The sequence below is a fragment of the Paenibacillus rigui genome (genome assembly GCF_002234615.1).
Taxonomy (GTDB): Bacteria; Bacillota; Bacilli; order Paenibacillales; family NBRC-103111; genus Paenibacillus_S; species Paenibacillus_S rigui.
In genome coordinates, this window is the sequence record NZ_NMQW01000057.1 from 1 (window position 1) to 57,039 (window position 57,039).

Annotated in this window: 56 protein-coding genes, 1 pseudogene and 2 other annotated features (1 of these 59 only partly in view); of the genes and pseudogenes, 21 read left to right on the top strand and 36 right to left on the bottom strand. The window is 51.6% G+C overall.

Annotated elements, in window-relative coordinates:
- Positions 1–120: 120 nt before the first annotated feature.
- The 5 genes from CF651_RS28945 to CF651_RS28965 all read right to left on the bottom strand — a co-directional run bounded on the left by CF651_RS28945 (position 121) and on the right by CF651_RS28965 (position 5,439).
- Positions 121–1,236, bottom strand: coding sequence for a tyrosine-type recombinase/integrase (locus tag CF651_RS28945; protein ID WP_094018343.1), 1,116 nt, complete (start codon positions 1,234–1,236; stop codon positions 121–123).
- A gap of 193 nt (positions 1,237–1,429) precedes the next feature.
- Positions 1,430–1,939, bottom strand: a complete 510-nt coding sequence (locus CF651_RS28950) for a GrpB family protein (protein ID WP_094018344.1) — start codon at positions 1,937–1,939, stop codon at positions 1,430–1,432.
- Positions 1,940–1,980: 41 nt separating this feature from the next.
- Positions 1,981–2,526, bottom strand: coding sequence for a GrpB family protein (locus CF651_RS28955; protein ID WP_094018345.1), 546 nt, complete (start codon positions 2,524–2,526; stop codon positions 1,981–1,983).
- A gap of 103 nt (positions 2,527–2,629) precedes the next feature.
- A complete protein-coding gene (locus CF651_RS28960) occupies positions 2,630–3,913 on the bottom strand; it encodes a glucuronate isomerase (protein WP_245856202.1) in 1,284 nt (427 codons plus the stop codon).
- Between the two features lie 29 nt (positions 3,914–3,942).
- Positions 3,943–5,439, bottom strand: a complete 1,497-nt coding sequence (locus CF651_RS28965) for a tagaturonate epimerase family protein (RefSeq protein WP_094018346.1) — start codon at positions 5,437–5,439, stop codon at positions 3,943–3,945.
- 174 nt (positions 5,440–5,613) lie between these two features.
- On the opposite strand from CF651_RS28965, the gene CF651_RS28970 reads away from it, so the two are divergent.
- Complete coding sequence (locus CF651_RS28970) at positions 5,614–6,465, top strand: helix-turn-helix domain-containing protein (protein ID WP_094018347.1); 852 nt, start codon at positions 5,614–5,616, stop codon at positions 6,463–6,465.
- A 2-nt stretch (positions 6,466–6,467) separates the two neighbouring features.
- Here CF651_RS28970 and CF651_RS28975 read toward each other — a convergent pair whose 3' ends face one another.
- Positions 6,468–7,610, bottom strand: a complete 1,143-nt coding sequence (locus tag CF651_RS28975; protein WP_094018348.1) for an AbrB family transcriptional regulator — start codon at positions 7,608–7,610, stop codon at positions 6,468–6,470.
- Between the two features lie 241 nt (positions 7,611–7,851).
- Between CF651_RS28975 and CF651_RS28980 the strand changes: the two genes are divergently transcribed.
- A complete protein-coding gene (locus CF651_RS28980) occupies positions 7,852–8,325 on the top strand; it encodes a C40 family peptidase (RefSeq protein ID WP_094018349.1) in 474 nt (157 codons plus the stop codon).
- A gap of 206 nt (positions 8,326–8,531) precedes the next feature.
- Here CF651_RS28980 and CF651_RS28985 read toward each other — a convergent pair whose 3' ends face one another.
- Positions 8,532–9,818: a Gfo/Idh/MocA family oxidoreductase gene (locus CF651_RS28985; RefSeq protein WP_094018350.1), complete on the bottom strand. Its 1,287-nt coding sequence runs from the start codon at positions 9,816–9,818 to the stop codon at positions 8,532–8,534.
- A 147-nt stretch (positions 9,819–9,965) separates the two neighbouring features.
- On the opposite strand from CF651_RS28985, the gene CF651_RS28990 reads away from it, so the two are divergent.
- Positions 9,966–10,895, top strand: a complete 930-nt coding sequence (locus CF651_RS28990) for an AraC family transcriptional regulator (RefSeq protein ID WP_094018351.1) — start codon at positions 9,966–9,968, stop codon at positions 10,893–10,895.
- A gap of 90 nt (positions 10,896–10,985) precedes the next feature.
- Positions 10,986–12,104, top strand: coding sequence for an aminopeptidase (locus tag CF651_RS28995; protein ID WP_094018352.1), 1,119 nt, complete (start codon positions 10,986–10,988; stop codon positions 12,102–12,104).
- Between the two features lie 58 nt (positions 12,105–12,162).
- Here CF651_RS28995 and ndk read toward each other — a convergent pair whose 3' ends face one another.
- Both ndk and CF651_RS29005 read right to left on the bottom strand, forming a co-directional pair.
- Positions 12,163–12,606, bottom strand: a complete 444-nt coding sequence (ndk, locus tag CF651_RS29000; RefSeq protein WP_094018353.1) for a nucleoside-diphosphate kinase — start codon at positions 12,604–12,606, stop codon at positions 12,163–12,165.
- Positions 12,607–12,710: 104 nt separating this feature from the next.
- Complete coding sequence (locus tag CF651_RS29005; protein ID WP_094018354.1) at positions 12,711–15,410, bottom strand: alpha-L-rhamnosidase; 2,700 nt, start codon at positions 15,408–15,410, stop codon at positions 12,711–12,713.
- 161 nt (positions 15,411–15,571) lie between these two features.
- On the opposite strand from CF651_RS29005, the gene CF651_RS29010 reads away from it, so the two are divergent.
- Positions 15,572–16,459: an AraC family transcriptional regulator gene (locus CF651_RS29010; RefSeq protein ID WP_094018355.1), complete on the top strand. Its 888-nt coding sequence runs from the start codon at positions 15,572–15,574 to the stop codon at positions 16,457–16,459.
- Positions 16,460–16,608: 149 nt separating this feature from the next.
- Here CF651_RS29010 and CF651_RS29015 read toward each other — a convergent pair whose 3' ends face one another.
- Together CF651_RS29015 and ppdK are read right to left on the bottom strand one after the other, a co-directional pair.
- Positions 16,609–17,577: an N-acetylglucosamine kinase gene (locus CF651_RS29015; protein ID WP_094018356.1), complete on the bottom strand. Its 969-nt coding sequence runs from the start codon at positions 17,575–17,577 to the stop codon at positions 16,609–16,611.
- Positions 17,578–18,016: 439 nt separating this feature from the next.
- On the bottom strand, positions 18,017–20,722 hold the full coding sequence (gene ppdK, locus CF651_RS29020; RefSeq protein WP_094018357.1) for a pyruvate, phosphate dikinase: 2,706 nt from the start codon (positions 20,720–20,722) through the stop codon (positions 18,017–18,019).
- Positions 20,723–20,994: 272 nt separating this feature from the next.
- Here ppdK and CF651_RS33045 point away from each other — a divergent pair, with 272 nt between their 5' ends.
- Positions 20,995–22,368, top strand: a complete 1,374-nt coding sequence (locus CF651_RS33045) for a class I SAM-dependent methyltransferase (RefSeq protein ID WP_245856203.1) — start codon at positions 20,995–20,997, stop codon at positions 22,366–22,368.
- Positions 22,369–22,559: 191 nt separating this feature from the next.
- On the opposite strand, the gene CF651_RS33050 is transcribed toward CF651_RS33045, so the two are convergent.
- The 4 genes and pseudogenes from CF651_RS33050 to CF651_RS29040 all read right to left on the bottom strand — a co-directional run bounded on the left by CF651_RS33050 (position 22,560) and on the right by CF651_RS29040 (position 26,421).
- Positions 22,560–23,648: a glycosyltransferase family 2 protein gene (locus CF651_RS33050; RefSeq protein WP_245856208.1), complete on the bottom strand. Its 1,089-nt coding sequence runs from the start codon at positions 23,646–23,648 to the stop codon at positions 22,560–22,562.
- Between the two features lie 63 nt (positions 23,649–23,711).
- Positions 23,712–24,374 (bottom strand): annotated as a pseudogene (locus CF651_RS33055) (glycosyltransferase family 2 protein); the annotation flags it as partial.
- A gap of 204 nt (positions 24,375–24,578) precedes the next feature.
- On the bottom strand, positions 24,579–25,349 hold the full coding sequence (locus CF651_RS29035; RefSeq protein WP_094018359.1) for a DeoR/GlpR family DNA-binding transcription regulator: 771 nt from the start codon (positions 25,347–25,349) through the stop codon (positions 24,579–24,581).
- Between the two features lie 118 nt (positions 25,350–25,467).
- Positions 25,468–26,421 carry an MsnO8 family LLM class oxidoreductase gene (locus tag CF651_RS29040; RefSeq protein WP_094018360.1) on the bottom strand — a complete coding sequence of 318 codons (954 nt, stop codon included), beginning with the start codon at positions 26,419–26,421 and terminating at the stop codon, positions 25,468–25,470.
- 118 nt (positions 26,422–26,539) lie between these two features.
- Here CF651_RS29040 and CF651_RS29045 point away from each other — a divergent pair, with 118 nt between their 5' ends.
- The 3 genes from CF651_RS29045 (at position 26,540) to CF651_RS29055 (ending at position 28,569) form a co-directional block, all read left to right on the top strand.
- On the top strand, positions 26,540–26,755 hold the full coding sequence (locus CF651_RS29045; RefSeq protein WP_094018361.1) for a hypothetical protein: 216 nt from the start codon (positions 26,540–26,542) through the stop codon (positions 26,753–26,755).
- A 174-nt stretch (positions 26,756–26,929) separates the two neighbouring features.
- Positions 26,930–27,508, top strand: a complete 579-nt coding sequence (locus tag CF651_RS29050; RefSeq protein WP_094018362.1) for a hypothetical protein — start codon at positions 26,930–26,932, stop codon at positions 27,506–27,508.
- A 134-nt stretch (positions 27,509–27,642) separates the two neighbouring features.
- Positions 27,643–28,569 carry a sugar phosphate isomerase/epimerase family protein gene (locus CF651_RS29055; RefSeq protein ID WP_094018363.1) on the top strand — a complete coding sequence of 309 codons (927 nt, stop codon included), beginning with the start codon at positions 27,643–27,645 and terminating at the stop codon, positions 28,567–28,569.
- 77 nt (positions 28,570–28,646) lie between these two features.
- Here CF651_RS29055 and CF651_RS29060 read toward each other — a convergent pair whose 3' ends face one another.
- Positions 28,647–29,159 (bottom strand): acyl-CoA thioesterase, encoded by a 513-nt coding sequence (locus CF651_RS29060; protein WP_094018364.1) that lies wholly within the window; start codon positions 29,157–29,159, stop codon positions 28,647–28,649.
- A gap of 194 nt (positions 29,160–29,353) precedes the next feature.
- Between CF651_RS29060 and rpiA the strand changes: the two genes are divergently transcribed.
- Positions 29,354–30,022 carry a ribose-5-phosphate isomerase RpiA gene (gene rpiA, locus CF651_RS29065; protein WP_094018365.1) on the top strand — a complete coding sequence of 223 codons (669 nt, stop codon included), beginning with the start codon at positions 29,354–29,356 and terminating at the stop codon, positions 30,020–30,022.
- 104 nt (positions 30,023–30,126) lie between these two features.
- On the opposite strand, the gene CF651_RS29070 is transcribed toward rpiA, so the two are convergent.
- Positions 30,127–30,324, bottom strand: coding sequence for a hypothetical protein (locus CF651_RS29070; RefSeq protein ID WP_094018366.1), 198 nt, complete (start codon positions 30,322–30,324; stop codon positions 30,127–30,129).
- A 142-nt stretch (positions 30,325–30,466) separates the two neighbouring features.
- Here CF651_RS29070 and CF651_RS29075 point away from each other — a divergent pair, with 142 nt between their 5' ends.
- Complete coding sequence (locus CF651_RS29075) at positions 30,467–30,655, top strand: hypothetical protein (RefSeq protein ID WP_094018367.1); 189 nt, start codon at positions 30,467–30,469, stop codon at positions 30,653–30,655.
- 8 nt (positions 30,656–30,663) lie between these two features.
- Here CF651_RS29075 and CF651_RS29080 read toward each other — a convergent pair whose 3' ends face one another.
- Together CF651_RS29080 and CF651_RS29085 are read right to left on the bottom strand one after the other, a co-directional pair.
- Positions 30,664–31,821 (bottom strand): DUF2087 domain-containing protein, encoded by a 1,158-nt coding sequence (locus CF651_RS29080; protein WP_094018368.1) that lies wholly within the window; start codon positions 31,819–31,821, stop codon positions 30,664–30,666.
- 126 nt (positions 31,822–31,947) lie between these two features.
- Positions 31,948–32,247, bottom strand: a complete 300-nt coding sequence (locus tag CF651_RS29085) for a Rieske (2Fe-2S) protein (protein WP_094018369.1) — start codon at positions 32,245–32,247, stop codon at positions 31,948–31,950.
- A 192-nt stretch (positions 32,248–32,439) separates the two neighbouring features.
- Between CF651_RS29085 and CF651_RS33225 the strand changes: the two genes are divergently transcribed.
- Positions 32,440–32,646, top strand: a complete 207-nt coding sequence (locus CF651_RS33225; protein WP_281254528.1) for a cold-inducible protein YdjO-related protein — start codon at positions 32,440–32,442, stop codon at positions 32,644–32,646.
- A gap of 71 nt (positions 32,647–32,717) precedes the next feature.
- On the opposite strand, the gene CF651_RS29095 is transcribed toward CF651_RS33225, so the two are convergent.
- Positions 32,718–32,969, bottom strand: coding sequence for a DUF7667 family protein (locus tag CF651_RS29095; protein WP_094018371.1), 252 nt, complete (start codon positions 32,967–32,969; stop codon positions 32,718–32,720).
- Positions 32,970–33,115: 146 nt separating this feature from the next.
- On the opposite strand from CF651_RS29095, the gene CF651_RS29100 reads away from it, so the two are divergent.
- A complete protein-coding gene (locus CF651_RS29100) occupies positions 33,116–33,304 on the top strand; it encodes a YqaE/Pmp3 family membrane protein (RefSeq protein ID WP_094018372.1) in 189 nt (62 codons plus the stop codon).
- Positions 33,305–33,442: 138 nt separating this feature from the next.
- On the opposite strand, the gene CF651_RS29105 is transcribed toward CF651_RS29100, so the two are convergent.
- The 4 genes from CF651_RS29105 to CF651_RS29120 form a co-directional block, all read right to left on the bottom strand.
- The gene (locus CF651_RS29105) at positions 33,443–33,730 is read right to left on the bottom strand and encodes a hypothetical protein (protein WP_094018373.1); all 288 of its coding nucleotides are present in this window, start codon (positions 33,728–33,730) and stop codon (positions 33,443–33,445) included.
- Between the two features lie 142 nt (positions 33,731–33,872).
- The gene (locus CF651_RS29110) at positions 33,873–34,109 is read right to left on the bottom strand and encodes a DUF6953 family protein (RefSeq protein ID WP_179233046.1); all 237 of its coding nucleotides are present in this window, start codon (positions 34,107–34,109) and stop codon (positions 33,873–33,875) included.
- Positions 34,110–34,129: 20 nt separating this feature from the next.
- On the bottom strand, positions 34,130–34,501 hold the full coding sequence (locus tag CF651_RS29115; RefSeq protein ID WP_094018374.1) for a hypothetical protein: 372 nt from the start codon (positions 34,499–34,501) through the stop codon (positions 34,130–34,132).
- 40 nt (positions 34,502–34,541) lie between these two features.
- A complete protein-coding gene (locus tag CF651_RS29120) occupies positions 34,542–34,748 on the bottom strand; it encodes an aspartyl-phosphate phosphatase Spo0E family protein (protein WP_144029128.1) in 207 nt (68 codons plus the stop codon).
- A gap of 300 nt (positions 34,749–35,048) precedes the next feature.
- Between CF651_RS29120 and CF651_RS29125 the strand changes: the two genes are divergently transcribed.
- A complete protein-coding gene (locus CF651_RS29125) occupies positions 35,049–35,990 on the top strand; it encodes an aldo/keto reductase family protein (RefSeq protein WP_094018376.1) in 942 nt (313 codons plus the stop codon).
- A gap of 162 nt (positions 35,991–36,152) precedes the next feature.
- On the opposite strand, the gene CF651_RS29130 is transcribed toward CF651_RS29125, so the two are convergent.
- Genes CF651_RS29130 through CF651_RS29140 form a run of 3 tightly spaced genes read right to left on the bottom strand, consistent with a single transcriptional unit; the run spans position 36,153 to position 39,364 of the window.
- A complete protein-coding gene (locus tag CF651_RS29130) occupies positions 36,153–37,388 on the bottom strand; it encodes an aminopeptidase (protein ID WP_094018377.1) in 1,236 nt (411 codons plus the stop codon).
- 30 nt (positions 37,389–37,418) lie between these two features.
- Positions 37,419–38,093, bottom strand: coding sequence for a thiaminase II (gene tenA, locus CF651_RS29135; protein WP_094018378.1), 675 nt, complete (start codon positions 38,091–38,093; stop codon positions 37,419–37,421).
- A complete protein-coding gene (locus CF651_RS29140; RefSeq protein WP_179233047.1) occupies positions 38,090–39,364 on the bottom strand; it encodes an acetylornithine deacetylase in 1,275 nt (424 codons plus the stop codon). The genes tenA and CF651_RS29140 overlap by 4 nt, the downstream gene beginning before the upstream one ends.
- Before the next feature lie 269 nt (positions 39,365–39,633).
- Between CF651_RS29140 and CF651_RS29145 the strand changes: the two genes are divergently transcribed.
- Entirely contained in the window at positions 39,634–40,563 is a 930-nt protein-coding gene (locus CF651_RS29145; RefSeq protein ID WP_094018379.1) for a DMT family transporter, read from the top strand.
- A gap of 169 nt (positions 40,564–40,732) precedes the next feature.
- Here CF651_RS29145 and CF651_RS29150 read toward each other — a convergent pair whose 3' ends face one another.
- From CF651_RS29150 to CF651_RS29160, 3 genes are all read right to left on the bottom strand, one after another.
- Positions 40,733–41,941 carry an RNA polymerase sigma factor gene (locus CF651_RS29150; RefSeq protein WP_245856204.1) on the bottom strand — a complete coding sequence of 403 codons (1,209 nt, stop codon included), beginning with the start codon at positions 41,939–41,941 and terminating at the stop codon, positions 40,733–40,735.
- A 20-nt stretch (positions 41,942–41,961) separates the two neighbouring features.
- Positions 41,962–42,312, bottom strand: a complete 351-nt coding sequence (locus tag CF651_RS29155; protein WP_094018380.1) for a YciI family protein — start codon at positions 42,310–42,312, stop codon at positions 41,962–41,964.
- A 325-nt stretch (positions 42,313–42,637) separates the two neighbouring features.
- Positions 42,638–43,180: a DUF1697 domain-containing protein gene (locus CF651_RS29160; protein ID WP_094018381.1), complete on the bottom strand. Its 543-nt coding sequence runs from the start codon at positions 43,178–43,180 to the stop codon at positions 42,638–42,640.
- 194 nt (positions 43,181–43,374) lie between these two features.
- On the opposite strand from CF651_RS29160, the gene CF651_RS29165 reads away from it, so the two are divergent.
- Both CF651_RS29165 and CF651_RS32545 read left to right on the top strand, forming a co-directional pair.
- On the top strand, positions 43,375–43,584 hold the full coding sequence (locus CF651_RS29165) for a DUF2536 family protein (RefSeq protein WP_094018382.1): 210 nt from the start codon (positions 43,375–43,377) through the stop codon (positions 43,582–43,584).
- 24 nt (positions 43,585–43,608) lie between these two features.
- The gene (locus CF651_RS32545; protein WP_179233048.1) at positions 43,609–43,782 is read left to right on the top strand and encodes a hypothetical protein; all 174 of its coding nucleotides are present in this window, start codon (positions 43,609–43,611) and stop codon (positions 43,780–43,782) included.
- Positions 43,783–43,945: 163 nt separating this feature from the next.
- On the opposite strand, the gene CF651_RS29170 is transcribed toward CF651_RS32545, so the two are convergent.
- Both CF651_RS29170 and ileS read right to left on the bottom strand, forming a co-directional pair.
- On the bottom strand, positions 43,946–44,242 hold the full coding sequence (locus tag CF651_RS29170; RefSeq protein ID WP_094018383.1) for a DUF6509 family protein: 297 nt from the start codon (positions 44,240–44,242) through the stop codon (positions 43,946–43,948).
- Between the two features lie 62 nt (positions 44,243–44,304).
- Positions 44,305–47,388 (bottom strand): isoleucine--tRNA ligase, encoded by a 3,084-nt coding sequence (gene ileS, locus CF651_RS29175; RefSeq protein ID WP_094018384.1) that lies wholly within the window; start codon positions 47,386–47,388, stop codon positions 44,305–44,307.
- A gap of 50 nt (positions 47,389–47,438) precedes the next feature.
- Positions 47,439–47,692, bottom strand: a binding site (T-box leader).
- A 199-nt stretch (positions 47,693–47,891) separates the two neighbouring features.
- On the opposite strand from ileS, the gene CF651_RS29180 reads away from it, so the two are divergent.
- The gene (locus CF651_RS29180) at positions 47,892–48,638 is read left to right on the top strand and encodes a GTP pyrophosphokinase (RefSeq protein ID WP_179233049.1); all 747 of its coding nucleotides are present in this window, start codon (positions 47,892–47,894) and stop codon (positions 48,636–48,638) included.
- Positions 48,639–48,741: 103 nt separating this feature from the next.
- Positions 48,742–48,959, bottom strand: a binding site (T-box leader).
- Between the two features lie 18 nt (positions 48,960–48,977).
- Here the strand turns inward: CF651_RS29180 and CF651_RS29185 are convergent.
- Both CF651_RS29185 and CF651_RS29190 read right to left on the bottom strand, forming a co-directional pair.
- Positions 48,978–49,400 carry an SRPBCC family protein gene (locus tag CF651_RS29185; RefSeq protein ID WP_179233050.1) on the bottom strand — a complete coding sequence of 141 codons (423 nt, stop codon included), beginning with the start codon at positions 49,398–49,400 and terminating at the stop codon, positions 48,978–48,980.
- A 52-nt stretch (positions 49,401–49,452) separates the two neighbouring features.
- A complete protein-coding gene (locus tag CF651_RS29190) occupies positions 49,453–50,730 on the bottom strand; it encodes an adenylosuccinate synthase (RefSeq protein ID WP_094018386.1) in 1,278 nt (425 codons plus the stop codon).
- Between the two features lie 145 nt (positions 50,731–50,875).
- Between CF651_RS29190 and CF651_RS29195 the strand changes: the two genes are divergently transcribed.
- Both CF651_RS29195 and CF651_RS29200 read left to right on the top strand, forming a co-directional pair.
- Positions 50,876–51,757 (top strand): LysR family transcriptional regulator, encoded by an 882-nt coding sequence (locus tag CF651_RS29195; RefSeq protein ID WP_094018387.1) that lies wholly within the window; start codon positions 50,876–50,878, stop codon positions 51,755–51,757.
- A gap of 127 nt (positions 51,758–51,884) precedes the next feature.
- Positions 51,885–52,733: a helix-turn-helix transcriptional regulator gene (locus CF651_RS29200; RefSeq protein WP_094018388.1), complete on the top strand. Its 849-nt coding sequence runs from the start codon at positions 51,885–51,887 to the stop codon at positions 52,731–52,733.
- Between the two features lie 106 nt (positions 52,734–52,839).
- On the opposite strand, the gene CF651_RS29205 is transcribed toward CF651_RS29200, so the two are convergent.
- Entirely contained in the window at positions 52,840–54,621 is a 1,782-nt protein-coding gene (locus CF651_RS29205) for an ABC transporter ATP-binding protein (RefSeq protein ID WP_094018389.1), read from the bottom strand.
- Positions 54,618–56,375, bottom strand: a complete 1,758-nt coding sequence (locus tag CF651_RS29210) for an ABC transporter ATP-binding protein (RefSeq protein ID WP_094018390.1) — start codon at positions 56,373–56,375, stop codon at positions 54,618–54,620. Before CF651_RS29210 ends, CF651_RS29205 begins: the two co-directional genes overlap by 4 nt.
- A 225-nt stretch (positions 56,376–56,600) precedes the next feature.
- On the opposite strand from CF651_RS29210, the gene CF651_RS29215 reads away from it, so the two are divergent.
- Positions 56,601–57,039: the 5' end (the start) of an LTA synthase family protein gene (locus CF651_RS29215; RefSeq protein WP_094018391.1), read on the top strand. 1,139 nt of this gene lie beyond the right edge of the window; the window shows 439 of its 1,578 coding nt (coding positions 1–439); its start codon is at positions 56,601–56,603; the stop codon falls past the right edge of the window.

The following is a 57,039-nucleotide window of genomic DNA, read 5'->3' on the forward strand; positions in this document are numbered from 1 at the left end:
TTGCGTATCTTTCCGATAACGCCTTATTTACGAACTTCGTAAATACCTTTCTTTTAGTACTGTTTCTGTATTTCGGTAAATCTCCGCTTATAAGCGGTTTTGCGTAAGGATGACCCTAAATCAATCCCTCAATTGATCAAGCGGACTTTTGATGCGTCTGGCATCTTTAATACTTACATGGGTGTACCTTTCAGTAGTCCGAGTGCTTTGATGCCCCAACAGTTCTTGGATATACCGTATATCGATGCCTCCTTCCATGAGGTGAGTAGCAAATGAATGTCGCAACGAATGGATACTAACCTTCTTCATCACACCTGAAGCAAGTAAAGTTTGTTCGAATATTTTCTGAACGGAGCGTTCCGTCAGGTGCCTTACCTTGTTTTGGCCTGGAAATATCCAGGTTTCCGGTTGTTCTTGATGGTAATATTGCAAGAATACCTCCAAAGCTGTATCAGATAGAAGGGTAAGCCGGTCTTTTCTTCCTTTTCCTTGGCGAATCCGTAGTGTTTTACGGTCCTTGTCGAAATCCTGCCACCGAAGGCGAACCACCTCACTTACACGCAATCCGGATGAATAAGTTAAGTATAAAATAGCTTTATGCTTCAGATTATCAACGCTATTTAAAATACGCATAACTTCGTTAAGGGATAAAACATGGGGTAGTTTCTGCTCCTTTTTCGGTCTGATGTACGTGGCGGATTCATGTTGGCTAAGAACTTTCTGAAAGTAAAATTTGATCGCACTAATAGCTTGATTTACATAAGCATGGGATCGATGATGATTTAATAAAAAAAGTGAGTATTCCGAAATGGTTTGATGACTCCAGAACAGACCCTGCTCATGAATATATCGAAAAAAACGATCGACTTGGCCCAAATAGGCCTTGACGGTTTTTGAACTATAGCCCCTGAGAAGCAATTCATCTTTCAATCTTTGCCTTTGTTCAGCACCCCATGGTGGAAGAACCGCTAGGGGGTCAGATGTAGCTGACTCATCAGAGGAACGAAGAAATTCACATTCCTCTAGCAGCTGAGGATCTATAATCACTGCTTTATCCTTGAAAATCATCAACAGTTCGGTAATCACTTTCAATGTATAGGGCAACAGCCAGACTAATTCATCCGGGTTCCATCTTCTTCCTGGTATACTCCTGATCTTAGCGACGTCTTCCTTATTAAACGCAAAAAGCTTTACAGCCAATGAATCCTCATTTCGCTTGGACAAATGTATTTCCATAGAAGCCCACCTTCCCAGTATACCAATCATTGTAAATGTTGGAAATGAAAAAAGAGGCCCGCAAAGTCTATAACGACTTTGGAACCTCCGATGCTTTCGGTACGAATATATGATAACAGAGCTTCGATCATATCATAGAATAGAATTCAAGATGCGATATCAAGGTACTTACTCTATGACCGGTCATTAACTCCTAATTGCGTTGCAATACGGACGTTACAAACGCCGTTTTTCCTAAACTATAACTATCTATATCATTTCGATATTGCTCGGCTAATCGAAGCTTTAATAAACCGTATTCCCTCCGGGCTTCCTCGTTGGCACGCAAGTAATCCCGAAATGCGATATGCTCCAGATAGCCTTTCCCATCCTTGGGACACTCATACAAATGGTGCTTCACGAGACTGCCTTCAGGCGCCTTGAACGCCTCTCGTCCCTCCACGCCCAGGTTCCCTTCATACACATACCCGGCATCCTCCAACCGCTCGATAATGGCAGGCAGCACATCATAGCTCTCCATTACGATATCGACATCAATGATCGGTTTGGCGTATAGTCCTTCCACCGAAGTGCTGCCTACATGCTCGACGGCCAATATCAAATCGCCCAGGTCATTTTGTAATTTCTCCTTCATGTTTTCAAAATGCATTCGCCACTCCGGATTATACGGCACGACTTCGATGACCCGTGTATTGTCAGCCAATCCTGCAGCCTCCCTTGGTCCTGCTCCCGCATGCACGCTTCCTACATATCACTTGCCGCCGGTCTCCAACCGGTTAATTGACTCCAGCGGCTGGCTTTTCGCAGGATGTCCCATATGATAGGTTCTTTTGCATCGACATACTTTTCGCGCTCGTACCTGTACAGCTCAGCTAATGCTAGCTTCATGCATGCATATCGTTCACAATCGACCGGATGTGCTCTTAAATAATCCCGGAATAATAAGGCAAACTGCTCGGACAAGCTGCCATACTGCCTAACATGAATGTGTGTTCTGTTATGACCGGGGCTTTCACGAAAATAACGTTTCGACAGATCGGGATTGTCTGCTCTATGGTTAAATCCAATGCTTTCCATAGCCGCTTTATACTGCTCAGATGGCTCAAGTTTTTCGACTGAAATTTGGATATCGACAATAGGTTTGGCGTGAAGCCCTTTAACAGAGGTCGAGCCAATATGATCGATTCGTAAAGCCGTGCTGCCTAAAGCATGCCGCACAAGCGCTCCAATCTTGGTAAATTCCGCTGCCCAATTGTCACTATATGGAACGACTAGGATCGGTTCAATCATAAGTCCTCCTTCCCATCCAATATTCATCTAAGCTTCCATTATACGCATTCCATCCATTTAATTCCATACAAAAAACCGCGCCAGCCCTGACGCGGTTTCCTTGCTAAGCTTTGAATGCCACGGCCGGATTCGGTCGTCCGAGAAATTTCCAGAAATCCCCTCCGAGCAAGCCGGCAGCATCCCGGGCAATTTCGTCCTCTGTCATCCTCCAGCCCGTATTCATCAAATCGCTATATTTGTCATAAAGAACCTTGCCGATAACCCCGCGGGCATCGTCCCATTTGTACAGCAGCTGTTCCAATACATCGCTATCCGAATGCTGCACTGTCACATGGGTACCCGCCAGCTCGAACCGCAGCCGTGTCAACTCCTCAAGTGCGCCAGGAATATGGAAGCTTCCATGATAACCGACAAGATGCAAATTGGGAAATTGGCGTGCAGCTGCAGTTAGAAGATAGGGATGAACTCCAACACCAGCACCAGCTCCGAGCGAGCATAAAAATTTGTTCCCGGGATACTTCGCACATAGCTCTGCTAACACGGATATTCCATCCGCTTGTTGCAAGCTTGTACCCGCTGCTGAAGAGAAATCATCCAGCTGCCAGCCCTCGTTGCTTATAAATAATGCAAGAGGAATTCCTGCTTCAGCGGCGACAGGGAGCACACATTCTTGAATGATGCGGTTGCTGGTTCCCGACATGAACCCACCTGAAAACATGTAAAGCGGGTTCATCCGCGCAATCCAATATTTCAAAAAACTGCGGATTTCCCTGCATGTTTTACCGCTCAATGCTTCTTCAACCTCATAGCCCCAATCCCTTAACTGTACGCAGGCATCTGTCCAGTGATTCACCAAGTAATCGATTCGAAGCGCCGTATTGAATCTCGGGTCCAGCTGATCGATTCCCTCCCATGCTATTCTTTCCACAGGCGAGAAAGGATTGTTGCTCATACAAACGGTGGTTACGCGGGCAAGCTTGAAAATTTGATCCATGTGATCGGAAGCATTCAAGTGCTTGAAGAAGGAACGATAAGCCGACAAATTCCTTGCCGCGGTATCCAACCCTAGCCTTTGAAAAACCTTGAGCACACCTCTGCATGCTTCGCTATAAGGCGTATGGTCGATAAATAGCGTTTGCCAGACAATATCGGCTTGCTCCCTCTTCGAAAGCTTGCGCCACTGAGTAGAAGACAGGTCCGTACGAAACCCGATCAGTTCCTTGATTAGAGCATCGGAGGTTAACAGCTCTTCGATGCCCCAATGCGAGAGCTCTCCGAACGCTTCCGAATACAATCGTGTATGCACATCGGAGACCGGTGTCGCCTGTATCGTTCGATTCACGGCTTGCTGCAGCTGCTGCTTGGTTTGAATCGGACTCGCTGCCACAGGAGACCCACTCCTTTTTATCCGTCAGCTTACTTGCCCAACAGCTCCAAATGCTTGCCAATGTGGGAAATCAAAGATTGCTCGAACGCTTCTTCCTGCTCGCTGAGCGTGCGGTAGAACTCGTCCTTGAACAAAGAGTTGCCTGCAGCATCCTTCGCTTGCAGAAGAATACCGTATGTGATGTGAATCACTTGGCGCGCGTTGTTCTCGTTCATATACGTGTCAGCCAGATCCGCATCGGATACTTGATCCAGCGGCGCGATTTTGCTCAAATCCGTCGTTACATGGTAGTAAGCTGTCGCTTCTTCAAAATGATCCAATGCATACTGATGCATTTTGCGGTACAAGCCCGGGTTCACTTTCGCTACCGTTCTTACAGCCTCCAGCCAGTTCGTACCGGCTGTTTTCACGTGGAAGCGGCCTTTGGTGTATTTGCCGATAATCGGGAATACGCTGAACTTGTCACTTCCGGAGTGAATGCTGAGCTTGTAGCCGAAATCGTCAGCAATGCCTGCATGAATAATCAGTTCTTTCTCAAATTGCGCGATATCGCCGATGTAGTCAATCCCTTTTTGGAATTCGCCAATGAAACGCGGAGCCATACTATAGATCGTCAAACCGCGGCCATACAGCTCTTTGGCAACCAGGAAGTGGGACTCAGGAGCTGTCGGTGTAGCCGTTTCGTCGATCGAAATTTCGAAGTCAATTTCACGGTTTGCCGTTTTGATATATTTATTGAAGATGTGCTCCATGAAATCAATTGCAGGTCCATAGATCAGCACGTTTTTGATCAGCGTTTCTTTGTCGAATGTAATGGAAGTGCCCGCAACCTCGAATGTTTGGCCCAGGTACAGGGACTCGTAATGGCTGCGTGTCGCTTCGGAAACCTCAGCATATTTGGCTGCTTGCTCTGCCGCGGACAGGCCTTCGATCGTGTTGTCGATATACTCGGAGCAATCCAGCGTCAGCATAGTGAAGCCAAGACCAAGCGCCAGCTCAATATCCGCCTCTACTTTCAAGTGGTCGCCGTCAGCGCCGAAGCCGTCTTTGTAGCCTTCCTGGAAAGCTGCGAAGCATGCTGCATCCACAACCTGCTTGTAGTCGCGGCCCGTCAGGTTCAATTCACGGATACTTTGCTGTGCAAGGATCGGACGCACATTTTTACCGCGAACCGTTTTGATATGACCCGGGGAAGCAATGCCCAGACGGTCGCCAAGACCGATGGTCGCAACTTGCGTACCGAAAGCGCGCGGTACCGTGTAATCAAAATATTTATTCAAAACAAGACGGTTCTCGTGAGTCAACGGACATACTTTTACGCCGCCGTCCACTTCGCCTTGAAGCTCATCAAATAAAGAACCTTCGCCGGTGGCAAGGATATATTTCGTGTTGTTGTCTTTCACCATAAGAAGCTGCACGCCGCCGGACTCGGAGAATGAATGCGGATACACTTTCACGTTGTTTGCAGCGATACCTGTTACATTGCCCTGCTTCATAGCTTGGGCGATCGTTTGAAACTGACTCATTGGATAAAAGCCTCCCTCAATGTTTGGATAACGCAATCATATCGCAAAATCATATTAGTTTCTTCACTAATCTTGCTTTTATTCAAAATATATATGCATATCTTGCTATGATTTTTTTAATGACTCTGCTACAATAGACAAAAAAATCAGCAGCAGAAAGCGGGTGTATCCCCCATGAGCGAAACGGTTTCCCTCACCTACGGGGCGGAGGAAGGCGATTTCTATATGCAGCATATTAAGCGTACGGAGCCTTTCGAGCGGACGAATCATTTTCACGGGACGTACGAAATTTATTACCTGCTGTCCGGGCAGCGCACGTATTTTATCAAGGACCGATCCTATATGATTTACCCGGGCGACCTCGTATTCATCAGCAAAAATGATGTGCACAAAACGTCGGACGTCGGCCAGCCCGGCCATGAACGGATTGTCATTAATTTCAGCGACAAATTTATTCAAGCGGAGCATCCGCTGTACCATCCGGCGTTGTTCGGGGTGTACCAGCAGCCTACGCATGTGCTGAGCCTGAAGCTGCAGGATCAAATTTTCGTGCAGACGATCATGAGCAAGCTGACCAAGGAGCTGAAGGAAAAAGCGACCGGCTTTGAGACGTACATCCGGCTTTTGCTGGTAGAGCTTCTTTTGTTCTCAAGCCGCTATGCGGAGCGTCAGGAGTCAGTCCCATTCGAGCATGCAAGCCCGCTGCACAAAAAAATATCCGAGATCGTCCAATTCATCAATATCCACTATGCGGAATCGATGACCTTGTCCGGGATCTCGGAGCAATTTTACATGAGCTCGTATTATTTAAGCCGCGCTTTTAAAGAGATTACCGGGTTCACCTTCATCGAGTATGTCAATATGACCCGCATTCGTGAAGCCCAGACGCTGCTGCGCGAAACCGAGCGTAAAATAATCGATATTGCCGATACCGTAGGCTTTGAAAATATCGCTCATTTCGGCCGCATGTTCAAGAAGCTGACCAAGATGACGCCTCACGAATACCGCAAGCAGAATAAATCATAATCTTACTTACTCGCGCGTTTCCGCTCCCGGATCAGCACGTCTGTTTCTTTGCGGCGGGCGTTCAGCCTTTGAAACCCCCAACGTAAAGCATAGGGAACAATGAACAAAATAAACAAGATCCGAAACATTTGATAAGCGACTACAAGCGAGACATCCGCCCCTACCGCTGTGGCGGTTACCCCCATCTCCGTCATCCCGCCGGGAGAGGTGCTTAAAAAGGAAGTCATGAATGATACAGGATGAATGAGCGTAAAACTGTAGGATAATGCCAAGCAGAATCCGACGACGGCGACGCCTCCCGCAATCGAGTATGGCAGCAGCTTCCGCCAATTGGACAAGCTGCTTAATTTGATCCCGAGCCCCATATAAATACCCAGACTCCATTGCGAGAGCAGCACAAGCAGCGATGGGAGATGAAACGGCTCCAAGCCGCCAATTGTCAGCAGAGCCCCCACGATAATCGGGCCTAGAAACTGCGGCGTCGGAAAGTGAAGCTTGCCGGCCAGCCATGCCGAACCAACAATAAGCGCCACCACAAGACAGAAGAAAAACGGTCGCTCCCCCATTTGTGAAAGCCACGCCCCTAAGGATCCAAGCAGCGTATCCCCGCTCCCCCCTTGTCGGCCAAGAGCAGCAGTGGAAGCAGAGGCTCCGTTTGCCAATCCGTGAACCGTCAGAAAAGGTACGATAAATATGACACTGAGCAGACGAATCGTCTGCATGAAGGCGACAACACCCCCATCCGCATCTTGGATTTCCTCACTCAGCACAACCATCTGCGACAAGCCGCCGGGAATGCTTCCGATGGCGCTGCTGGCCAAGCTGATCCCCGTTTGGCGGGCTGTAATATAAGCCACGATCAAGCTGAACACAATGGTCAGCAGCGTCGCAACGAACATGGAAGGCAGCTGCGAGGAAATTTGTTTGGCGCTCTCCATTGTAAAAGCTAGCCCCATGCTGTAGCCGAGCAAGGCAAGGCCTGCATTCCGAAGCCCCCCGTTCCACGTAAGCTTGCGGCGGGTAATCGCCGTCCATAGAATGACCGCCGTAAGCGGCCCCAGCATCCAGCTCAAAGGCATGCGTATGATTGTAAAAAGCAAGCCTCCCGCAAAGGTAACGAGGATCGTTTCCAGCATTCGATTCATGATTGTTTCCTCTTTTCCCATTATTCAACACATATCACACAAAAAACCTTCATTCAATAGAATTTTCCTGAGAAAATTCTAATGGATTTCTCATACATCCGCTGCAACCTGCGCCGCTCTAGGGTTGAGAAGGCTATTAGCAAATCATGGGTATTTATCTTGTGGTATGGTAGTAGTAGGCCCTTACTAGCAAGACAGGCCTTTCACTACCAAAACTGGAAGAAGGATGTGTTTAACAGAAATGAAAAAGATGCTTACCGTGACAACTTTAACACTATCACTCCTGCTGTCGGGTGTCGGCCTGGCCGTACCGCAGCACGCTTCTGCAGCCACCACTTCACAAGACGATAAAATCATTAGCACGGCTAAATCCTATATTGGCAAGGTAAAATATGTATACGGCGAACGCAACCCGGACAAGCTGATCTTCGATTGCTCCGCCTTCACGCAATTCGTATTCAAGAAAAACGGAATCAGTATCCCTTGGGGCTCCAGGGCGCAGGCTAAGGTAGGAACGAAAGTATCCAGCATATCCAAGCTGCAAAAGGGCGATCTGGTCATGTTCAGCGTAGGAACAAAAGGACAAATCAACCACGTGGGCATCTACGTCGGTAATAACAAGTTTATCAGCAATACGAAGAGTTCCGGTGTTGTCATTTCCAGCATGACTTCCGGCTACTGGAGCACACGCTTTATCGAAGGACGCCACCTGTAAGATTAATATGTAAAAACCGACATATTTAATCATACACGATTGCTTGAAAGAAATAAATCTGTTCAGCTGCTGCACAGTTATAAGCTGCCGGACTTTATCCGTACAGGACTTATATTACTTTTCACTATTAAAAAAAGAGCTGCCGCGGCAGCTCTTTTTTCTATTGCTCTACTATCTGGAATTTAAAAGTTTATTCACCGGACTTTTTAAAACTTCACCAAACTGCCGACCTGTACAGGCAAGCCTGTCCGGATCGATTGATTTCCGGCAATACCGGTCAGAATGGACATTGCGCCGTCCACATGCGATGCCGCACGGTTGAAACGGTCAGGCTTCTTCTCCCCGAACAAGTCGTTCAGCAGCACAGGGTCGCCGCCGCCATGTCCTCCGGCCGTTTCTTCCACATGCACTTCATAAGGCGCATCGAACATCGGGAAGACGGTAATCTTTTTCCCTTTCACCGCACCTTCCAATGCTTGGTCTCCACCGGAGTTTACATAAGAGGATTCTACCACGTTCATCTCGATGCGGCCCTTGCTGCCATTGAAGCAAACCCGGAACCCTTCCCATGGAGCATACGCGTACAGATTGTACGTGAGGATCGCATTGCTGTTATATTTCACCATGACTCCCATCGTATCTTCGATGTTGATGCCGTCGCCGAATACGCTTTGGTCACGGTAATAGCCGTCTTCCTTCTCGGCATCCAGATACATGGCTTTTAGCTGCGGATTTTGATCCAGATGAAGCGCGAACGGGTCGTTCTTCGCCGCTTCGCTGCCGTGTGCGCGGGAGTAAAACTCGGTTACGCCGCGTTTCTCCGCATTTTCACGTCCATAGAACATCAGATCACCAAGCGCAAACACCGTCTTGGGCTGTGTGCCAAGCCAGAAGTTAACCAGATCGAAGTGGTGAGTGGACTTATGCACCAGCAGGCCTCCACTGTTGCGTTTGTCGCGATGCCAGCGGCGGAAGTAGTCCGCACCGTGCTTCGTGTTCAACAGCCATTCGAAATGGACGGAATGAACATCGCCGATCGCGCCATCTGCAATCAGCTCGCGAATTTTCGTGTTGTGCGGGGAATAACGATAGTTAAAGGTGACGCGCAGATTGCGGCCTGTTCTGTTCACAGCGTCCAAAATCTCCTGGCACTTCACTTCGTCCACCGTCATCGGCTTCTCGGTAATAACGTCGCAGCCAAGCTCCATAGCACGAATAATGTAGGTGTGGTGTGTGCGGTCAACCGTCGTTACGATAACCACATCCGGCTTCGTTTCTTCAATCATGCGGTCAAAATCTTGCGCTTTATACGTAGGCAGCGGTCCGACACCGAACGGCTCCAATTTTTTGTTAGCCACATTCATCCGGGTTTGATTCACATCGCAAAAAGCGACCAGCTCGGACGTTTCCTTATAATCTTTGGCAATCGAAGTGTAGAAGAAGCTTGCTCTTCCTCCGGTACCAATCAATGCATAACGTTTACGATTCGACATCTAGTATTTCCTCCCTTGGTTATGTTATTGTGAGTATAGCGCAATAAATACATGAAAACAGCACGGTTATTGCTTACATTTTATTTTTTTCAACATATCTTGTTCATTCATCTTGGCTTAAATAATCACAGGAGGAGCGGCCACTCTATGAAAAACCAGTCTCATTCCAAAGCAGGCAGCACTGCATTGCCTCCCCTGCTTCCCGCCTCCACAGGCGATGTGCAGGACAAACCCGCCTTTACCTTTTCCGTGAAGGACAGCTTTCACCTAGACCATTCGGTACGAACCAACTCCTTCAATATGACGCAGAATCACGCCCACGATTCGTATGAAATCTACTATATGAGAACCGGAGAACGGTTCTACTTCATTAAAGACCGGTCCTATCATGTGAACAAAGGGGATCTTGTTCTCATCCAGCCCAATGTGCTGCACAAAACAACAGAATCGCGTTCTCCGAACCATGAACGGATACTGATCAATTTTAAAGAAAGCTTTATGGCTCATATCCACGGCGAAATCGTCAAGGGATTGTTCCAAGTGTTCGAGGAGGGGCCGGTGTTCCGGCTGGATGCGAGGGAACTGCTTGCGGTAGACACGATTATGGAAAAGATGCTCCGGGAGAAGAAACAACCTGACGATGCATCCGAGGGCTACATGAAGCTGCTGCTCGGAGAGCTGCTGCTGATTATTCTTCGTCATGTCCGCCAGTCCGACCTGAGAAGCAGAAACGCGGAGCATCCGACTACCCTACACCGCAAGGTTTCGGATATCGTCAAGCATATTAATGAGCACTTTCATGAACCGATGTCGTTGAAAGGACTCGCGGACCATTTTCACATCAGCTCCTACTACCTGTGCCGAATTTACAAGGAGGTGACCGGCTTTAGCGTGATCGAGTATGTCAATACGCTGCGCGTACAGGAGGCTCAGAAGCTGTTGAAAAGCACCCGGATTTCCGTCACTGACATCACGGAGAAGGTAGGCTTTGAAAGCAGCACGCACTTCGGCCGCATCTTCAAGGCCATCTCCGGGATGTCCCCTCTCCAGTACCGCAAATGGGCAAAAGGAGAATGAGGGCCGCGATTAGGTTTCCGGCTGCTTTTTGCTTATAATAGAATCGTGTAGGGCATTGATCTCATTATGAAGAAAGAAGGGTGAAAACCTATGTTAGATCCTAGAGTGGAGCGTTTGGCCGATGTGCTCGTGAATTATTCAACCCGGGTGCAGCGCGGAGAAAATGTACTGGTCGAAGCCTTTGGTATCGAGAATCAACTCGTCAAGGCAATTGTTCAAAAAATCCACCAAGCCGGCGGTCACCCGTTCGTTAATGTACGCGACCACCAAATTATCCGGGAGCTGCTGATCGGCGCTACGGAAGAGCAGATCAAAACCTGGGCGGAATTCGATGCGGCTCAAATGAATCTGATGCAGGCTTACATCGGCGTTCGCGGCGGAAACAATATTTATGAGCTGTCCGATGTGCCCGACGAGCAGATGAAGCTGTATAACAAGCTTTACAATCACAAGGTGCACTCCACGATCCGAGTGAAAAATACGAAATGGGTCGTGCTGCGCTACCCTACCTCCTCGATGTCCCAGCTGGCCTCCATGAGTACGGAAGCATTCGAGAAGCTGTACTTCGACGTATGCACGATGGATTACTCCAAAATGAGCCAAGCGATGGATGCGCTGGTCGATTTGATGAACCGTACGGACAAAGTACAGCTGATCAGCCCGGGAACCGACCTGACGTTCTCCATTAAAGACATTCCAGCCATTAAATGTGCAGGTGAAATGAACATACCGGACGGCGAAGTGTTCACGTCCCCTGTCAAAAGCTCGGTCAACGGAACGATTACATACAATACGCCAAGCCCATATAACGGCTTCGTCTTCGAAAATGTCAAGCTGCGGTTCGAGAACGGCAAGATCGTAGAGGCCACCTCGAATGATACGGAACGGATCAATCAAATCTTTGACACGGATGAAGGCGCTCGTTACATCGGTGAGTTCGCGATTGGCGTGAACCCGTTCATATTGAATCCGATGAAAGATATTTTGTTCGATGAAAAAATCGCCGGAAGCATTCACTTTACTCCCGGCCAGGCTTATGACGAAGCGGATAACGGCAACCGTTCCTCCATCCATTGGGATATGGTGCTGATCCAGCGTCCCGAGTATGGCGGAGGCGAAATTTATTTCGACGATGTACTGATCCGCAAGGACGGCTTGTTCGTGCTGCCGGAGCTGCTGCCGCTCAACCCGGACAATTTGAAGTCATGAAACAAACCTCCGATTCCATTTTAATGGAAACCGGAGGTTTTCTTTTTTGACATCTCGCTCAAATCCAATCATCCAGACACCTTTTGTAGGTGACCAGCTCTTCAGGTTTAAAGAAATGATGAATTTCCCGTTCAGCCGCCTCCGGCGAATCCGAGCCGTGAATAATATTAATGCCCTTATGCATCGCATAATCGCTGCGGATCGTTCCGGGAGCGGCCTCCAACGGATTTGTTTTGCCCATCATCGCCCGCGAATGTGCGACGACCTCGTCTCCCATCCATACCATACCGAAGACGGGACCGGAGGTAATGAACTCTACGAGCTCTCCATAAAAAGGCCGGCTCACATGCTCGGCATAATGATGCTCCGCCTGCTCCATCGTCAATTGCATAAGCTTCGCGCCGATCAGCTGAAAGCCTTTTTTTTCAAATCGAGCCATTATGGTTCCGATAAGACCACGCTGTACGCCGTCCGGCTTCACCATTAAAAATGTTTTTTCCATTGAAACACCTCATCCTGGATTCGTATGTTGTCCGTAATAATTCAGTATATCCATAAAAAGGATGTTCCATAAGGGCGCAGAAGCAGGCAAGAAGCTTCGGTGCTTTAACCCGGGTTCACGGCTGACATGACACCGGTCACAAACTCATACTTTCCGGAACCGACGGTAATCACTATGCCCTGTTCCTCCGTCTTCACCTCATGTACTCCCGCCGCCTGCCGAACCTGCACACCACCCTCTGACCATGCTTCCGCCGAAGCGCCAGGGAGCCGTACCGATGCCGTTGTATTCGGTGGCACGGTAACCTTGATTATCAGCTGCCCTTCATCCCCTTGCTTCCAGGACGATGCCACTTTGCCGTACATCGATTCCAGGGAGGCTTCCGCCCAGGTCAGTCCCGGGGTAGGCTGCGGCTGGATATGGATGTGCTTGTAGCCTGGCTGCGCCTCATCCGTATCGATACCCGCCACTCTGCGGTACAGCCAATCCCCGATCGATCCGTAGGCATAATGGTTGAACGAATTCATATCTTTGCTCCAGAAGCTTCCGTCTTCTTTTATGCCATCCCAATGCTCCCATATCGTCGTCGCCCCCTTGGTGACCTGGTACAGCCAGGACGGGTAATCCGTCTGGAACAGCAGCTTGCTCGCCGCTTCGTGATTTCCGGTATCGCTCAGCACCAGATTCAAGTAGGGCGTCCCGACAAAGCCGGTTGTCAGATGGAATTCGCTCTCCTCCAGCAGGCTCATCAGCTTAAGAACCGCCCGCTCCTTTGCATTGCCTCCCACCAGTCCAAACATAAGCACAAGCACGTTGGCGGTTTGAGTAGAAACGGACAATCGGCCGGAGGGAGTGATGAATTCATCCGTGAACGCTTTTAATATATTTTCATACCATTCCTTGTAGGCTTGCACGTCCTCCTCTCGTCCGAGTACAGCAGCCGTCTTCAAGAGCAGCGACATGGAATACGCGTAAAATGCCGTTGCAATAAGATCGCGATCTGTTGCGCCAATGTAGCTGTCCGGCTTGGAGTCCAAGCCCAACCAATCCCCGAAATGAAAGCCGGTATTCCACAGGTAAGGATGGTCACCCTGATTGCGAATGTAGTTAACCCACGCCTGCATACTCGCGTACTGCTCCTCAAGAATACGCTTATCCCCATAAACAACATACAGTGTCCATGGGCAAATGACAGCCGCGTCTCCCCAGGCAGCGGACGAATGGTTTCCTGCCGAGCCGTCGCTTTCCCTAAGCACATCCGGCACAACGAAAGGAACGCCGCCGTCCTCAAACTGATCGGCCTTCAAGTCCCTCAGCCACCTGGTGAAAAACGGCGCCACATTCATGAGAAAGGTAGCCGTACGGATAAACATCTGGGCATCCCCCGTCCAGCCCAACCGTTCATCCCGCTGCGGGCAATCGGTTGGCACGTCGAGAAAATTGCCCTTCTGCCCCCATAAAATATTATGCTGCAGCTGATTAATGAGCGGGTCCGAGCAGGCAAAATGGCCTGTAGGCTCCATATCCGAATGAAGCACAACACCTGCAAAATCGCTCAGCTGCACCTCGGTCCCGAAGCCGGTCAGCTTCGCATAGCGGAACCCTTGGAAGGTGAACTTGGGCTCATACTGCTCCTCTGCATCGGTTCCCTTCACATAGCGCACTTGCTGCTTGGCGTCTCGAAGGTTTTCCGTATAAAAGTTCCCTTCCGCGTCCAGCACCTCGGCATGCTCCAGCAGCACCTCCGTACCTGTTCTGCCTCTAACGGCAAAACGGATCCAGCCGACCATATTTTGCCCCATATCCACAACCGTCTCGCCCTTCGGCGTCATGATGAGCGCGATCGGCGTTAAGGTCTCTATCTTCCTCACCGGCTCATTCTCCTGGGCAATCAGTAGCCGCTTATCGGCTCCGGTCACGATCACTGCAGAAGGCCAAGACGCATCAGAGTATGCAGGAGTGCTCCAGCCTGTCTTTTCCAGTCTCGCATCATAGGTTTCGCCGTGATACAGCTCCGACATCAGGATCGGACTGCCCGAGCATTTCCAGCTGTCATCCGAAACAAGGACCTCCTCCCGTCCATCAGCATATTGGATATGCAGCTGAACCAGCAGCGCGGAACCGTCCCCGTACAGTTTCCTCCGTTCTTTCCAGGTTAAATAGCCGCTGTACCAGCCGCGCCCAAGCACCGCCCCAAGCGCATTCACTCCTGAAGCCAGCATAGACGTCACATCGTAGGTCTGATATTGAAGACGGTGCTTATAGCTGGTCCAGCCCGGTGTAAAGTAGCTGTCCCCCACCCGAAGCCCATTCATTTCCAGCTCGTAAATTCCTAAAGCCGTAGCATAAATACGCGCGCGGCTAACTTCGCCGGACAGAGCGAAGGTCTTCCTGAAGTAAGGACATTGCTCCTCCCCTTCAAGGGCTTCAGCCGGAGCGTTGATCCACTGTGCCTTCCATGGCTCCGACTGCAGCAGCCCCGTCTCCCAGTAAGCGGTTTCAGACCATCCAGAGGAGCTTCCTTTTGCATCCCATACCTGGACCTGGTACGCATATCGCTGGCGGGGCTTCACCGTGATCCCGCTTAGCTCCACATGCACGGATTGCTCGGATACGATCTTTCCCGAATCCCAGATCAGCCTGCCGCCAGCGTCCGCTTCCTGCTCGAACACTTGAATTTGATAAGCTTGCTGCCGGACTCCACGTTCATCCGAATGCAGCTGCCAGCTAATTCTCGGGTTCGGCACATCCAGGCCGATCGGATTGTTCAAATATTCACAGCGCAGCTTGCGCAATTGCAGCATGGACTTCCCCACCTTTGCTTATTTTGTGTGCTTCTGCTCCTTCTTCCAGTATAATCATATCTAAAATCGTTTTCTTTTTGTCCCTGTGCACATGACATCGTACCCCTGCAAAAACGTCATTACTTTTATACACTCCAACTCGTAAAAGGGAGCCGTCAGCTATGAAACGTCCGCCTTCAACGTTAACGGCAGAAATGCTTTTTGCCAAAAAAAACTTCCATATGTTTGTCAACCGTGCGCTTGAAGACTTTGCTCTGCCGCTGCACGCGCACGATTTCATCGAATTCGCCTATGTGGCGGAGGGGAAAGGCTTCCATCATATCGAGGATGAAGTGCATCCCGTGCACAAAGGTCAGCTGTTCCTCATTCCCGTTGGCATATCTCATGTGTTCCGCCCTTCATCTGTGGATACCGCCAAGCAGCCCTTGATCGTATATAATTGTGTTTTTACCCCTTTAACGATTGAATTTCTGTCCGGGATCATTGCAGACCAAGAGATTGAGACTTATCTTCAAAAGCTGGTCCATTCGGAAATACCCGCCTGGTATGGCCTCGAGGACCGGAACGGGAGGATCGAGCCCTTGCTGCTGAGACTGCATCAGGAATACAAGCTGGTGCAGGCGGGCTCGTACACGTATTTATATACCTTACTGCTGCAGCTCATCGTGGAGACGTATCGGCTGCTCTCTGAGGTCTCCCCCGGGCTGCGGGAGCAGCCGGGAGATACGCAAATCCATTTTGCCAAAGTGCTTGATTATATCGAGCAAAACTATCGGAATAGCGTCAATCTCGCTGACCTTGCCCTGCAATCCCAATGGAGCGAGCGACAGCTGCAGCGATTGTTCAAGCAGTACACAGGCCAGACGTTTCGCAGCTACCTGCAAAACTTCCGTATTCAAAAAAGCTGTGAGCTGCTCCGCACAACGCAACATAAAATAAGTGCCATTGCGGAAAACGTCGGCTACAAGGATGTGGATTCTTTCATTTCCGTGTTCAAGCGGATTGTCGGTACGACGCCTCATGAGCTGCGGATGCACTCGCGTAAATAAAATAGCACCTGAAGCAAGCAATGGACGCCTCATGAGCTGCGGATGCACTCGCGTAAATAAAATAGCACCTGAAGCAAGCAATGGACACCTCATAACTGTAAAAAGCCGGGGCGTAAAAAGCTCGCCACGGCGGAATGAGATTGAATAGTTCAATGCTTTTGCAGGTTGCGAATGATGCTTTCGTCCAAGGTTAGCTGCAAGCGCTCCATTGCCAGCAGCACCGAGCCTGTGACGGGAGAAACATGGGGCTTGACGACTGAAAAAGTTTTGCCGCTTCCGCTTTGAAGCTGTTCGCTCAGATGCCGAGCAAAATAAGGGCTGTTGAGTACGCTTCCAATTAAGGATACAGGAATTGCATCCAGCTCAAGCAAAGCGGCCAGCAGCTCGATACCTGTCTTTAATTGACCGACCGCCCGGTCGCATACCCGCTTGGCCAAAGCGCTGTTCTGGGAAGCAGCACAGGTAAGCGCGGGAGCAAATTGGCCGAACTTCCTGTCGCGCTCCCTTCGATCCTCGAGGAATCCGCTGCGTCCCAGCAGCAGAAATTCATGAAACGACTGTACTCCCCAGTGCTGCAGCAGCTGAGCCACCAGCTCCGAATCCGAGTCGTCCGTATGTCCCGCCAATACTTCAAAGGCCGCATCGTAAGCGAGAAGTCTTGCCGCACTGGCCGCATAGTGACGAAAGTCGTAATTGCGTACGAAGCTTCCGTCTTCCAGACGGGCCAGGATGATCGATCCGGTGCCGGAGATGGCAATGATGCCCGGCTTGGCCAGTAAAGCACCGTAATGAGCTACGACCGCATCATTCACATGCCACTTGGGACAATGCAGCCCTTCTACCTCGGTAAGCTGCTCAACCCATGCCAAATCCGATTCGGTATCATATCCGGCAATGCCGGCTGCGATGGCTTTCACCTGATGAGGCTCCTTGCCCGCCTCTTTCAACGAATCCAATAGTGCCAGGCGAACATTGTCAGCCGCATGAATATCCTTATGATAGGAGGCAGCCCCCTTTTCTACATAGGAAAGCACATTCCCGGATAGATCCGTCACCAAAATTCTTGTACGGGTCCCTCCTCCGTCGATTCCGATAATGACTTCCTGGTTTGCAGGCATCGGATGTCTCCCTCCCCGTCCGTATTGAATTTCTCATGTTACGAAGAATACGCCATGCCGCATCAATCAGTCACATATACTTTCTGGCCGACCGCAATGGGTCCTGTTTTGATACCTGTGGATTTCAGTAAGGGTTCCTACGGAAACATACGACAAGCTTACACCTTCTTATCTGCTTCATTTGAAATATCGGCCTCATCCGATCAGCTCTTCATAAGATCCGGGTGTTACCTTTCTCCATTAAACACGATTTTCAGGAGAGACTCAACCATAATTTTCCATACATCTAAAAAACGTTGGGTGTCTTCATTGAACAATATATGCTTGTGCACGGGAGGGCCGACCGCCGCTTCTCCATCCCGCTCCCCTTGCAAAAAAAGAAGCCAACATCCCGCTTGGCGCACGGATTGTTGACTTCCTCTATGTTGATCCAGCTTGACTAGGAGGCTGTAGGAACCTCCTGTGCAGCCGAGCTGGCGTCTGCTTCAAGCTTGGGTGATGCCGCTGAAGCCAGCGCGGCCTGTGCGGCTGCAATTCGCGCCAATGGCACGCGGTAAGGTGAGCAGCTGACATAATCCAGCCCCTGTTCATGGCAGAAGAAGATGGACTCCTTATCCCCGCCATGCTCTCCGCAAATGCCGGTTTTGAGCTCCGGCTTCACCGACTTGCCCTGCTCGGTCGCCCAGTGGACCAGCATGCCTACGCCTTCCCGGTCCAATACCTGGAACGGATTGGCAGGAAGCAGCTTTTGCTCCACATAGTGTGTCAAAAACTTGCCCTCGGCATCATCCCGGCTGTATCCCAGCGTCATCTGCGTCAAGTCATTCGTGCCGAAGGAGAAGAAATCCGCGTGCTTGGCAATTTGTGCTGCCGTTATAGCGGCTCTCGGCACTTCAATCATCGTGCCAACACGGTAAGTCAGCTCACTTCGCCGAGCTCCCAATACCTCCGATGCCTTCCGGTCCACAAGCTCACGCATCAGCTTCAATTCTACGGCATGGCCTACAAGCGGAATCATCACATCGGGGATCACTTCCAATTGCTCCTCTAAGCAGGTAAGTGCCGCCCGGAATAACGCTTCCACCTGCATCTCATATATTTCGGGGTACAATAGCCCCAACCGGCAGCCACGGGTGCCGAGCATCGGATTCATCTCGTGCAAGCTGCGCACCTTGCGCAGCAGCTTCTCGATTCGCTGCATGTCCGCAGCTTCCCCGCCTCGCTGCTGAAGCAGGGCATGCTGGATCGACAGCTGTTCCAGATTCGGCAAAAATTCATGAAGCGGCGGATCCAACAGCCGGATTGTAACCGGCAGCCCGGCCATGGCCCGGAAGATCCCTTCAAAATCGTGCTGCTGCATCGGCAGCAGCTGGGCCAAAGCGGCCTCCCGCTCCTCCGGCCGCTCCGCAAGAATCATCGCCTGAACGACCGGCACCCGGTCCGGCGACATGAACATATGCTCCGTGCGGCATAGGCCGATGCCCTCCGCGCCAAAGCTGCGCGCCCTGCGGGCATCCTCCGGCGTATCCGCGTTCGTGTACACCTGCAGGCGGCGCACGTCGTCCGCCCACGCCAGCAGCTCCTCAAGCTCCGCGGTCAGCTCCGGCTCGCGCAGCTGCACAACCCCGCGAATGACGCGCCCTGTGGCGCCGTCAATCGAAACCCAGTCGCCTTCGCCGATTGTCGCCGTCACCTGCTCGGCGACGACGACCTCGAAGGCTCCGTCCCGCAGCCGGATGGGCTCGCAGCCGCACACGCACGGCTTGCCCATGCCGCGGGCAACGACCGCGGCGTGGCTCGTCATGCCGCCGCGGCTCGTGAGCACCCCTTCGGCGGCAAGCACGCCGTGAATATCCTCCGGCGTCGTCTCCGACCGCACGAGGATGACCTTTTTGCCGGTGCGCGCCCAAGCTTCTGCCGTATCGGCATCGAACACGGCTTGCCCTGTGGCCGCCCCAGGGGAGGCCGGAAGGCCGACGGCCAATACGTCCGGCTCGCATGCCGGATCGATGGCGCGATGCAGCAGCTGGTCCAGATGAAAGGGCTCGATGCGCCCGATGGCCTCTTCTTTCGTAATGGTGCCTTCTTTCACGAAGGCAACCGCCAGCTGGACCGCCGCCTGAGCGGTCCGCTTCCCGTTACGGGTTTGCAGCAGGTACAGCTTCCCCTGCTCGACGGTAAACTCAATATCCTGCATATCCCGGTAATGCCGCTCCAATGCTGCGGCAGCCGCTACAAGCTGCTCGTAGGCCTGAGGCAGCTCCTCGGCCAGCCGTGCGATAGGCACAGGAGTCCGTATCCCGGCAACGACATCCTCTCCCTGCGCATTGATGAGAAATTCTCCGTACAAATGAGGTTCACCTGTAGAAGGGTTGCGAGTAAATACGACACCCGTTCCACACCCTTCTCCCCGGTTGCCGAATACCATCGCCTGAATGTTCACGGCCGTACCTTGTTCATCAGGAATCTGATGAATCTTTCGGTAAATCCGTGCTCTCTGATTGTTCCAAGAACGGAACACGGCCTCTACAGCAAGCTTCAGCTGTTCCTCAACAGCTTGGGGAAAAGGACGCCCCGCATGCTTGGCAATCACCGCTTTATATTCTTGAATCAAGCCTTGCAAGGCCGAGGCCGTCAGCTGATGATCTTCGTTAACGCCATGACGCTTCTTGGTCTGCTGGAGGATGAATTCAAACGGATAGCCTTCCAATTCAAATACGACATTGCCGAACATATGAATCAGACGGCGATAGCAATCGTAGGCGAATCGCTCATCTCCAGTCACCTTGGCGAGACCCTCCACCGTATCGTCGTTCAGGCCCAAATTTAATATCGTATCCATCATCCCCGGCATGGAGTCGACCGAGCCCGAGCGTACGGAAATAAGCAGCGGCTTCAAGGAATCGCCGAAGCGTTCTCCTTTGGCCTCCTCCAAACGATGCAGTGCCTCCAGCACTTCTTCGAACAAGCCGGAAGGCAGCTGACGATTCCCCGCATAATAAGCGCGGCAAACATCTGTCGTTATCGTAAATCCCGGCGGTACCGGCAGGCCCAGATGCGTCATCTCTGCAAGATTCGCCCCCTTGCCCCCTAACAGCTTCTTCATCGTCTTATTCCCTTGCTCGAATGGCATTACGCTTGGCATAAACCGATCCCTCCATAATATAATACGTCATATATAGTGATTATTTATCTAAAAACAAAATATCATACCTGCGATATAATTACAATAGTATGTTATATATTTATTTAGTATGTATTATTTAACTCTGATACAATAGCCCTTCCGCACATTCGCCCCTATTACCGCGTTTCTAGACCCCTATACAGTAGGAATCGCCAAGCTGCACATATACTAACTCATGCTAATCAGCTGAAATCTGTTGTCCTTAATTGGAGAAAGGAAGGAACTTCCCCATGAGCCCTAGATTCGCAGCCCATGTACTTTTATTCGATTGCCAAAAATTCATCCTGCCGATGCTGGATAATTGCGGCCCGCATGTAGAGAAGATCTATGTCGCCTACAGTCCCGTGCCTTGGACCTATAACCCCCAAGCCCGTGAAACCATGAGCAACACGGTCGATCCCGACATTTTGAAGCAATCCAAATATGCCGATAAAATCGAGCTGATCACCGGAACATGGGATCGGGAGCATGAACAGAGAAACGCCTGTTTGAAAAAAGCGAAAGAGGATGGCTTTGACTTTCTCCTGATCCATGATGCGGATGAGTACTATATCCATGAGGATTACGAACGCATGCTTCAAACGATAGCCGCTCATCCCGAGTACGATTATTATGCAACCCCGTGGTGTACGTTTTGGAAATCATGGGATTATATTCTGGTCAATGAGCAAAAATCGATCATCCACGGTTACCCTAATGTGGCGATGAACTGCAAGCGGGACGTGTGGTTCAGCCATCTGCGCAATCCGACCCCCGGAGCAAGCGCCTATTTCCTGGATGGACTCTGCTACCATGGCAGCTATGTGCTGAATGACGAAGAGGTGTATCGTAAAATCAGCTCGTGGGGGCACGCGCTTGATTTTGACAGAGAGGCCTGGTTTCAGAACAAATGGCTTAGCTGGACCGAGCATACCGAGGACCTTCACCCCACCCACCCTCACATCTGGAAAAAAGTGGTGAAGTATACAGGCCGTTTACCGGAGGTGCTTGAAGCCATAGCCCGCGTTCCCGTGACACCTCTGGAGGTCCCTGGCGCCAAAACTAGATTAAGCAGCCGAATTCCCGACTGGTTCCAGCGTATTCAAGGGATGGAGGGTTGGTTAAGCCCGATGGAACAGGTCGGGTTGCTCCACCTGCCGGCCATGGTAACCCATGTCGAGGGGGCTCTGGTCGAGATCGGCTCCTTCAAAGGAAAAAGCACCGCTTGTCTTGCCGTCGGAAGCCAATTGTTTACACAGCGCAAGCCGCATGTCCATGCCATCGATCCGCTCGTTTCCACCTGCTTCGCAGACTTTCATCACAATATGCAAACGCTCGGACTGGAGCATGCGGTTCAATCCATCCGCAAGTGGAGCACGGAGGCGTATGACGATTGTCCCGATGTCATCGCCGCCTTGTTCATTGACGGAGACCACAGCTACCTTGGGGTCAAGCATGACATTGATTATTATGCGACTCGAGTTGTCCCCGGCGGTGTCGTCGCATTTCATGATTATACCCACTCCCCCGAGGTCAAACGGGCCGTCGATGAATTGTGCCTATCGGACCACTTTGAGTATATGTGTGACTATGACAGCCTGCGCATAGTTCGGCGCACCTCCTGAACCTATAGCAGCAGCCTCTGCCTCGCCCAGGGATTAAAGGCGGCATCCCGCCCTTCCCCTTCATTGAACGGTTTCGCAAAAATAAAGACAACCCGGAGCGGTATTTACGCGTCCGGGTTGTTTGTTTTCCAAATGATAGCTTTCAGCCCCTAGCGGGGCTCGCCTAACCGTATTCCCCTGTCACGGATGCTCTACTCCTGCTTCGCGGTCTTGGCAAGAATCCCTTCCAGATAAGTCTTGTTGTATAAAATGCTGGGATGCTGAGGACGGAAGCCCCTCGCCAGTTCATTATGATGATAGGCCTTTTCGTGCTGTCCCATACGATCATAGCATACACACAGCTGAAGATGAGGGAGCCAGGTTCTGCAGGACGTATTCGTCATGCCCCAGCTGCTGGCAGGCTCCGGTGTATTCGTGGCCAGTTCGTACCAGAAAACGGCCTTCCTCCAGTCCTGCTTCTGCAAAAACCGGAAGCCGATGCGGCAGCAAGCCTCCGCTCTCGGCGTATCGTACAGGAACGACAGGAAGGTCATTTCCAGCTCCTTTTCTTCGTCCCCCAGATTGTGATAGCAATCTGCCATTTTACCGCACGCCGCTACGACATCCTCGATCCAGCCCGCCTTCGTATCCAGGAATTTCCTGTAATAAATCAATGCATCACTGAATCTTCCATGATCCTTTAACTCATTCGCATAATAGTATAAGTCCCTTGGACTAAACTGCTCTCCCTTGGCAAGGCGCTTCTCATAAATGTTCAAATTACGGTCTGACTCCCTATGATCCCCCAGATGAGTCACAGCCACATCGCTGTCGATGATATGCCCTCCCACCTGCAAATACTCGTGCACAGCCCCGTACCAGCGGAAGCCTTTGGACCGTTTCACCAAACGGTTGCGCCGCAGCATTGCGGTTACGTTGCCCTCCGCATCGAAAGCAAGGTGATATTTCATCGTGACGGAATCAACGTCCATGGAGAGGGTACGCTTCAATTCCTGCAGTTTGTCCTGATCCTCCGGCTTCAGCACATCATCGGCATCCAGCCACAGGATGTAGTTTTTTCCGGCCAAGCTAAACGCATAATTGCGTGCCGCTGCGAAATCGTCGATCCACTCAAAGTCATATACTTTATCCGTGTAGCGGCTCACGATAGCTTTGGTCTGGTCAGTCGAGCCGGTATCAACGATAATTATTTCGTCAACCAGTTGCTTCACCGAATCGAGGCAGCGGGCTATAGCGTCCTCTTCGTTCTTGACTATCATGCACAAGCTAATGGTAACAATCGGTTTAAAAAGCTCCCTTTGAAACGAAACACCCCATTTTTCCATTGCCCGCCTGCGGTTGTTGTCGAGCAGCTGCGACAGGTTGGCATTTTCCAGATGGTGTACGGTCCCATGCCCCACATGATGCACGAAAGCATCCTGCACAATGAGCAGGGCATATCCCGCATGCGCCGCGCGAAAGCACAAATCGTCATCCTCATAATTGCCGAGACCGAATGTTTCATCGAACGCACCTATTTCCTCAAACACGCTTCTCTTTATAAGCAGGCAAAAGCCGACGAGCCGTCGAACCTGCAGCGTTCGTCCATCGTTTTCCTCGCTATAGGCTTCCGCAAATGCGTCCAGCTGGGACAAGTCTTTATAAGGCACATCAATTCGCTGATAGCCGCTGACAAAATTGGACACCGGTCCTACGACCCCGATGTCCTCCCGGCTGTACAGAGCGCGAAGCATGCGATGAAGCCAGCCTTTTGTAACGACGGTATCGTTATTCAAAAACAGCAGATGATCCCCTGAGGCTGCTTGCGCGCCTTGGTTGCAGCCCTTCGGGAAGCCAACATTCGCTTCATTGCACAAAAGCACGACATCCTCCTGTGTTTTCAAAAAGTCGACGGTCTCATCGGTCGAGCCGTTATCGACTACAATGATCTCATAATCCTCCGGCGTATGCTTTCGGATGCTTTCCAGACATTGCTTCGTCAGCTCCAGCTGATTGTGAGTCAACATGATGATGCTTGTTTTCAACAGGTTCACCTCTATGGCCTGCACAGCCGTTTAGTTTTGCTATACCCAAGTAAACAGTATGCTATGGGTATAGTATATGCCGAGGCTTACGGCGTGCATGGTACAGTTCTCCTGAGCAGTATGAGAAAAAAACGGACCCGGCTGAATAAATCAGCCAAGTCCATTTATACGTCTTCGTTATTATCGTTACAATTCCGCAAGCGTCCGGTGTACCCGTACCGAATGCTCCGCAAGCTGATCAAGAACCGCGGCATCCGTCTTCTCATCTGTAATGACATGATGAATTTCATCCCAGGCTGCAACATGCGCAAGCGATTGCTGGCCGAATTTGCTGAAATCCGCCAGGATGAAGACGTGGTCGGCAATACCGATCATTTTCTGCTTAATCAGCGCCTGGAGCTCATTCGACTCGCTCAAGCCCCGCTGCAAATGAAGTCCCTTACAGGATAGAAACGCTTTATCCACATGATACGAGTGAAGTGACCGCTCGGCCAGTGGTCCTACATAAGAGAGGGAACGCGGCGACAGCAGCCCGCCCGTCGAAATCACTTGAATTTTCTCCTTGGAGCTGAGCTCCATAGCTACCTTGATCGAATTCGTCAGTACGGTAAGCGGCATATCCGGAAGCAGCTGTGCCATATACCAAGCAGTTGAGCTCGCATCCAGGATGATCCGGTCCTTTTCCTTCACCTGTTTTACGGCTACGGCTGCAATTGCCCGCTTTTCTTCCGCATTGGTCGTTTCCCGCTCTATGTAAGACGTCTCCGCTTGGGTTGATTTGATGCTGACTGCACCCCCATGGCTGCGACGCAGCTTGCCTTCGCCTTCAAGCTTATCCAAGTCACGGCGTATGGTTTCTTCCGTTACCTCGCATATCGCACCAAGCTCGGTTACACGAATGCTTCCGCGCTCGTTGACCAGCTGAACGATTTTTTGCCATCTTTGTGCTACCAGCATCCCAATCTCCCTCATTTGCAATGAACTACAAGCCACATAAGCCAATGCCATCTATTGTACAACAAAATAGCTGCTTTTCGCACTAGAAAATGTAGTGCACCGAATCCGCTTCGCCCCTTTATTCATCATGCCTCGGAATCAGCTCGGCAGCTAGAAGCTCGTAGGAACGTATCCGTTTGTCATAATCTGTAATCGGTGTTACAATCATCAGCTCATCCGCTTGATAGGACTGCTGCAGCTCCTTCAGGAGCCGGGCCAATCGCTCAGGTGTTCCTGCCAGCAGCTTCGCTCCGGCGGATGGCTCTTTCGAGGAGGATGCAGGCTCCGATGCCCCGGCAGGCTTGAACCAGGACGCTGCTTCCGCAGCAAGCCGTTCGGCTTCCTCAACCGTTTCAGCACATACGACATTGATGCCGATCATCGTACGCGGTGCGGACATCCATGGTGCGGATTGAAAAGCGGACCGGTACGATTCCAGTACGGCCGCACCATCCGAATCGCTCATAAACTGTCCGAAGACATAGCCAAGGCCGAATTGCGCCGCGTAGGCCGCACTTTTCCGGTTCGTTCCGAGCAGCCATACCTCCGGTGCAGCATCTGGGAACGGACGCGCCCGGACCGGTACCCCCTCCAGCTCGTATTGATCGTTCAATAAATCGAGCAAGTCTTGGAGTGATTCCGGTAAACGGCGGACATGCTCCAGAAAATTGCCGCTAAGCGCCATGCTGGCATGCGCCGGCCCGCCCGGAGCACGGCCAATGCCAAGATCAATCCGGTCACGGTACAATGTAGAGAGCAAGCGGAACGATTCCGCTACCTTCATGGGACTGTAGTGCGGAAGCAGCAAAGCTCCGGAGCCCAAGCGGATCGTTGTTGTCACAGCTCCAATGTGGGCAAGTAAAACTTCAGGGGCCGTACAGGCCAGTCCTGCCAGATCATGATGCTCCGCTACCCAGTAGCGCGAATAGCCCAGCCTCTCTGCCGTCTGAGCAAGTCTCCTTGCTTGCTCTAACGCTTTATTGTGTGCTGCACCGCCAAAAACAGGAACCAAATCCAGAACACTTAGTTTCATATCCCTTACGGCCTCCCCTTCTACTTTCCATTGAAGCACAGGACGTTGACGATGTCTATTTATCCTTGTTTTTGATACAATAGCCTATGGATTATTATGTAGTGAGGGAGAACATATTATGGCTCATAACCGTCGATTACTGACTGATCAAGATTTCAAAGAGGCTATGGATCGCCAAGTAGCCGTTCGCGTCTTTCAAGATGATCATGTCGTCGATTCGGGCGGAATCATCACCCGTTTTGACGAGCAGACCGTCGTCATCCAGTCCAGTGTTAGCGAGCTGGGCTATCATTCCCGGTCTGCTTGTGAATTTTTCGGCATGAGAAAAAAATAAAAGAAGCAAGCTGTTCTTGGAAACTGAACGAACGCCAGGCGCCGAAAAACGCCGCGGCGTTCGTTTTTTTGAAACTGGCTCGATGTGAAACTTTAGAAAAATGGATATGTCGCTTATATATGGATAAAATACAAACGACGATACAGACGATACCTATTGAACAAGGAGCGCTTTATGATCAGTAACCGTGAAATAAAGGGGCAAATCGACGAGCTGACCGAACAGAATCAGTTTCTGACTCAAGAGCTTCAACAAATTAAGGAGTTACTGCAAAACCAAACCAAGCAGCAAAACAAAGGTCAAGGTCAAGATCAAGGACAGGACCAGGGGCAAGAGGGGCAGGGCCGTAAACAATCCCGTCAAAATCAGGAGCAAAGCGCGGAAAGCGGGTCCGGCGGACAAGATGGCGGTGACAGCATGGGTGCCGGCGGCCAGCAGGAGCAGCAAAGCGGACAGCAGGAGCAACAGGATCGGCACAGCCAGCAAGGACAAGGTCAGTCAAGTCAGCAAGACAATGATTCGAACAACCAAATCTTCGGTATTGCCAACGATTTTCTGAAATTGAAGGAGCTGACCAGCAGTCTGGAGAAAAAAATGCAGGAGTATACCTCCAGCAAATCGGGCGGCGGCGGTAGTTTAACGGAGGAAGATGTTATTAATCTGGTATTAAGCATGATGAACGGGATGATCGACTGGACGATGGATTTCGCCTCCAAGCCGAAGCAAGGTAACCAGCCTTCCCGTTTGCAGTGAAGAGGGATCAACCGATCTCTCTTTTTTTATATGTCTGCCCCGCAATCGCCATCCGGCACGGTTTACAATTGGAGAAGAACATTTTAAAAGGAAAATTTCTCTAGTATACTGGATTCAGGAGGTGGATGGATTGTATGGAACGACGGCATCCGCAAGTGCACCGGATTCATGATGGTTCAAAGAATGCCCCCCGACTGGAGATTCACCAATCCTGGTGGGCGATGAGCGGGTTGGGGACTTCACAGCGGGAGTGGACAACGGAGGAAAAATTTGAAAAGCTCGCGGAGGCCGGCTTTACCGGAATTCTCGGCAGACTGCCCGCTCCGGAGGAGCAGGCATTGTGGCGCAAACTCCTGGACGAGTATCAACTCAGCTTCGGGGTACATTCGTTTCCTTCCCGACGTGAAGAATTGGCTTCCTTCCTGCAGGAAGCCAAGCGATTCGGAGTGCAGTACGTCAACTCCCAGGTCATGGACTCTTTCGTGACCGATGAAGCAGCGGTACAATTGCTGCACGAGCTTACGGAAGAAGCGGCAGCGGCCGGTCTTCCCTATTTGGTGGAAACCCATCGCGGGCGGGTCACTCAAGACCTGCACCGAACCGTAAGCTACGTCCAAGCCTTGCCCTCCCTTCGGCTGACCATCGATTTGTCACACTATGTTGTTGCCGGAGAGATGGTTGGGGAAAGCATGCTTCGCCAAGCGGAGCCGCTGTTTGACGTCCTGCTCCAGCGAACCTCGTCCCTCCACGGCCGCGTATCTAACGGTGAGCAGGTGCAGATCGACATCGGGGATCAAGTGGAGTCGGAGCTGACCGCCCCATATTTGCGTTGGTGGAGCAAGGGGATGGCCTACTGGCTTCAGGATGCGCAGCCCGGCGATGTCCTGCCGTTCGTTAGCGAGCTGGGGCCTCCCGGCTATGCAATAACTTCAAGATCACACGGCGGTGCCGCTACGGAGATTTCCGACCGATGGCAGCAGGCCATGATCTTCAAGCAGCTGGCAGAGGAAGCTTGGCGACAAGCACACACTTTGCGCTTGGCATCATCCATAGATTCTTGAATGTTGGGTGTACAGCAAAAAGACCGGGCTTTGCTCCTCCCATGTGGAGATGGCAAAGCCCGGTCTCTCAAAATAGCTTATTCCCAAGGGAACTTCGTCGTCAAATGCCCCGAGAAGTTTTTGCTCTTTTCCCTGCGGATTCGCCGGAACTCGGCCCGATCCTCCGCCGTTTCATTCAGCCGCTTCTCTTCTTCGGTCTCGGGAACCACCTGCGGAACCGGTACCGGCTTCTTGTTTTCGTCCAATGCCACAAAGGTCAAGAACGAGGTCGCGGCAATACGGCGCTCGGCTGTTTTCAGATCCTCGGTCATCACCTTCACGAACACTTCCATCGAGCTTTTTCCTGTATACGTTACAAAGGATTCCAGACAAACGGAATCCGTCGGCCGGATCGGAAACAGAAAGTCAACAGAGTCCGTGGACGCGGTCACGACCGATCTTCTGCAATGCTTCGAAGCCGAGATCGATGCGATGTCGTCGATATAAGCCATCAGCTTGCCGCCGAACAGTGTATTATGGTTGTTGACGTCGGTTGGAAATACACGCGACGTTTTGTAGCATCTGGACTCCTTGGCAAATCTTTGTTCCATGATGTTTCATCCCCCAATGGTTTACCGGACAAGCCCGGTCTTCTATTTATTCATACTATAAGTTATCGCATGAACTTGAGCAATACTTTCCGATGACCCTTTTTGGTTTTAGCAGCTTCTTTTAGCTTTCCCGTTGCAGCCTGCTTGCCATAGCCTTTTTGGGGAGGTTTAATAATAGAGAGAGGAGTGATCCGATGCATGCGAAAAAAATAGCTGCCGAGAAGGCGGTTGAGTGGATTCAGGATGGAATGACAGTAGGTCTTGGGACAGGCAGCACAGCGTATTGGGCCATTCAAAGCATCGCTGCACGCGTAAAGGATGGGCTAAGCATTAGAGCTGTCGCCAGCTCCACCTCATCGGAGGATCTGGCCCGGGAGCTTGGTATTCCTCTTGTTCCTTTCGCCGACGTCGAAACCATAGATATGACCATCGATGGGGCCGATGAGGTGGACGATCAATTAAGCTTGATCAAGGGCGGAGGAGGCGCACTGCTCCGGGAAAAAATACTTGCCGCTAGCAGCAGGCGGCTCATCATCATCGTGGATGCGTCCAAGCGGGTCAAGCAGTTGGGCCGCTTCCCTCTACCGGTAGAAATCGTCCCCTTTGCGGCGAATTTAACGCTAGCCCAAATTAAAGCGTTAGGTTGTCTTCCTGAGCTTCGCTTGAAGGACGGCCAGCCCTTCGTCACCGATAACGGCAATTGGATCGCCGACTGCCGCTTCCGTACGATTGAAGAGCCCGGATCCCTGGAAACACAGCTCAACCTGATTCCAGGCGTGGTGGAGAATGGGCTGTTCGTCCATAGGGCGAGCTCCGTCATCGTAGGTTATGAAGATGGTACCGTGCAAACCTTTACACGGTAAGTGCGCAGAGCACCATGAATAACCGGCTTCGCCATCTTTCAAGATGAAAAAGGACAAGCCCCTCCATGTTGGGTGAGCTTGTCCTTTTTGGGCTGTTATCCTTGTTACATGCCCACAATTTCAAAGCGGTTCACGGGTCTGAACAACCGTTTGCCTTCAATCGCAACATGATCGTCTGAATAAGCGGTTATTTTGCCTGGCGGATAAATCGTGATATGCCCTTGAGTCGCTTTGATAATATAGCCCATTTTTTTTGCTTCTTCAAAATCATGATCTCCTACCAAGTAATGTCCAATTTCCATTATGGTTTCCTCCTCAAGGTGGCAAAGCAGTATTGTCAAATGATTATACCACATTCATCGCCCGAAGAAACGTTTCGGTATAATCCGAGTCTTTTGGGCAAACATAACAATAATTGCAATATAGAAAGGCGGATGTTTTCCCATGATTCAATGGATTAAGAGCATTAACTTACTATGGGCTTTTATTGTACTCTTCGCGTTTCACGGGCTGCTGTATTATTCCCTGGGCACGCCGGGCTGGTTTACCGTCACATTGATGGCCTCCGCCGTGGATACGGCTGTTCTTGCGGTTGTCCAGAAGGTACTGCCGGCCCAAACCAAGCAGAGGTAAGCTGAGGATTATTCGTTGTAGCCCTTCTCCCCAAAGGGCTGCAGCTTCTCTATCCATTGTTGTTCCATAGCGGCAAGCTGCTGGCTGATCGGTGCATCCGGGGCGCTGCTGCCCGGCTTGAATTCCTCGAGCACCTCGAATACGAAGGCTTCCTCTCCGAATTCCTTCCAATCCTTTTGCAGGCCTTTAATCCTGCTGCCTTTCATCTTCAGCTCGAACTGCAGCCTATTCCATACCGCGTCCAGATTCGGACTGCTCCCGACGAACAGCTTCCCGTTCTCTGTGTTTCGCACCTGATATACTCCCGCTGCATTCTTTCTCTCTTTGTAAGCAGCGAGCAGCTCTTGACGCCTTTCCTCCGTCATCGCGGGGATTCCCTCATTCACCCAATACGCGCTGCCGTCTTCTTCCCGGTCCATGAAGCCATATTCGATCATGTAGCGTCTCAAGGTCACATAATCGTGGAACGCAGCTTGAAGCAAGGTGTTGACCTCTTTCTCCGTATAGCGTTTGCCCACTTCAAAACGGGATATCAGGTGTCGCAAAATGACCAGCTTCCGTTTCTCCTTCTTCGGAAAACTGCTGAGCGGGCCTTCCGGGCCTTCTTTGAAATAATTCAGAATGATCGTATGATACTCATCCTCTGTGGTTGCATAGCGCTCATCACGCACCGTCGCGGTACGGTGAATTTCCACGAGCTGCTGCTTCCTGGCGGGCTTCTCCTGTTCTTTACCGCCACTCCTCTGCTGCTGCTCCAGCAGCTCCATGATGGCCAGGAACAGCTTCGCCTGCTTCTCCTTCTCCCGAAGCGCAAAACGGTGGTTGCGAATCGTCGAAGTGCTTCCTCCGTCCAGCTGTTTTACAATCTCCTGATCATTAAAGCCGTCATAAAATAGACGCAGCAAATTTTTTTGCAGGTCCGTCAAACCTGTCAGCTTTTTGTTAAGACCCAACAAATAATCAAACATCGAGCCGTGCTCCTGCCGAAGATGAAGCTTGGCATATTTCTCCGCCTCATAGAAATGATCGCCCTCTGCGTAAATGATGCCCTTCTCGAACGATTTGCCGCAAACGAGGCAGTCAAAGGTTTCCGTAGTGGCTTGATAGGAATAACCGCGTACAATCTCGTGCAGGGGTGCCTTCCACAACGCATCGACCTGATCCATATATAAACACTTCCTCATTACGTTTATTTAATATATAGACAATATAACTTTTCGTTTATATAATTGTCAAGACTTAGCCAAATAAAAAGCAGCCCAACTTCGGTTAAAGTTGAAGACTGCTCTCGACTATTCCTGCAATTGCGCGATTAACTCCCCGTCTCTTTGGATTACCTTGAATTCAGCCAGCCCTTTGGCCGGTACATTCAGGCAGGCACCTGTATGCGGATTGAACGTCCATCCATGCATCGGACAAACCAATTCCCCATCCTCCCACTCCACCCATTGTCCGGCGTGAGGACATTTTCGGGACACAAGCCTGAACGTTTCGCCATCCTTAAGCACATAACAGGGTCGACCCTCCAGCTCAACCTCAGCCGGCAGCTCCTGATCAAAACGGCTCACTGGACCTAATACGATTTCGTTCATATAACAAATCTCCTTCCAACAGCAATAGCTTAAAGCTTCGACACAATGGATCCCCATTCCTCTTCTTCACTTAACCCGGCCGGCTGCCCGTCACAATTTTATGAATTCTTATTTGGAATCATTGATTATTTTACGTATTACCGCTAATATTAATCCTTGTGCCAACAAAGCCGAGAACCAACAAAACCGGAGGTGAAGATTCCTTTGCAGACCGACACAACCAAACCCGATGTAGCGCCCGTACCGATATGGAGATGCAAAAATAAAGAATGCAAATCATGGATACGTGAGGAAATGGCTCCCCCTTCCCCCGTTTGCCCACTTTGCAGCGGCGCCATGATCAAAAGCATCAAGCACCTGCCCAAGCTGATGAATAAGTACAAGGCTCCAAAAAAATAAAAGGCTTGCTCCGAGGGCTTGCCTACATATGAATGGAAAAAGCCGTTCTTCTACGAAGTCCGGCTTTACTCTTAGCTTTGAAATTCTGTAGAAATACCGCCCATTTGCTGCAGCTTCTCAATCTCCTTGCATAGCTCATGCTGCCATTCCACATCCTTCGTCATGGAAGCGGCAAGAGATAAATTATAAAGCCGTGACAGCTTTCTTGCATAAATAGCATTATAATGCAGGCATGCCGACATTTCCGATGCCTCTTCCTCCGTTAATCCCCTTTTCTGCTGCAATGTCCAAAGCTCCGCTAATCTCCAATGTACCGATAGCATTCCTGCTTCCTCCCAACCAGTTATTAGTAGCTAGTATGGGCATAGAAAAAACAAAATAGACGGAAGCCCCGCGGATCTACTGAAACAATACGGAGAGGTTAGCGTATACATATATAACTTCAATTTAAAGGGACGAGGTGGTTACGATGTATTTATTGGCGATTTTACTTCCTCCAGTGGCTGTACTTTTCTGCGGCAAACCGTTCCAAGCCTTCATTAACCTGATTCTAACGTTATGCTTCTGGCTGCCTGGCGCCATTCACGCTTGCATGGTCGTCCACGAACGGAAGCAGGACAAACGAATGGAGCGTATGGCGCGGTACCTGGATAAATAACCGAAAGCTCCTATACAAAGCTAAGGATAAACGGCTTCGCCATCTTTCAGGATGGCCTGCCTTTGTCAAGGTAGACGAAAGTTGTGAAACGTTTACTTTCCTATCTGCTTACAAAAACAGGCTGCCGAGGGCAGCCTGTCAATGTACCGGTTTCGTTTGCACATGCGATTTGAGAGGGCGTACAACCAGATTCATTCCATCGACCAACCCTTGAAGATAAATTATTTTTTCCTTATTGTCATGTTCATTCGCAGCCGCTTCAGACAATTTCCTGCGGAATTTTGTCTGTGTTTCCTCAAGATTGTGAACAATTTCGGTGAGCTCCGTTACCGCTTTGCGGCACTCCGTAAAGTCTTCCTCACTGAAAATCTCTTTGTTGCGGCTGATGAGATCATCAATAAAATCATGATAGTGGACTGTATCCATCGTTATTTTTACCTCCTCCGTAACCCAACCTATTTTCTGTAAAAGGTGGCGTTTCTATGCATTAGAGGAGGCAAAAAAGCGTTGAATCCGCTTGCTAATGACAAGCAACCGAGTGTTTCCTTTGAAGGAAGGCTGAGGATGGTTAGGTCCAGCCCCAGAAAAAGCCGTCACGGTCCCAAGCTACCCTGCCGCCGTGGAGCTTCTTGAACAATTTCTTCACTTCTTTGGAGATCGATACGTTGCCGTTCTCGTTCGTATAAATATAGGACTCTCCATAATGCTCCGTAATATAGCGGACCGCCTCGGTCTGATATAAAATACCTGCAAACTTGACTTCCTTCAGCATCCATTGAGCAATTTCTTCCGCCTTACTTTCCAATGGGATCTCTCCTTGTCCGTTCATTTCTCATCTTGACGATTGATTTTAATGCCCCATACCGTGTCTTTCCGATAGCTGCCGGCCTCAAGCCATGCAGGAATCCGTTCATCCGATGGATAGTGCTGCTCCAAATATTGGGCGAAGATCTGAATAAATCGTATTTCCAGGTTCAATTTGTTATAGTCACTGGGGTATTGATCTAAGGCGGCGAGGTGTTTCTCCCATAGCGGCAAATCCTCCGGTGTGCTTTGCCCTTGCAGCTGCTGCCCAACGAGATGCCTTAGTCCTGCGGCCGCTTGGCCAAGCGGTCCCGAGCTTTTCACAAGCCGATTCACCGCGACTCCTGCTCCGATCAGAAGTGCGAGTCCGAGCCAAGCCCATATTCCGTTCATCAATTCTCTCCCCTCTCATCCGTTCCTTCCACGGCTCCTGCTATTCCGATAGTACCTGCCGCGTCTGCTGCTTCGCCGCTTCTCTCGGACGCTGCATATACTCGAGAATATACCCGTCCAACGTTCTGCTGATCTGCTGTACCTCAGGATGCTGTAAATTAAATTTTCTCCTCGCGGCCACATCGATAAGCATCTTCTTTAAATCCTCGATCATCTGCCCCAGACCTTCGCTATCCAACCTGTTCACCCGCCTGCACGCTCCATAAATCCCCTTTTCATTCAATCGTCAGCACATGGACATCATACCGGATTATTATACCTTTTAGGCAAATGTTACACAATATGAGAGCGGCGGAAGAGATTTCATTTGAAGCCATAGACCGGTTAAGCATCGGACCTGCCAGCAAAGGATAGCTACTTACTTTAACGTTAGAGAAGCACCTCACGGTAACTAAATGAACTCTTTTTCAGCTCTTACCAAAATTAACAATTGTTTTTATAATAACTATTGTGCGATAAATCAAATCCACAAGGAGGCTTGCCACGCATGAAATATAGAAGATTAGGAAACAGCGGATTGAAGGTCAGCGAAATCAGCCTTGGCAGCTGGTTAACTTACGGCGGTTATGTCGGAGAGGATCCTGCCGTTCAATCGATCGAGCAAGCTTATGACCTTGGTGTTAATTTCTTCGACACAGCGAACGTGTATGAGCGTGGCGAAGCGGAGAAAGTAATGGGCAAAGCTTTGTCCCGTTACCCGAGAGAATCGTATGTTCTGGCGACCAAAGTATTCAATACAATGGGCGACGGGCCGAATGACAGAGGCTTGTCCCGCAAACACATTATGGAGCAGGCGGAAGCGAGCCTAAAGCGTCTGGGAACAGATTACATCGACATCTACTATTGCCATCGCTACGATCCTGAAACGCCGCTGGAAGAAACCCTGCGTGCGCTCGACGATCTGGTTTCCCAAGGCAAAGTGCTGTATATCGGTGTCAGCGAGTGGACGCCCGCTCAAATTGTCGATGCTTACGCCATTGCGGACAAGCTGCTGCTGGATAAGATCATCGTCAACCAACCGATTTACAACATGTTCAACCGTTACATTGAAAAAGAAATTATTCCGATCGGCGAATCCAAAGGCTTCGGACAAGTCGTGTTCTCTCCGCTTGCGCAGGGCTTGCTGACAGGCAAGTACAAGCTGGGCCAGCCGATTCCGGCTGACAGCCGCGCATCCAGCAAAAACTGGGACGAAAAGCGGCTGAACGAAGCTGCCTTAGTCAAGGTCGAGCAGCTCGGCAAAATTGCCGGCGAGCTTGGAATCAAGCTGTCTCAGCTGGCGATTGCCTGGATTCTGAGACAAAACAATGTGGCCAGCGCATTGGTTGGCGCAAGCCGTCCGGAGCAGGTCGTCGAGAACTGTGCAGCTAGCGGTATCGCCCTTTCCGAGGATGTGCTTCAATCGATCGAAGCGATTCTTCAAGCTTAGCGTTTAGCATCAAGGAAGCGTTGTAACAAACCGAACAAATCCATACTCCCCTCCCACAAAAGAAAGGAACCAACCGGCGAGCCGCTTCGGCTGTCGGTTGGTTCTTTTTTTACCCGCCGATACCAATGAGATCGGCGGAGTTTTATTGATTTCCCCTTGCGGTTATTTCACCGCCCAGTTCCCTTGGCGGAACACGGGCTCTACGGTGCCGTCCGGCAGCTCCCCGTCGATATTAAGCTCGGCCGAGCCGACCATGAAATCGACGTGCGTCAGGCTGACATTTGCCCCTGCGGCGAGCAGCTCTTCCTTCGTCATCTTCGTGCCGTTCTCCAAAGTGAACGGATAAGCGCTGCCTACAGCAAAATGGCAGGAGGCGTTCTCATCGATACCCGTGTTATAGAATACACGGTTCAGATTGGAGATGGGCGAGTGATGCGGAACCAGCGCGACTTCGCCCAAATATTTTGCCCCTTCGTCTGTATCCAGTAGGGCCTTCAGATACGCCTCACCGACTTCGGCCGAATAGCTGATGACCCGCCCCGCTTCGAAGGTCAAGGAAAATCCGTCTACCAACCGCCCGTTCAGGTTCAACGGCTTCGTGCTGGTGACCTTCCCATCCACCCCGGTCCGCTTCGGCATCGTGTATACCTCTTCCGTCGGCATATTCGCGACGAAATAGATGCCATCATCGTTGGTCGTTCCTCCGCCATGCCACACATGCCCTTCCGGCAGCTCGACCGTCAGGTCCGTTCCCGGCGCTTGATAATGAAGCTTTTTGTATTTCTTGGCGTTCAGGATATCTTTGACTTTTTTGAGGCGGCCGATATGCTCCTGCCACGCTGCTACCGGATCGTCCTGATCCACCCGGTTCATACGGAAAAGGGTGTCCCACATCGCTTGAACCCGTTCCTCCTCCGGCAGGTCGGAGAACACTTTGGAAGCCCAAGCCCGGGTGGGTGCCTTCACCAGACACCAGCTGAATTTTTTATTCCGGACATAGCCCTGGAACTTGGCTCTGGCGACGGATGCCGCCTTCGTTGCGGTAGTCACGCGATTCGCATCGATCCCCTGATACAGCTCCGGGTCCGGCACCTTAATATTCAGCAGCGCTCCCCCGCCTTCCGCCAGCTGCTCCATCATCGGGGCGATCCATTCCGGATAATAGCTGAACGAGTCCTCCGGCGCATACAAGAACCGGTTCCTTGTCACCTGCTCATCGTCCCACTGCACCTGAACGTATTTGGCTCCGGCTTCATATGCCTTCTTCACCACCTGGCGGGTAAACTCTACGGCCTCCAACGGAGATTCGACGAAAAGCACTTGTCCCGGTTGAAGGTTGACACCTACCCGAATGACCAGCTCGGCGTATTTTTCTATGTTTTTCTCGAATGAACTCATTATTCTGCCTCCTCTATTCTTGTTGTCTTTCTAGTTGTTTGACGGCCACATGCTTTGATGATACGCCATATCCCAGAACATGTACTCAAATCGTGTCGTATTCAAGAAGATGTCCTCAAGCCGTGCCCACTCCTGCTCCGATACGCCTTCCGCCAGCTCATCCATCAGCTCCATGCACCAGCGGGCCAAGGCCCCGAACTCTTCCGAGCTGTACATCCGAATCCACTCCCCGTATAATTCGTGGTCAGCGGCTCCGGGAATGAGATTCAATTCCTTCCCGATATCCCAATAGCTCCACATGCACGGCAGCAGGGCGGCTACCAAGTGCGACAAAGGTCCGTTCTGGGCGGCATGCAGCATATAATGTGTGTAAGCCAGCGTAATCGGTGACGGCTCAGCCTGCTCCAGCTCCGTTTCGGAGATGCCGAACTGCTCAGCATACTTCCTGTGCAAAGCCATCTCTTCATTCATTGTCGCATCCAGCAGGGCGGCGAACTTACCCATCGTCTTCAAATCTTGGGCCTTCACCGCTCCAAGAGCGAACAATTTGGCATAGTCGATTAAATATAAATAATCCTGGACCATATAAAACCGGAATTTTTCCACACCCAATGTACCTTGACCCATTTCGATAATAAAAGGATGCTGATGATTTTGGCGCCAATCCGTCTTATATTTCTCATATACGTGGTCGGTAAACTTCATTTCCTTGTATGTCCCCAATCATAAATAAACTGGAGGATGACCTTCGTAAATTGAATCAGCTGTTCTACAGAAAGCCCCTCATTTACCGCGTGCGCATTGCTCAAATTCCCCGGTCCGTAGATCGCGGCTGGAATACCTGCATCGCCGAACCAGCCTCCGTCTGTTACCGTTGGCGACACATCCACGACCGCTTGCTCCTTGAAGATCTCTTCATGGGCGTGGATCAGGGCACGTGTGCCGGGATGGTCCGGGTCCACCTCCAACGACGGAAATATTTCACCCCGGTCTTCAATCATCGACGAGCCTCCCCATTCGAATTGGGGCGGGTTCTCTCGCAGCCACAGGTCGGCGCTGGCCACATAGCCGATGTGCTCCTCGATTTCTCTCGTTACCTGTTCGTATGTTTCATTCGGATAAAAATGGACCGTGATCCACAAGCGGCATTCATCCGCTATAAAAGCCGCATGCCGGCCGCCTTCGATGACTGCCGGGTTAATCGTGTTCGTACCGGGGGCGTAGCCCGGATAGCTTTTCATGACGGCCCAATGCCGCTCCAGCTCCTGCAGCCCCTGCTGCACCTTCATCATTTTCTCGATGGCACTGGCTCCGAGCAGCCCGCCTCCGGCGTGAATCATCCTTTTACGGGTCGCGTCGTGGAACGTTTGCCGGCTCTTCACTGTAATCCATCCGGTAATGACGCCGCCCTGTCCCTGGATATGCAGGTCGCTCGTATCCACCACGACGGCAAAATCCGCCGTAAATCCGCGCTTGCAGCATTCCAGAGTCCCCGCTTCACCGACCTCTTCGCCGATCACCGATTGAAAGGTGAGGTCCCCGGGCAGACGAATGCCTGCTTCGTGCAGCAGCTGGATGGCAAATAACGCGCCGGCCAGCCCACCCTTCATGTCCGACACGCCGCGCCCCACAATAACCCCGTCTCTGACGAAAGGGATAAAAGGATCCTGCTCCCAAGGCTCGTCATCGCTCACTTCCGCCACATCGATATGACCGTTCAGGATGAGGCTCTTGTATTGGTCAGATGCGGCGCCTTTCCGTATGCCTACCACATTCGGATCCCCGGGGTATACGTCCCACATATGTACTTCAAAGTCTTTTTCCTGCAAAAAGGACGCGATGAATCGCTGCGCTTCCTCGGTATTTCTGGCCGGCGGCGCCGGTGTTTTGAATCGGACCAGTCGCTCCAGCAGCGCAACCAGCTCATCCTGACGCGCTTCTACCTGCGATAACAATCGTTGTAACGGCTCCTTCACAGACGACAGTCTCCCCTCCATGATATGCAGCACCGGAGAGCCACAGGCTTTTCCGTAAGCTGGCGCATTGGGCAAATAAAAGCCATTTCTTCTTCGGGCAAAGAAATGGCTGTACAAAATTTTATCATACGAAAGTAGTCAATTCAAACCAACCGTTCCCCTGAACGCCGTTCTGTGTTTTAATAGAACATGGGTGTGAACGTGAACAATATAGCGCTCAACCTGATCCATAGCCAAAAGAAACACTCAACCAGATTGGAGCTGCCCTTGTGGACAAATCAACCCGTTGGATTTACCTCATTCTTGCCTTTGTCGTCGCCTCCTGGGGACTAAATATTGTGATGGTCAAATATTTGACCCAAACGGCACCGCCTTTTCTGGTTGCTGCGGTTCGCATGCCGCTTGCCGGACTGGCGCTGCTGCCCTTCGCTCTGCGTAAATATGGCTGGTATAAGCCGACAGGAAAGCAGTGGCTGCTGCTCACCTTGATCGGGATCACCTCGATCTTCTTTCACCAGCTGTTCCTCGCCTCCGGCGTTGTAACGACGACCGCTACGAATGCTTCACTTATTCTTGGCTTGAACCCGCTGACGACCGCTCTGCTTGCTGCTTTGTTCGTCGGGGAAAAAATGACCTGGCGCCTGTTTCTCGGCATCATGGCCGGCTTCTCCGGTGTCGTCATCGTCGTGCTGTCCGGCTCGTCGGATGCCGCCATTGAAATGTCCGGCTGGGGTGACCTGATCATGCTCCTATCCATGCTGGCATACGTTGTTGGCGGGTTGCTGATTAAAGCCATTTCGGGTACCAGCATACCGACGCTTGTCATCACGGCTTATTCGACTCTTATCGGGGGCGTTATGCTGAATATCGGCGCCTTTTTTCAATATGGTCCGTCGGCTTACAGCCAGATTCATTTTAACGCGCTCGGCTGGATCGTCATGCTGATGTCGGCCTGGATTGCCTCTTCCCTCGGCACCCTGGGTTGGAACCACGGCATTAAGCTGCTCGGGGCGAACAGGACCGCTATGTTTATTAACGGCATGCCGTTTGCCAGCATGGTCGGAGCCGTCCTGTTCCTTCACGAGCACATTCGCTGGATTCATTTGCTGGCATTTGTCCTGACAACGGTCGGGATCGTGATCGGGACGAAACCGAAGCGGCCAGCGGCAGTACAGCAAGGCATCGTGGCATCGAAATAACGAAGCTTTAAGGTATCCCGCTTCATATACACAAAAGCAGCCCATGACCGGGCTGCTTTTGATATTTAACACTTCCTTCGATACTAGGTCCAAATGCGCATCAGCATAAGGTTCTGTGAAAATAAAGTTTGAACTGCCGTTGTCTGAACAAGTCTGCCAAACAAAGCAACTAACATTCACTGGATTGCTTCTCCAGAAATGCTCGAATGGATGGATCCATGCACAATCCGGTAGCCCGGCTGTAGGCGGCACGGGCCTGCTCGAACCTCTTCATCCTCTTGAGCAAATGGGCGCTCAGCGCCCAATAAGGCTGATAGCTCTTCACCGATTCTGCCGGTATTTCATCCAACAGCGCCATCCCGATTTCGGCGCCGCGCGCTTCGGCAATGGCTGCCGCTCGGCCTACGATAGCGCCGATCGTTGGAGCGATGCCTACCAGCCCCTCGTATAGCAGCGCGATCCCTTCCCATTCCGTACGGCCAGTCCAGGCACGCTGCGCATGCACGGATTGAATCGCCGCTTCAAGCTGGAACCGACCGATGCGGTTCCCTTGAGCGGCAGTGCGAAGGCAATGCTCCGCTTCCTCGATCATCCCGATCGACCAACGCGAATGATCCTGCTCGGATATGGGCACATAGCCGCCTGCCTCATCGCGCCGCGCCTGGCGGCGCGCTTCGCAATGCAGCATAAGAGCCAGCAAGCCCAGCGCTTCCGGTTCCCCCGGCATGAATCGCACGATCAGCCTTCCCAGGAAAATCGCTTCTTCGGTCAGCCCCTTCCGGCGCGGATCGACGCCGGCAATATCGTCCCAGCCGCTTCCATAGGCTGCATAGACGGCTTCAAGCACCGCGTTAAGGCGCTCCGGCCATTCGTCCTTGCCGGGCAAGTCGAATGTAATGTCGTCGCTTTTTAGTTTCGCCTTCGCGCGGGTAAGACGCTGTCCCATCGTTGCAGGCTTAACAACGAAGGCAGAAGCAATGCGGGCTGCGTCAAGGCCAAGCACCGACTGGAGCATGAGCGGTGTGCGCACGGCTGGATCAATATCGGGATGGGCGCAAATAAACAGCATCTTGAGCCGCTCATCCGGAAATGACGCTTCAAGTCCGGCCCATTGCTGCATATTTTTCGCCATTGCGATCAAAGTCTGCTCCGCACCGGCATGCACGCGGGCATGCCGGGTACCGTCGATCAGCCGGCGCTGGGCAGCAGTGAGCAGCCAGGACTCGGGATGATCGGGCACTCCGGTCGCAGGCCATGATTCCAGCGCAGCCAGGAAAGCGTCCGCAAGCGCATCCTCCGCTGCAGCCGGGTCACGCCAGCACACAGCCAGAAACGCAACCAGACGGCCGTAAGAATCACGGACCGTCTGTTCAATCATTTGGTGAGCATGCATGGCACTCATTTCGAAATCGGATACAAGGTAGGGCGGACCTCAACCGAGCTGCCGGGACAACGTGCCGCCCACTCCAATGCGGTGTCTAAATCTGGCACGTCGATGATGGCCAAGCCACCAATATGCTCCTTGGTTTCGGTGATCGGGCCATCCTGAACCAGCAATTCCCCGCCCTTCCGGCTGAGCGTGGTCCCCGTCTCCGGGGACTGGAGACCTGCGGTGCTTATCACAATGCCGGAATTAATCATCGCTGTGACATAATGTTTCCAGCTTGCGACATATGCCTCCTTGTGAATCGGATCGATTCGTTTGGCGAAATCCTCCGTCGATTCGTACATTAGCAGTGTGTAATTCATCGTTATTGCTCCTCTCAACATTCATAATGGGGTTGCTTCATGTCTTCACTATAAAGACGATTTGGCTCGATGCATTTCTACATCATGCGAAACTATTTTTTAAACGTCAGATGACGCAGCTCAAGACAATCTGTAAACCCATAATCAGTTGACCCTTAATCAGTTGACCCTCTATCGTTGTATACCGGAATGAACGAATCCCACATTGCGGGCGTCCCGCCGGATAAGATCCAGCCTCCCTTTTACAACGCAACGCGAATCCCAGGTACGTGTTGTCGCTCTGCACGGCGGTCGGTCGAATCCCCACCGTTGCTCGTTCTAATCCTCAGCCTCGTCCCATTTGGACCAGCTTGTTCATGGTCGCCCAGTTCCGGGTGGTGGCCGCCAGCTTCAGCTTCTTTTCCAGAAAGTTGTTGGAAAACTGCGACTTGCCGTAACTTTCCCTGCACAGGATGTACACCTCACGGCCGATGACGCGAAACGAATCCACCTCCGTCTGAAGGGACTCCAACGCAGCAACGGCTTCCGCCTGAGGCAGGTCCGCCAATAAAGTCACATACAGCTTTCCCTCCCCCTTCTTCACTTCCTCTTCAAACGGATTACGCTCCAGCACGGCCTCGAGCTCATCGGCCGTTCTTACAATGACCGGCACGTCAAACCCGAACTCCTGACCGATTTGCTGCTGGAGCTTTGCACTGAGCGATTCCGTACTCTGCCCCTCCGCCTCGAACACGACATTGCCGCTTTGGATGTACGTGCGAACCCGTTGAAATGACAGCGCTTCGAATAAGCGTTGGAGCCGGTCCATTTTGATCAATTTTTGCCCGCTCACATTAATACCGCGCAGTAAGGCTATGTAAACTGCCATATAAATAAGCTACCCCCGTTTTAGGCTCGACTATGATTTCACCGCTCGCCCTGGATACACACCATTCCATCGTAACATAAGTGGAGATTGTTGGAAAATAGCTTTCCGAACAGGCTGTACCTGTGGCTTGAGTCCGAATTGTATGTATAATAAAGAGTGCAGTTTCGATATTGAACCGAGAAGGGGGATTACAATTGGAATTCATCGTAGATAAAATCGAGACGAAGGTCGAGTTTTTCGAAGCTTATGATCTGAAGACGCTCGAACGTAAAATCGAGGCCCAAATGGAGATGAACAAGGCCTTGCTTCTGGATATTCACGCCGTCCAGCATCAGGTCACATTCGACCCCCATGCGAATAAAATGCTGTACACGGCCCTTGTCCATTATAAAATCAAAAAGTGAATACACGTCTGGAGGCAGTAACCCATGAAAATTTATGTTGTCCTTGCTCTAAGAGAAGAAGAAATGGAGAACGTATTCGTCAGCGACGACGAGCCAAAAGTGCTCGCCCTGACCACAGCGGACTTCGACGATTGTGATGCGCTGTTCCTGGAGGTATGGGAAGACGGAGCCAAGATCGACGATTACCGGTTAGTGTAGTCAGGTTGAAGGGCGCTCCCCCTCTTGAGAGAGGGCAGCCGTTGATTCAATCCGGCCAAGAGTCATGGCTGTCTATCCGGCAAGCGCACAAAAAGCCGATCATCCCGGGATGATCGGCTTCTTTTATTCAGTCCCCCGTCTTATCGGGCGGATTCGCTTCAGCCTAGGCCTCGGCTTCTTGAACATGCTCCTTGCAGAAAGCATCGACCAGCTGCAGCTCTTCCTCTTCCAGATCGAAGTCAAGATACTGATCCTTGTTACGCTCGTAAAGCTCGTACTTGACGATTCCTGTGCGTCCCTCTTCTACAAGGTAAATGACCCGTATATACAATCCGCTCTCGGAGTACAGCTCATCGTCATCGGGTACTTCTATATCCAGCAAAAATTCATAGCGTTTCCCGGCCAAAATGCCGAATGGATCTTTTATGAATTCCACGCTGTAACCGGTAATGGTTAACATGTCATCATCCTTTCTAAATTATTATTATACATCAAATGTCCGGGAAGAAAAGCTCGCTCCCGCTATTCAATATGCAGCCCGATCGTGGTATCCCCTAGCGGAATCCGCTCCATCCCGTCCAGTTTGGCAAACCGGACGCTGGACAACAAAACACTTTGCTGAAACAAGTCATCGAACCGCTTCAACGCATGCTCCATCGCCTCAGATACATCGAGAGTCAAATGGACACGCTGTTCAATCGGCAGGTTCAGCTTTTTGCGGTAATCCTGCACCGCGCGAATGATTTCACGGACGATGCCCTCCTGCTCCAGCTTTTCGGTAATTTCCGTATTCAGCGTAACTGTAAGCTGGTAACCTGCCGCAGAAGCATAGCCCTGCTTTGCCTGCTTCTCCACAAGAAGCTCTTCCAACAGCAGGCTGAGCCGCTCACCGCCATCCAGCGAGATTTCCAATGAACCGTTGTCAACGGCTCCTCTCGCCTGCTCAGGGGATAGCTGCTTTAATACCTGCTGAATCGCACCGACAAATTTGCCGTACTTTTTACCGGCTACCTTCAAATTCAGCTTGAGACTGTAATCGGTAAATTGGCTGCCGCCCGTCTCCACGCGAAGCTCTTTAACATTGATCTCATCCTTGATCAGCTCGCCGAAGCGGTCCAAATGAAGCTCTTTATCACTGGACACGATCAGCTCGGACAAAGGCTGGCGGGTTTTGATCGCCGTATCGTTACGGATATTGCGTGCCAGCTCGACAATTTGCCGCGCATGCTCCATATCGTTCTCCAGCACGGGATCGATCAAATCCAGTCGGGCCTGAGGATAATCCGTCAAATGGACGCTTCCTTCACCACCCAGATTGCCGTACAGATCCTCCGCCAAAAACGGGGCATATGGAGCCATCATTCGTGCCAGTGTCATCAGGACCTGACGCAGTGTTTGATAGGCGGACGCTTTGTCCTCCGTCATGTCGTGACCCCAGAAGCGGTCCCGGGAACGGCGGATATACCAATTGCTCAACTCGTCAACGAAAGCCTCGATCTGCTTGGCCGGATTCAAGAAATCGTTCGCTTCCAGCCCCTTGATGACCTGCTGCAGCGTGCTGTTCAAACGGGATACGATCCAGCGGTCCAGCTCATTCTTGGAAACCCGCTCCGGATGCAGTTCCGGCTTATATTGGTCAATCAAAGCATACAGCGTATAGAAGGCATGCGTATTATGAATCGTATCGATAACCTTGGATTTGGCCTCAGCCACGATCTGCTTGGAGAACCGCTTGCTGTTCCAAGGCGCGCTGTCGGACAACAGAGCCCACCGGGCCGCATCCGCACCGAATTCGGCAAGAATATCCCAGGGATCGATCACATTTCCTTTGCTCTTGGACATTTTCTGTCCGTTCTCATCCAGAATATGCCCGGTCGAGATGACCGCTTTATAAGGCAGCTGCCCGTTATACAGCGTGGAAACCGCCAGCAGGCTGAAGAACCAGCCTCTCGTCTGGTCGATGCCTTCGCAGATCATGTCCGCAGGATACTGCTCCTGGAACTTCCGTTCGTCTCCGAACGGATGGTGGTATTGAGCGAGTGGCATCGAACCGCTGTCGAACCAGACGTCGATAACCTCAGGCGTACGCTCCATCTTTCCTCCGCAGCTGCACCGCAGCTTCACTTCGTCCACGTACGGCTTGTGCAGCTCCAAATCCGGGGCTACAGGCCCAACAGCCCGATCGAACAACTCCTGCCGGCTGCCCGGCGCCGCTTCGGCTCCGCAATCGCCGCAGATCCACAAATTCAGCGGCGTTCCCCAGTAACGGTTCCGGCTTATATTCCAATCGACCAAATCTTCCAGAAATTTGCCGAACCGGCCTTCCCGAATATGCCCAGGGTACCAGTCCACCCGGCTGTTGTTCGCAATCAGCTGCTCCTTGACGGCCGTCGTCTGGATGAACCAGCTCTCCATTGCATAGTACAGCAGCGGGGATTTGCAGCGCCAGCAGAACGGATAGCTGTGCTCATAACGCTCTTTGGCAAAGAGCAGCCCGCGTTCGGACAAGCTTTTGATAATATCGACATCGCAATCCTTGACGAATCGCCCGGCAAAGTCGGCGATGACTTCCATGTACTTGCCCGAACCGTCAACCACATTCACGAAGTCCAGCTGATGCTCGCGTGTCGTACGGTAATCGTCTTCCCCGTGGGCCGGAGCAATGTGGACGATCCCCGTACCGCTGCTGTCGCTTACGTAATCGGCATCGACAACCCAATGCCCGCGCTTGACAGCAATATAACCGAACGGCGGCTCATACGCCGTCCCGACAAACTCGGAGCCTTTATGGCTGGATACCACCTCATACTCGCCTTTGAATACTTGATCCGCCAGCTGCTTGGCAACAACATAAACTTCTCCATCCTGCTTCACCTTGACATATTCCAAATCCTTGTTCACCGCAAGTGCGACATTGGCCGGAAGCGTCCAAGGCGTCGTTGTCCATGCAAGAAACGTATACGCACCCTCTTTGCTCTTGAACTTGACCGTGGCACTTAAATCCTTGACATCCTCATAGCCTTGAGCGACCTCATGCGAGCTTAACGTCGTCTGGCAGCACGGACAGTACGGACTGACGCGATGTCCTTTGTACAGCAGTCCTTTTTCATGAATGACCGATAAAATATGCCATACGCTCTCGATGTAATCATTCGTCAAGGTGATATAAGGATCATCCATATCGGTCCAATACCCGATCGCCTCGGTTAACTCGCGCCACTGCTTCTCGTATTCGAACACACTGCTTTTGCACTGCTCCACAAACTCGGCTACACCGTAGCTTTCGATCTCCTGCTTGCCGGAAATGCCCAGCTTCTTCTCTACCCCCAGCTCTACAGGCAAGCCGTGCGTATCCCACCCGGCCTTGCGGACAACCCGGTAGCCGGCCATCGTTTTGTAGCGCCCGATGAAATCCTTGATGACCCTCCCAAGCATATGGCCGATATGCGGTTTGCCATTGGCGGTCGGCGGCCCTTCATAAAATACGAAATTCGGCTTATTGTGCCGGTGTTCAATGGACTGCCGGAAGGTATCGTTAAGCTTCCATTGCTCCAGTATGCGCAGCTCCCGGGCTCTTGCTTTTTCTTTAACATCGACTTTATTCATACGTGTCACCCTTTCGATTCAATGATTGTAAAACAAAAAAATCCCGCCCCCTAAGGGACGAGATGTCTTCTCGCGATACCACCCTTGTTCCATGAAGCAAGCGCTCAGAGCTCCATGACACTCCTTTCTGCGTACCAACATACGCGGCCCTTGTAACGGCGGGATCCCGGGTCAGCTTACTCAAGTCTTCAGCATTCCTTCTCGGAGAGGATTTTCAACTCATTCTTGAACATCGGCTTTCAGCAAGGCACCGACTCTCTGGGGATCAAGGAATGAACCTACTCTTTCTCGTCAATGAATTTCGGATGAGAGGATTCAATTAATTCAATATATACAACTTTTTCGAAATGTTGTCAAACCTTTATCCGATTTTCAGCTAGGCTCCGGGCTTAAGGGGATATCCATCGATTTCCCTCCAACATTTGCTTTGTGCTTCACGGATGGTTTATGCTTTGAGGTAGGAACTGAATGAGGAACCTGCCTCAACAAGGAGGATTGGAACGGTGAACATGCTTCCCATGGAGCAATTCCGCAAGTTTAAGAATGAAATTACCAGGTTTCTGATGGATTACAAGTTTGCATTGGATGCATTCGAAACGAAAATTGAAATTTTGAAGGAAGAATTTCAATTTTTTCACGACTATAACCCAATCGAGCATACCAAATCCCGGCTCAAATCACCGGAAAGCATTTTGAAGAAAATGTATAAAAAAGGGTGCGACATTTCGCTTGAAGGCATTCGCTCGGAAATCAAAGATATAGCCGGGATGCGGATTACGTGCTCGTTCATCTCGGATATTTACCGGATTGCCGATATGCTGCGGGCGCAAAGCGATTTGAAAATATGCGAGGTCAAGGATTATATTCAAAGCCCCAAGCCGAACGGCTACCAAAGTCTTCATTTGATCATAGAAATTCCGGTGTACATGTCCGACCGGCAGGAGAATGTGTGTATCGAAGTGCAGATCCGCACGATTGCGATGGATTTCTGGGCAAGCCTCGAGCATAAAATTTATTACAAATACAATCGGGAGATCCCTTCCCATCTCCTGCAGGAGCTTAAGGAAGCCTCCGAATCCGCGGCTGCATTAGACCGCCAGATGGAACGTCTCCACAAGGAAATCAGCGAAATCAAGGAAAGCCAAATGGAGGAAAGAGAAGAGGAGCTGAAGCGAATCAGCTTGAGCAATCAGCAGTTCCCGATTCCCGAAGCCTTGGTTCGTCTGATGAGCGGCGTGGAAGAAACATAAGCCTTCAAAGAACCAAGTGTACAAGCTCATTCATCCATGCAAAAAGACCTGCAAGCCATCTCCGGCTTGCAGGTTTTTAAAATAATAAAAGCCCTCATCTCTATAAAGAGACGAAGGCTTATAAGCACTCGCGGTACCACTCTTGTTGCCAAACCATGCGGTTTGACCCCTTATAAGATAACGGTCTTCAGCCGGACCTTCCTACTGCATTCAGAAGGCCATCTCATGGGTCCGCTTCATCCATGCCCAGGTACCGGCTCCCACCACCCCCGGCTCGCTGTCACTCTGGTGCATAACTACTGTCCCAATCATCGATATTTAGCAGTTCATTTTCACCTATTATACCCCATTATTGGTATGATTCAACATATGCTGCAAAACTTCTTCCCAATGCTGCTTCATTGCTTCTCTAGCCGTCGCATCCGCCAGGTTCTCTTGATGAAAGCTTACCGTTGTTTTGCCGCTGCCATTCTCTATGAGCCGAATTTGAATCGTCGAGGGCTTAGCCCAGCCGGGCTTTTGCCAAGTTAAACGGAGCTGCTGCTGCGGCTTAACCACCCGTACCTCTCCCTCGGCACCTGAGCCGGTCCTATAGCGATACTTTGGTTCAAAATGGAGCTCCGCTCCCTCTCCCAGCCATTGTCGGATGCCATCCGCCGATGTAACGTAAGCCCAAGCCTGCTCTCTCGTAATCGGCAAGGTCCTCCTGACACCAATCTGAAAGCCTGCGGATTGGGTTTGACCAGTCACTTTTGTTTCCATTGCGGCAATCACACTCCCCATGAAACAGTATAGGAATAGATTACCACATTTCTTATCTCTCGATCATCTGTTCCCTTCCAGGCCCCACCGAAATATACCGAATCGGACATTCCGCTAATTGCTCTACACGCTTCACGTAATCCTGCGCCTCCTTGGGAAGCTCGGCAAAGGTGCGTATATGGGAAATATCCGACCTCCAGCCGGGCAAGCGCTCCCACACCGGTTGGGCTCCCTCCAGCTCGGCAGATACAGGGAATTGATTCGTTTGCTCCCCCTCCAACCGGTAGGCCGTGCAAACGGGGATTTCATCCACATATCCCAGTACATCCAAGTTGGTGAGCGCAATTTCCGTTGCCCCCTGCAGGCTGCAGCCATATCGGGTTGCAACGGCGTCGAACCACCCCACCCGGCGCGGACGTCCCGTCTTGACGCCATATTCTCCGGCATCGCCTCCGCGTCGTCTAAGCTCCTCGGCTTCCGGTCCGTCGAGCTCTGTCACAAAAGGGCCTGCGCCCACACAACTGGAATAAGCTTTTACCACAGCTACCACACGCCCGATCTCATACGGAGGAACACCTGCGCCCACCGCTGCAAAGCCTGCCAATGTGGAAGAGGAGGTCGAATAAGGATAAATGCCGTGGTCCGGATCGCGCAGAGCGCCTAATTGACCTTCCACCAGCACCCGTTCTCCTTTCTTGAGCGCACCGTGCAGCAGCTGCGTCGTATCGCAGACGAAAGACTTCAGCCGCTCCGCATAGACTGCCAGCTCCTCCATCATGTCATCCGCTTGCACTACCGGTTTCTTGTACAAATGCTCGAACAACACATTCTTGGACGCAAGTGATGCTTCCAGCCTGTTCCTTAAGCGCTGCGTGTCGTACAGGTCCGCGACCTGAATACCCTGCTTGCTGTATTTGTCCGCATAAAAAGGGGCGATCCCTGACTTCGTGGACCCGAATTTCCTCTCACCGAGACGCTCCTCCTCGAATGCATCCAATTGGAGATGGTACGGAAGCACAACTTGAGCCCTATCCGAAATGTGAAGCTTAGGCTTCGGTATGCCTCTGGACAGCAATGCGTCCCACTCCCGCAAAAAATCGCCGGGATTCAGCGCCGTCCCCGGCCCGATCACATTCGTAACACTTGGGTAAAATACGCCCGATGGTAACAGGTGAAGTGCGAATTTACCATATTCATTAATGATTGTGTGCCCCGCATTGCTGCCTCCTTGATACCGGACAACATAATCGGCTTCGGCCGCGAGCACGTCCGTCATTTTCCCCTTCCCTTCGTCTCCCCAATTGGCGCCGACAATAGCCGTAATTCCCATATGAACCGCTCCCCTTCGCTTGATTCATCCTACACAATCCATTATATTCAAGGTATCGCCATAAATATAATGAATCGTTTTGATATCTGATATAAACCAAAATAATACCAAAATGAACAAAATCACTCACAAAGAGGTGCAGGGGATGAATCTGGAATGGTATAAGGTGTTCTATGCTGCTGCCCAAACCGGCAGCTTGTCCAAGGCTGCTGAAGCACTGTATATTACGCAGCCTGCAGTGACGCATTCCATTAAGCAGCTGGAAAGCCAGCTGGGCGGACAGCTTTTTTTCCGGACCTCCAAGGGCGTTCAGCTGACCGATGAAGGTCAAGTGCTGTTCAAATATATCGAACAAGCGTTTAATTTTATTACAACCGGGGAAAGAAAGCTGGCCGAGCTGCATGAGCTGATGACCGGCGAAATCAAAATCGGCGCTGGGGATACCCTATGCCGTCATTACCTGCTGCCCTATTTGCAAAGCTTTCACAGCGCCTATCCCGATATTAAAATTCAGGTGACGAACCGAACCTCCCCCGAGACAATCCAATTGCTGAAGGAAGGGAAAATCGACCTCGGCATCATTAACCTGCCTGCCACGGATGCCCGGTTAAAGGTCGTCGAAAGCGCGTCGCTACAGGATTGTTTTGTGGCAGGTCTCCGGTACAAGCAATTGAACGGCAAGCCCTTGACCCTTGGCGAATTAAGCGGCTACCCTCTTATATTATTGGAGCAAGGCAGCAACACCCGGGCGTACATCGACGGCTATGCAGCCGAACAAGGGGTTTCCTTAAAGCCGGAGATTGAGCTCGGCAGCAACGACTTGTTAGTAGAATTTGCCCGAACCGGTCTCGGCATAGCCTGTGTCATCCGAAACTTTGTGCAAAAAGAGCTGAATGCAACCGGTTCCGATCTCTTCGAAATTCAGCTGGACCGCCCGATCCCTCCCCGAAAGGTAGGCATCATCACATTAAAGGATGTGCCTCTATCTTCCGCAGCCAAACGTTTTATTGACCAAATCCTTGCCTAATCGCCTCTTTAAGCTATCCGTCAACAAATTATGCTATTTTATAAGTCTATTTATCCTATTATATATTGTAATTTAAACAGGTATATCATATAATCTTTTTTACGACTATAAATGGAGTGACATCATCTTGGTACATAACGACGAGCATCGATTACATACATTGGGGCAATTTTTGAAAAATACCCGTACCCGGCTAGCACCCTCCGCCGCAGGGATTACCGTGACAGGAAGACGGAGAACCCCGGGTCTTCGGCGGGAGGAAGTAGCACAAATCGCAGGTGTGAGCACCACCTGGTATACCTGGCTGGAGCAAGGCCGATCCATCCAGGTCTCTTCCCAAGTCCTGGAGAAGGTAGCGACAGCCCTTCAGCTGAACCCGGAGCAGCGAAGCTACCTGTTCCTGCTGGCCAATCCGCAAACGGCTGAAATTTTTGCCGAGCGTCCGCCCAAGATCCACCCTACACTGCAGCGTATTCTCGATTATTTGAATCCCTGCCCTGCCTTCATTGCTGACCGCAGATGCAATATTGTGGGCTGGAATCAGGCCGCAGGAGCCATGCTGGGTCCGATCGGCCCGCTAAGCACGGAGGAGCGTAACATTGTCTGGCTATCGTTCATGAAGCGGGAGCTGCGCGAGCTTGTAGTCAACTGGGAAGACTTTGCGCAGGATTTTGTAGCTATATTACGAAACTACTACAGTCAATATAAAGGGGACCCTTGGTATTCGGAATTCGTGGAGCATTGCGGAAGAATTCATCCCCAATTTCACAGTCTTTGGGAGCATAGCGACATCCCTTCCGCTCCCAAAACGATACGAGAGTTCAGACACCCTCAAGAAGGCAAAATGCGCTTCGAGATTACTTCCTTCCAGGTGTATGCACATGCCGATTTGCGCTGCTGTGTCTATACACCGCTGCCCGACTCGGAGACGGAGAACAAGATGAGGAAGCTGCTTGGCACCGCCGCCGTTTCATAAGGCTCGGACCCAAGTGATTCCCCGGGAAATAACAACACGAAAAAGCCGCTTCCCCATCCAATGGGAAGTCGGCTTTTTGCATGGTATGGCTAACAAATTGAATATCTTATGAATTCCCGGCGTCCTCGGTGTGGTACCACAAGTGCCGCAGCTCTTCGCTTGTCTCAAGCAGCTCCTCAAGCGTTCCCTCCGCTTCAATCCGCCCGTCCTTCAGCACGACGATATGGTCGGCATGGGCCAGCGCCGTTTTGCGGTGTGAAATGACCAGGCACGTCGCCTGCCGCTGCTCATAGATGCGCTCCCACAGCTTGCGCTCGGTTTCGACGTCCAGCGCACTGGACAAGTCATCGAACACGAGCAGCTCCGCGTCGCGGACGAACATGCGGGCTGCCGCGGTACGCTGGGCTTGCCCTCCGGACAGCTTCACGCCGCGCGGGCCGATGACAGTATCCAGGCCGTGCTGGAGCAGGCCGATGTCCCGCTCGAGCACAGCGGAATGGACTGCGGCTTGCAGTCTGCTGTCTGCGGTCTCGCTATCGATACCGAGCAAAATATTATTGCGCAGCGTATCGCTGTAGAGCCGCGGCACCTGCGGCGTATAAGCGCTATGCGGCGGGACGAAGAAATCGCTCGGCGCTCCCACCCGCTCGCCATTCCAGTAGATGTCGCCCCGCTCCGGCGGCAGCAGACCGAGCAGTGTCCGGACCAGTGTCGTCTTTCCGGAGCCGATACGTCCGGTTATGACCGTGAAGGAGCCTTTCGGGATGTGAAGCGAAATATCCTCGATCCCTCTCCCCGTCTCCGGGTACCGGTAGGTAAGACCCTGTACGTCCAGCCGCTTCAGCCTACTTTGCTCGGACGGCGTCACTGAGGACGCCAGACCGGCAGGAGGCTCCGATCTCAGGTACAGCGGATGAGGCTCTACCATCCTCGTATCATCCGTGCCCTGCAGCAATTCGGCCAGCCTCACCTTGGCAACGGTGCTTTGTTTGAAATAGGTCAAAAACTTTCCGAAATTTTGAATGAACTGGGTGACGAAGGTCAAATAGTACACGAACAAGGCAAAATCGCCTACAGAGAAGCTGCCGTCCCGCATCGATTGCGCTGCCAGCAGTAAGATAAAGCCGGTGCCGATGTTCACCGTATTGGAAAACACCGCATCGAGCATTTGCGTCAGCAGCTGGTCCTTCAGCATCGCTTGACGGCGGTTGTCATTCAGCTTGCGGAAGCGGTCAATGACCCGATCCTCCGCTCCGGCCACCTGAATCGACTGCACGGTGCTGAACATTTCACTGATCGCGCCGGTCACCTGACTCGTCGCTTCCCGGCTGGCGGCGCGGTATTTTTGCAGCCATGTCGTAGAAAGCTGTGCAATCGTTACTACGATAACAAGCGGTACGAACACCCACATCGTCATGGATGCGTTAATCCGGTATAAAATCGTAAATGATACCAGCGCGAAGCAGGTCATGCCAAACGCATCCACCGACCAGCTGATCGTTTCCTCCACTTGGTCTACATCGTCGCGGAAGCTGCTGATCGCCTCTCCGGGGGAACAAGGAATCGCCTTGGCTCCGGGCTCCTTCAATATGTGCTGCAGCAGGTTTCTCCGCAGCAGCCCCCCGATCCGAAACCGGAACTGGACATCCGTAATAAAGCCCATCACGATCAGCATCGCCCGCCCAAGAGCAGATGCAATAAGCAGAATGATCAACGTACCTATACTGAAGCTATAAACGGCCTCACCGGACAGCGTATCGAAAAATTGCTTCGTGATCCAGCCCGGGGCGATCGGGGCCAGATAGATCAGAGTCCAGGCCAATGCATTCACTACATAAAGGGCCGGCCGGTAGCGCATCAGACGCCACAGGAAAGTAAACGTACTCACGCCAGCATCTCCTCCATTCCGACCTGAAGCATTTGATAATACCGGGACCGGCTGTCGACGGCTAAACGCGTCCTGTCCCCATGCTCAATGACACGCCCCTGCTCCAGAATGAGAATTTCATCCGCTCTCTGGATCGTCGACAGCCGGTGGGCGATCACAATGCAGGTACGGTTGACGAGCAATCGGCTGATCGCCTTCTCGATCTTTTGCTCCGTCGCCGGGTCCAGACGGGATGAGGCTTCATCCATAATAACAAGTCCGGGGTCCGACAGGAACACCCGGGCAAACGAGAGCAGCTGCGCCTCTCCTGCCGATACACCGCCTCCGCCGGATTCCAGCTCGCTGTCCAGCCCGTGCGGCAGGGAATGATACCATTCCCCCAGACCAAGCTCCTCCATCACGCCAATCATGCGGGAGTCCGGAATGTCGTCACGGAAAAAAGTCAGATTATCTCTGACGGTCCCCTGGAAAATTTCAATGTTTTGCGTGACCAGCCCAACCCGGCTCCTCAAATCCTTGAGCGTCGCTGCGCGGAGGTCCACCTGCTCGAGCAAGATGCCGCCTTCGCGCGGATCGTAGAAGCGGAGCAGCAGCCGGGCCAGCGTTGTTTTGCCGCTTCCGGTGCGTCCCAATACTCCCAGCACCTTGCCGCGCTGCAGGTGAAAATCGATGCCATGCAGCGTCGTGCTGTCCTCCTCGTAGCCGAACTCCACCTTATCGAATGTTACGGACAGCGGCCCCTGGGGAATCGGCTGCCCGATCCCGTCCAGGATCGCCGATTCGGTTTGCAGCAGCTCGCGAATCCGGATAATGCTCGCGTCCGCTTTTTGCAAATCCTCCATTTGTGTACGGATTTTCTCAATCGGTTTGGACATCAGCTCCGTATAATAAAAAATCATGTAAACCGTTCCGATCGTAATGGAGCCCTGCTTCCACAAATAAGCGCTCAGCGCGAAGGCGACTGCATTGCCAATCGTGAATACGACCAGTGTCGTAATCCACATCGAGGCCCAGCCGAGAAAAGCTTTGATCCGGATCGGCATCCATTCGCGAATGAGCTGATAAAACCGGTACATTACGAACCCGGTAGCCCCGTTTGCCCTGGTGTCCTCGGTCCCTTCCAAATGCTCACCGAGGAAGCCGTAAAATTTGGAGCTCATCTGCCGCAGATTCCCCCAATGGGGTACCGCATACTTGCGGATATGCTGAATGGCGAGCATCGCCAGCACGACGAACAGCGTCATGCCTGTGCCGATCAGCCAGCCCTCGCGGAACAACAGCACCAGCATGCCGGCGACCAGCAGCAGATTGCTCAGCAGCGTAACGACGAAATTCGAGAAGAAATTAGCCAAATTGTTAATGTCCCCATCCACCCGCTCAATAATGGCGCCGGACGTATGCGACTTGTGAAAGGACATATCCAGCTTCATACAATGAGCGGCCACATCGCCGCGCAGCTTGTTGGTCGCGATCCAACCGACGTTTTCCCCGATATAGGTAGCGGCCAGGTTAACGCCCTGCTGTAGCAGCGAGACGACAATAAACAAAACCGCCGCATACATAAGTGGCGCGGTCGTTGCCTGGGTCTGGGCCGTATCGATGAAATAACGAATAATTTGCGGATTGACGAGCTGCATCACAATACCGAGAATGAGCAGCGCGGATAATCCGGTGATCGCTTTGCGAAGCGGACGAAGGTAGCTTTTCAGCAGTACGGTGTATTCCTGCACCGGAATTTTCCGGCTCTTCTTCATGGATGTATCCCCCCCTCGATTCCATATCCTCCGATCACTACTATGGAAAATCCTATCTAACCTTGGAAAAAACCGTGTAAAAGTAACTTTAGTAGATCGCCCGACGCACGTCAATGGATTTTTCAAATATAACCATCCCTTCTGGTATCGCTTCCAAAAGAGCGTGTCTGCCTTGGCCTGTCCATGCTATAATAGGAGCAATTATTGATAATAGGAGCCGTGTCCATGCCGTTTCGTTTCATTTATCTCATCCGCTTCGCCTTATTTCTGACCGCAGGCGCTATCTTCGTGCTTCTCCGTGCCTCCTCGACGGGAGACGAAATCGCCCGCACCCCGCTGCAGCTGGATACTGCCCCTGCCGCTTCCTGGACCAGCGAAGAGCTGAAGCGCGATCCGAATATTATCGTCGTTCTCAGTGAAGCCTTCTGGGATCCGACCGTCATTCCAGGGCTCACGTTCAGCCGGGATCCGATTCCAACCTTCCATGCTCTTCAGCAAAAGTATACGAACGGCTGGATGCTTTCTCCGCAATTCGGCGGCGGCACAGCCAACGTAGAGCTGGAGGTGCTGACCGGCAATTCGATGCGGTTTCTGCCGGAGGACTCGATTGCTTACGAGGAGTTCATTAAGCATGATGTAGACTCCATGGCAAGCATTTTGGCAC

What these genes read in the sequence shown, in the direction of transcription:
- CF651_RS28945 (WP_094018343.1), bottom strand. Translation starts at nt 1,236, where the DNA reads ATGGAAATACATTTGTCCAAGCGAAATGAGGATTCATTGGCTGTAAAG.
- CF651_RS28955 (WP_094018345.1), bottom strand. Translation starts at nt 2,526, where the DNA reads ATGATTGAACCGATCCTAGTCGTTCCATATAGTGACAATTGGGCAGCG.
- CF651_RS28965 (WP_094018346.1), bottom strand. Translation starts at nt 5,439, where the DNA reads ATGAGTCAGTTTCAAACGATCGCCCAAGCTATGAAGCAGGGCAATGTA.
- CF651_RS28970 (WP_094018347.1), top strand. Translation starts at nt 5,614, where the DNA reads ATGAGCGAAACGGTTTCCCTCACCTACGGGGCGGAGGAAGGCGATTTC.
- CF651_RS28975 (WP_094018348.1), bottom strand. Translation starts at nt 7,610, where the DNA reads ATGAATCGAATGCTGGAAACGATCCTCGTTACCTTTGCGGGAGGCTTG.
- CF651_RS28980 (WP_094018349.1), top strand. Translation starts at nt 7,852, where the DNA reads ATGAAAAAGATGCTTACCGTGACAACTTTAACACTATCACTCCTGCTG.
- CF651_RS28985 (WP_094018350.1), bottom strand. Translation starts at nt 9,818, where the DNA reads ATGTCGAATCGTAAACGTTATGCATTGATTGGTACCGGAGGAAGAGCA.
- CF651_RS28990 (WP_094018351.1), top strand. Translation starts at nt 9,966, where the DNA reads ATGAAAAACCAGTCTCATTCCAAAGCAGGCAGCACTGCATTGCCTCCC.
- CF651_RS28995 (WP_094018352.1), top strand. Translation starts at nt 10,986, where the DNA reads ATGTTAGATCCTAGAGTGGAGCGTTTGGCCGATGTGCTCGTGAATTAT.
- ndk (WP_094018353.1), bottom strand. Translation starts at nt 12,606, where the DNA reads ATGGAAAAAACATTTTTAATGGTGAAGCCGGACGGCGTACAGCGTGGT.
- CF651_RS29005 (WP_094018354.1), bottom strand. Translation starts at nt 15,410, where the DNA reads ATGCTGCAATTGCGCAAGCTGCGCTGTGAATATTTGAACAATCCGATC.
- CF651_RS29010 (WP_094018355.1), top strand. Translation starts at nt 15,572, where the DNA reads ATGAAACGTCCGCCTTCAACGTTAACGGCAGAAATGCTTTTTGCCAAA.
- CF651_RS29015 (WP_094018356.1), bottom strand. Translation starts at nt 17,577, where the DNA reads ATGCCTGCAAACCAGGAAGTCATTATCGGAATCGACGGAGGAGGGACC.
- ppdK (WP_094018357.1), bottom strand. Translation starts at nt 20,722, where the DNA reads ATGCCAAGCGTAATGCCATTCGAGCAAGGGAATAAGACGATGAAGAAG.
- CF651_RS33045 (WP_245856203.1), top strand. Translation starts at nt 20,995, where the DNA reads ATGAGCCCTAGATTCGCAGCCCATGTACTTTTATTCGATTGCCAAAAA.
- CF651_RS29035 (WP_094018359.1), bottom strand. Translation starts at nt 25,349, where the DNA reads ATGCTGGTAGCACAAAGATGGCAAAAAATCGTTCAGCTGGTCAACGAG.
- CF651_RS29040 (WP_094018360.1), bottom strand. Translation starts at nt 26,421, where the DNA reads ATGAAACTAAGTGTTCTGGATTTGGTTCCTGTTTTTGGCGGTGCAGCA.
- CF651_RS29045 (WP_094018361.1), top strand. Translation starts at nt 26,540, where the DNA reads ATGGCTCATAACCGTCGATTACTGACTGATCAAGATTTCAAAGAGGCT.
- CF651_RS29050 (WP_094018362.1), top strand. Translation starts at nt 26,930, where the DNA reads ATGATCAGTAACCGTGAAATAAAGGGGCAAATCGACGAGCTGACCGAA.
- CF651_RS29055 (WP_094018363.1), top strand. Translation starts at nt 27,643, where the DNA reads ATGGAACGACGGCATCCGCAAGTGCACCGGATTCATGATGGTTCAAAG.
- CF651_RS29060 (WP_094018364.1), bottom strand. Translation starts at nt 29,159, where the DNA reads ATGGAACAAAGATTTGCCAAGGAGTCCAGATGCTACAAAACGTCGCGT.
- rpiA (WP_094018365.1), top strand. Translation starts at nt 29,354, where the DNA reads ATGCATGCGAAAAAAATAGCTGCCGAGAAGGCGGTTGAGTGGATTCAG.
- CF651_RS29070 (WP_094018366.1), bottom strand. Translation starts at nt 30,324, where the DNA reads ATGGAAATTGGACATTACTTGGTAGGAGATCATGATTTTGAAGAAGCA.
- CF651_RS29075 (WP_094018367.1), top strand. Translation starts at nt 30,467, where the DNA reads ATGATTCAATGGATTAAGAGCATTAACTTACTATGGGCTTTTATTGTA.
- CF651_RS29080 (WP_094018368.1), bottom strand. Translation starts at nt 31,821, where the DNA reads ATGGATCAGGTCGATGCGTTGTGGAAGGCACCCCTGCACGAGATTGTA.
- CF651_RS29085 (WP_094018369.1), bottom strand. Translation starts at nt 32,247, where the DNA reads ATGAACGAAATCGTATTAGGTCCAGTGAGCCGTTTTGATCAGGAGCTG.
- CF651_RS29095 (WP_094018371.1), bottom strand. Translation starts at nt 32,969, where the DNA reads ATGCTATCGGTACATTGGAGATTAGCGGAGCTTTGGACATTGCAGCAG.
- CF651_RS29100 (WP_094018372.1), top strand. Translation starts at nt 33,116, where the DNA reads ATGTATTTATTGGCGATTTTACTTCCTCCAGTGGCTGTACTTTTCTGC.
- CF651_RS29105 (WP_094018373.1), bottom strand. Translation starts at nt 33,730, where the DNA reads ATGGATACAGTCCACTATCATGATTTTATTGATGATCTCATCAGCCGC.
- CF651_RS29115 (WP_094018374.1), bottom strand. Translation starts at nt 34,501, where the DNA reads ATGAACGGAATATGGGCTTGGCTCGGACTCGCACTTCTGATCGGAGCA.
- CF651_RS29125 (WP_094018376.1), top strand. Translation starts at nt 35,049, where the DNA reads ATGAAATATAGAAGATTAGGAAACAGCGGATTGAAGGTCAGCGAAATC.
- CF651_RS29130 (WP_094018377.1), bottom strand. Translation starts at nt 37,388, where the DNA reads ATGAGTTCATTCGAGAAAAACATAGAAAAATACGCCGAGCTGGTCATT.
- tenA (WP_094018378.1), bottom strand. Translation starts at nt 38,093, where the DNA reads ATGAAGTTTACCGACCACGTATATGAGAAATATAAGACGGATTGGCGC.
- CF651_RS29150 (WP_245856204.1), bottom strand. Translation starts at nt 41,941, where the DNA reads ATGATTGAACAGACGGTCCGTGATTCTTACGGCCGTCTGGTTGCGTTT.
- CF651_RS29155 (WP_094018380.1), bottom strand. Translation starts at nt 42,312, where the DNA reads ATGAATTACACACTGCTAATGTACGAATCGACGGAGGATTTCGCCAAA.
- CF651_RS29160 (WP_094018381.1), bottom strand. Translation starts at nt 43,180, where the DNA reads ATGGCAGTTTACATAGCCTTACTGCGCGGTATTAATGTGAGCGGGCAA.
- CF651_RS32545 (WP_179233048.1), top strand. Translation starts at nt 43,609, where the DNA reads ATGAAAATTTATGTTGTCCTTGCTCTAAGAGAAGAAGAAATGGAGAAC.
- CF651_RS29170 (WP_094018383.1), bottom strand. Translation starts at nt 44,242, where the DNA reads ATGTTAACCATTACCGGTTACAGCGTGGAATTCATAAAAGATCCATTC.
- ileS (WP_094018384.1), bottom strand. Translation starts at nt 47,388, where the DNA reads ATGAATAAAGTCGATGTTAAAGAAAAAGCAAGAGCCCGGGAGCTGCGC.
- CF651_RS29185 (WP_179233050.1), bottom strand. Translation starts at nt 49,400, where the DNA reads ATGGAAACAAAAGTGACTGGTCAAACCCAATCCGCAGGCTTTCAGATT.
- CF651_RS29190 (WP_094018386.1), bottom strand. Translation starts at nt 50,730, where the DNA reads ATGGGAATTACGGCTATTGTCGGCGCCAATTGGGGAGACGAAGGGAAG.
- CF651_RS29195 (WP_094018387.1), top strand. Translation starts at nt 50,876, where the DNA reads ATGAATCTGGAATGGTATAAGGTGTTCTATGCTGCTGCCCAAACCGGC.
- CF651_RS29210 (WP_094018390.1), bottom strand. Translation starts at nt 56,375, where the DNA reads ATGAAGAAGAGCCGGAAAATTCCGGTGCAGGAATACACCGTACTGCTG.